We start from the raw sequence: 54,392 nt of genomic DNA on the forward strand, positions 1-54,392 counted from the left end.
GAAGCGGACCGCCGGAGGCGCCGAACGCCGTGTGGTTCACGACCACCCCCTGGGCCTTCTCCTGGCCGAAGAGGTCCGCCCAGCTGGCGTAGAACCCGAAGGCCTGGTTGGCGGCGAGGCCGACCGACAGGAAGAGGGCCAGCTGGGTTCCGAACAGCAGCCCGACGCGCCCGCTGACGGCCCGCCAGTTGCGCCGTGCCAGGCGCGGCCACACCCACACCGTGCCCACGAACAGCAGTACGGCGAACATCACTGCCAGCAGCAGCACTTTGTTGCTCGTAAGACCCATGACCTGCTTCCTGCCTGCGGTTTCCACCCGGATCCCGCATACCTTCGCGAGAGCTTGTCCGGAACTTTCCTCGGCCTTTGGACCGGCTTTGAGGAGAGGTTGGAACCTCGCTCCCCGAGACACCGTCCTAGAGGGCGCAATGTCGCCGGATGCCCGAATCGGCACCGGATCCAAGGTCTCTCGCAGAACTACGGGATGCGATGTCTGTCAGGACAGATGAGGAAATGTCGGGTGGGGTTCCCACTCGATCACGCAGCGCGCGGCGCGTATTCCGTGGTCCGCGCCCCGAGGTCGTCCCCGTCCTCGTCGCCAGAGCCTGCGCACTCGTAGGCGTTCTGGACATCGCCGCGGGCGTCTTCCCCCGCTTCAGGCACAGCCGTATGCACACGATCGCCGAGGTGCTGCCCGGGTCGTTCGGCCCGTTCGCGGCCGCGCTGTCGCTCAGCGCCGGCATCCTGCTGCTGCTCCTCGCGCACGGCCTGAAGCGCGGCAAACGCCGGGCGTGGCGCGCCGCGGTGGCGCTCCTGCCGGCAGGCGCGGTGGCGCAGTTCACATACCGCCACTCCCTCCTCGGAGTGATCATCTCGCTCGCGCTGCTCGCACCGCTGCTGCGCCACCGCGACCAGTTCGCGGCCCTGCCCGACCCGCGCAGCAGGTGGCGTGCGCTCGCGAACTTCGTCCTCATGGGCGCGGGTTCCCTCGTCCTCGGCTTGATCATCGTCAGCGTCCACCCGAACCGCATGGTCGGCGACCCGAGCCTGGCCGATCGCATTACGCACGTCCTGTACGGCCTGTTCGGCTTCGAGGGCCCCGTCGACTACCAGGGCAACACCTCCTGGACGGTCGCCTTCTCGCTGGGCGCCCTCGGTCTGCTGACGGCGGTCACGACGATCTACCTCGCCTTCCGGCCCGAACACCCCGCGGCCCGGCTGACGGAGGAGGACGAGGCACGCCTGCGCGCCCTGCTGGAGAAGCACGGCCGCCGCGACTCCCTCGGCCACTTCGCGCTGCGCCGCGACAAGGCGGTCGTCTTCTCACCCAGCGGCAAGGCGGCCGTCACCTACCGGGTCGTCTCCGGCGTGATGCTCGCCAGTGGTGACCCCATCGGCGACGTCGAGGCCTGGCCGGGCGCCATCGAGCGGTTCATGGACGAGGCCAGGGCCCACTCCTGGACACCGGCCGTCATGGGCTGCTCGGAGACGGGCGGCGAGGTGTGGACCCGCGAGACCGGACTCGACGCCCTGGAACTGGGCGACGAGGCGGTGGTGGACGTAGCGGATTTCTCCCTCGCCGGCCGCGCGATGCGCAACGTGCGCCAGATGGTCAAGCGCATCGAGCGCGCCGGTTACGAAACCCGGGTACGACGTGTACGTGACCTCGGTGACGCCGAGCTGGAGCGGATCCGCAACGCCGCCGAGGACTGGCGCGGCACCGACACCGAGCGCGGGTTCTCCATGGCGCTGGGCCGCATCGGCGACGCCGCCGACGGCGACTGCCTGATCGCCACCGCCCACAAGGCGGACGACCAGCCCGGTGAGTACGGCGACCTGAAGGCGATCCTGCACTTCGTCCCGTGGGGCACCGACGGCGCGTCCCTGGACCTGATGCGCCGCGACCGCTCGGCCGACCCCGGCATGAACGAACTCCTCATCGTCGCGGCCCTCCAGGCGGCGCCGAAATTCGGCATCACGCGCGTGTCGCTCAATTTCGCGATGTTCCGCTCGGCACTCGCGCGCGGCGAGAAGATCGGCGCGGGCCCGGTGCTGCGCGCCTGGCGCGGACTGCTGGTCTTCCTGTCCCGCTGGTTCCAGATCGAGTCCCTGTACAAGTTCAACGCGAAGTTCCAGCCCCGCTGGGAGCCCCGCTTCGTCGTCTACCGCGCATCGGCCGACCTGCCGCGCATCGGCTTCGCCGCCATGCAGGCCGAGGGCTTCGTCAACTTCGCCCTGCCGCTGCCGCGCTTCCTGCGCCGCCGCAGGACCGCCCCGCGCGTGTGCACGCATGCCGTCGCCGAGCGCGACGTACGCGCGGCATGACCACCTGACCCGGGCACCGGACGCCCGACCCTGTGAACAACGGCCCGGACGGAAACGGCCCTCCCACCGGAGGGCCACCGTCCGGGCCGTGGCGTCCTACCGCCGCGGCCGGGGCCTACGCTGAACGTATGAGCAAGCAGAGCGGACGCGGGCGCGTCGCGGGCCTTCCGGAGTGGGACCGCTGCGCGGTCATGGGAGTGGTGAACGTGACGCCCGACTCCTTCTCCGACGGCGGCCGCTTCTTCGACACGACCAACGCCGTCAAACACGGCCTCGACCTGGTCGCCGAGGGCGCGGACCTGGTCGACGTCGGCGGCGAGTCCACCCGTCCGGGCGCCACCCGCGTCGACGAGGCCGAGGAGCTCAAGCGGGTCATCCCCGTCGTCCGCGGCCTCGCCTCCGAGGGCGTCAGCGTCTCCGTCGACACCATGCGCGCCTCCGTCGCCGAACGGGCCCTCGCCGCGGGCGCCGCCCTCGTCAACGACGTCAGCGGCGGCCTCGCCGACCCCGCGATGATCCCCGTGGTGGCAGCGGCCGGCGCCCCCTTCGTCGTCATGCACTGGCGCGGCTTCCTGGAGGGCGGCAACGTCAAGGGCGTGTACGGCGACGTCGTCACCGAGGTCGCCGGCGAACTGCACGCACGCGTGGAGGCCGTCCTGGCCGGCGGCATCGCCCCCGACCGCATCGTCGTCGACCCCGGTCTCGGCTTCTCCAAGGACGCCGAGCACGACCTGCTCCTGCTCGCCCACCTGGACCGGCTGCTCGGCCTCGGCCATCCCCTGCTCGTCGCCGCCTCCCGCAAGCGGTTCCTCGGCCGGGTCCTGGCCGGACCGGAGGGCGCGCCCCCGCCCGCGCGCGAGCGCGACGCCGCGACGGCCGCCGTCTCCGCACTCGCCGCGCACGCCGGCGCATGGGCGGTGCGCGTGCACGAGGTGCGCGCGACGGCGGACGCCGTACGGGTCGCACGCGCCGTGGAGGGTGCGCGCGCTGCCGAAGGAGCCCGGTGAGCGCCCCCCACACCGACGTCGAGCAGGTGGAAGCCGCCAACACCGCCTTCTACGAGGCCATGGAGCGCGGCGACTTCGAGGACCTGTCGGCACTCTGGCTCGCCCCGTCCGACCTGGGGGTCGACGAGGAGTACCACGACCCCGCCGACACCGGAGTGATCTCGTGCGTGCACCCCGGCTGGCCCGCGCTCACCGGCCGCGGCGAGGTCCTGAGGTCGTATGCGCTGATCATGGCGAACACCGACTACATCCAGTTCTTCCTCACCGACGTGCATGTCTCCGTGACCGGCGACACCGCCCTGGTGACCTGCACCGAGAACATCCTCAGCGGCGGTCCCGCGCCCAGGGGCAGTGAGGAACTCGGTCCGCTCGTCGGGCAGCTGGTGGTCGCCACGAACATCTTCCACCGCACCCCGGCAGGCTGGAAGCTCTGGTCCCACCACGCCTCGCCCGTGATGACCGAAAACGACGAGGACGAGGACGGCGACACACCCTCCTGAGTGGGTAGGCGCCCCCTTGAGGACCAAGAAGTGGTTGGAATCACGGACCCCTGGGTAGGGGCGGCTACCAACCCATGAGCCGCCGGGTTCCCCAGGGGAAACACGGGATGAACCCTCCTGGTCCCGGCACGGGCCACGCTCCGGTGACCCGGTGCTGTCAGTGCCCGCAGGTAGATTCGTTCGAGGCCGGTGTGCCGCCCGCACACGGCATCGACCGGCCGTCACCGACGATTGCAGGAGTGATTCGCGTGGATCGTGTCGCGCTGCGCGGCCTCAAGGCCCGCGGGCACCACGGGGTGTTCCCCAAGGAGCGGGAGGAGGGCCAGACCTTCGTCGTGGACCTCGTCCTCGGCCTTGACACCCGCCCGGCCGCCGCCGACGACGACCTGGCGAAGACAGTGCACTACGGCATCGTGGCGGAGGAGGTCGTGGCCGTCGTCGAGGGCGAGCCCGTCAACCTCATCGAGACGCTCGCCGAGCGCATCGCCCAGGCCTGTCTGAAGCACGACGGGGTCCAGGAGGTCGAGGTCTGCGTCCACAAACCGGACGCCCCGATCACGGTCCCCTTCGACGACGTGACCGTCACCATCACCCGGGGCCGAGCATGACCGCGTCCTTCGCCACGGGTTCGAGCGACCCGACCGTACAGCCGGTACCCGCCTCCGTCGTGGCGCAGGTGGACGCCGCCGACACGACGCTCCACAACCCGAAACGGGCGGTGCTCTCCCTCGGCGCGAACCTGGGCAACCGTCTGGAGACCCTCCAGGGCGCCATCGACGCCCTGGAGGACACCCCGGGCGTCCGCATCAAGGCCGTCTCCCCGGTGTACGAGACGGAGCCGTGGGGCGTCGAGCCCGGCAGCCAGCCCTCGTACTTCAACGCGGTCGTCGTTCTGAAGACCACACTGCCGCCGTCCTCGCTCCTGGAGCGGGCGCACGCGGTCGAGGAGGCCTTCCACCGGGTACGGGACGAGCGCTGGGGCGCGCGCACCCTCGACGTGGACATCGTCGCGTACGCCGACGTCATCGACGACGACCCGCACCTCACGCTGCCCCACCCGCGCGCCCACGAGCGCGCCTTCGTCCTCGCCCCCTGGCACGACATGGAGCCGGAGGCGCAGCTGCCCGGCCACGGCGCGGTCGCCGCTCTCCTGGACGCCGTCACCCGCGAGGGCGTGACACCGCGCAAGGACCTGGAACTCCACCTGCCCGAGTAGTCGTTAAGGTCAGGACGGCAAGGTCGGGAAGACCACAGTCCGCGGGACGGTCCGCAGGACCCGGGGGAGCTGAAGGGACACCGTGAGAGAGCTGCGCATCAGGGTGCTGGTCGGCGTGTTCGTCGTGGCCGGAATCCTGTCCTGGGCGGGCGCCCGCCTCTGGAACTCGATCGGGACCCTGCCCAGTGTCCCCCTCGCCGCGCCCGTCGTCCTCGCCCTGATCGCGGTGGTCCTGCTGGCCACGGCGCTCTCCCTGCGCGGCCGTTTCAAGGCACAGCGCGAGCGCCGCCCCGAGGCCAAGGGGGTCGACCCGCTGATGGCGGCCCGCGCGGTCGTCTTCGGCCAGGCCAGCGCCCTGGTCGCCGCCCTGGTCGCCGGTATGTACGGCGGCACGGGCGTCTTCCTCCTGGAACTCCTCGACATCCCCGCCCGCCGCGACCAGGCCATCTACGCCGGCTTCTCGGTCGTGGCGGGCATCGCAGTGATAGTCGCGGCCATCTTCCTGGAGCGCGTGTGCAGACTCCCGGAGGACGACGAACACAACAACGGGGCGGCGTCGGCGGCCTGAGCCCGTGGGGCCTGCCCGCTCCTCCGGCGTCAGCGCGCCATGATCAGGCTCATCGCCTCGTTGCGGGTCGCGGGATCACGCAGCTGGCCACGCACCGCCGACGTTATGGTCTTCGCGCCGGGCTTGCGGACACCCCGCATCGACATGCACATGTGCTCGCACTCGACGACGACGATCACCCCGCGCGGCTCCAGGATCTTCATCAGCGAGTCGGCGATCTGCGTGGTGAGTCGTTCCTGCACCTGAGGCCGACGGGCATAGACGTCCACGAGCCGGGCCAGCTTCGAAAGCCCCGTGATCTTGCCGTCGACGGACGGGATGTAGCCGACATGGGCCACGCCCACGAAGGGCACCAGATGATGCTCGCAGGAGCTCAGCACCTCGATGTCCTTCACCAGGACCATCTCGTCGTGCCCCAGGTCGAACGTCGTCGTCAGCACGTCCTCGGGCTTCTGCCACAGACCCGCGAAAATCTCCCGGTACGCCCGCGCCACCCTCGCCGGAGTCTCCCGCAGCCCCTCCCGGTCAGGGTCCTCGCCGACCGCGATCAACAGTTCGCGTACGGCGTTCTCGGCGCGCTTCTCGTCGAACTCGCCGATCGAGCCCTCGCCGTTCAGCGTCACGGGGTCGGTCATGTGGTGCCTCGTTCCTGTGCGGGTCACGCGTGTGGGCCACGCGCCTCAATCTGCGACCTGGCTGAAATGCCGCGCCCCCCAGGCTAGAACCTGGGGGGCGCGGCATTCATTCCGGGCCGATGTGGCCGCGGGAGAGCGGTGGTCAGCTCTCCGGGCGGTCCTCCGGGGCCGTCTCGATCGCCGGGGCGGAATCCGCCGCCGTCGACTTCGCGGTGCTGATCGCCGGGGTCGCGCCGTTGGCGCCGTTCGTCAGTGCGAGCTCCTTCGGGGAGAGCACCGGCGGACGGGTCGACGGCGTGCGGCGGGAGGAGCCGGTCCAGGCGGGCCGCGGCGGGCGCTTGACGATGGGGGCGAAGATCTCGGCGATCTCCTCCTTGCCCAGCGTCTCCTTCTCCAGCAGCTGCAGGACGAGGTTGTCGAGGACGTCGCGGTTCTCGACCAGGATCTCCCAGGCCTCGTTGTGCGCGTTCTCGATGAGCTTCTTGACTTCCTCGTCCACCAGCGCGGCGACCTCTTCCGAGTAGTCGCGCTGGTGAGCCATCTCACGTCCGAGGAACGGCTCGGTGTTGTCGCCGCCGAACTTGATGGCGCCGAGCCGCTCGGTCATGCCGTACTGCGTGACCATCGCGCGGGCCGTGGCGGTGGCCTTCTCGATGTCGTTCGCGGCGCCCGTGGTCGGGTCGTGGAAGACGAGCTCCTCGGCCGCGCGGCCGCCCAGCATGTAGGCCAGCTGGTCCAGCATCTCGTTGCGGGTCGTGGAGTACTTGTCCTCGTCCGGCAGCACCATCGTGTAGCCGAGGGCACGGCCTCTCGACAGGATCGTGATCTTGTGGACCGGGTCGGAGTTCGGGGAGGCCGCCGCGACCAGGGCGTGACCGCCCTCGTGGTACGCGGTGATCTTCTTCTCCTTGTCCGACATGATCCGGGTCCGCTTCTGCGGGCCCGCCACCACGCGGTCGATCGCCTCGTCCAGCATGGAGTTGTCGATCAGCTTCTTGTCGCTGCGAGCGGTGAGCAGCGCGGCCTCGTTGAGGACGTTGCTCAGGTCCGCGCCGGTGAAGCCCGGCGTACGGCGGGCGACGGCCGCGAGGTCGACGTCCGGAGCGACCGGCTTGCCCTTCTGGTGAACCTTGAGGATCTCCAGACGGCCCTGCAGGTCCGGCGGGTCGACCGCGATCTGGCGGTCGAAGCGGCCGGGACGCAGCAGCGCCGGGTCGAGGATGTCGGGGCGGTTCGTCGCAGCGATGAGAATCACACCGCCCTTGACGTCGAAACCGTCCATCTCGACGAGCAGCTGGTTCAGCGTCTGCTCGCGCTCGTCGTGACCACCGCCGAGGCCGGCACCGCGGTGGCGGCCGACCGCGTCGATCTCGTCGACGAAGACGATCGCCGGGGCGTTCGCCTTGGCCTGCTCGAACAGGTCACGGACCCGGGAGGCACCGACACCGACGAACATCTCGACGAAGTCGGAACCGGAGATCGAGTAGAAGGGCACCCCTGCCTCGCCGGCGACGGCACGCGCGAGCAGCGTCTTGCCGGTACCGGGACGGCCGTAGAGCAGCACGCCCTTGGGGATCTTGGCGCCGACGGCCTGGAACTTCGCCGGCTCCTGCAGGAACTCCTTGATCTCGTGGAGCTCCTCGACCGCCTCGTCACAGCCCGCGACGTCCGAGAACGTCGTCTTGGGGGTGTCCTTGGTGATGAGCTTGGCCTTGGACTTGCCGAAGTTCATGACCCTGGAGCCGCCGCCCTGCATCTGATTCATCAGGAACAGGAAGACGACCACGATCAGGACGAAGGGGAGCAGGGAGAGCAGGATGCCCAGGAAGGGGTTCTGCTTGGACGGCGAAACGGTGTAGCCGTCCGGGATCTGCTTGTCCTGGTACTTGGTCTGCAGCGTGTTGGCGAGGTTGACGCCCTGGTCGCCGATGTAGCTCGCCTGGATCTTCGAGCTGCCCTCGACCTTTTCGCCGTTCTTGAGCTGGACCTTGATGGTCTGCTCGTCACCGGTGGTGAGCTTGGCCGACTCCACCTTGTTGTTGTTGATCGCTGCCACGACCTGGCCGGTGTCCACCGTCTTGTAGCCGCCGGACGAGCCGACGACCTGCATCAACACGACCACGGCAAGGACGGCCAGCACGATCCACATGACCGGCCCACGGAAGTATCGCTTCACGTCCATCCATACGGAGCGGTGTCGCCCCGTCCCTCCTGCCATAGTGAGTTTGATAAGACAGTTCTTCTGACGGTACCCCAGCATTGTCGCGCGAAGCCGCACGGGAGGGCTGGCAAACCCGTCTGCATGCTCCAACGGCGCGAAACCCGCTGGGGTTCCCGATCGTCCTACAAAGAAGGCTCTGTCGGCTCAGAGGCCGACTCAGCCGCCGTAGACGTGGGGCGCGAGCGTACCGACGAACGGGAGGTTGCGGTACTTCTCGGCGTAGTCGAGGCCGTAGCCCACGACGAACTCGTTCGGGATGTCGAAGCCGACCCACTCGACGTCGATGGCGACCTTGGCGGCGTCCGGCTTGCGCAGCAGGGTGCACACCCTGAGCGACTCGGGCTCGCGGGAGCCGAGGTTGGACAGCAGCCAGGACAGGGTCAGGCCGGAGTCGATGATGTCCTCGACGATGAGGACGTGCTTGCCCTTGATGTCGGTGTCGAGGTCCTTGAGGATCCGCACCACGCCGGAGGACTGGGTGCCCGCGCCGTACGACGACACGGCCATCCAGTCCATGGTGACGGGGGTGGACAGCGCCCTGGCGAGGTCGGCCATGACCATCACCGCGCCCTTGAGGACGCCGACGATGAGCAGGTCCTTGCCCGCGTACTCCGCGTCGATCTTCGCCGCCAGCTCCACCAGCTTCGCGTCGATCTCTTCCTTGGTGATGAGCACCTGCTTGAGGTCGGTGCCCATGTCTTTCGCGTCCACCCGCATCACTTTCGGTCGTCCCACCGGCCGCCCATCACCCCCCAAAGGGGGGCAAGGTTTCAGCCTTGCCGAATCACCAGTCTGCCACCCTGGCGCTGGGCGACGACTTTGCCCGGGAGATTGATGGCTCCCTGGCCGCGCCAGCCGGTGATCAGCCGGTCGACTTCCTCGATGTGGCGGGCGAACAGCGAACCGGCGGGAGCCCCGGCATCGATGGCCGCGCGGCGCAGGACGCGACGGCGCACGGCGGGCGGCAGGGCGTAGAGCTTGGCGCACTCCAGGAGGCCCGCGGCGTCGCGTACGGAGGCCGCGGCCTGGCCGGCCCAGGCGTCGAGGGCGTCGGCGTCGTCGCGGGAGAGCTGGGCGGTGCGGGCGAGGGCCTCGACGACGCCCTTGCCGAGCGCCTTCTCGAGGGCGGGCAGGCCCTCGTGGCGCAGCCGGGAGCGGGTGTACGCGGGATCCGCGTTGTGGGGGTCGTCCCAGACGGGGAGCGACTGGACCATGCAGGCCTTGCGGGCGGTCTGCCGGTCGAGCTGGAGGAAGGGGCGGCGGTAACGGCCGTCGGCCCCCGAGACCGCGGCCATTCCGGACAGGGAGCGGATGCCCGAGCCGCGGGCGAGGCCGAGCAGCACGGTTTCGGCCTGGTCGTCGCGGGTGTGGCCGAGCAGGATCGCGGCGGCGCCGTGGCGGACGGCCGCGGCGTCGAGTGCGGCGTACCTCGCGTCGCGGGCGGCGGCTTCGGGGCCGCCTTCGCGGCCCACGGTCACGGCGACGGAGTCCACCGGGTCCAGGCCCAGTTCGCGCAGCCGCAGGGCGACTTCCTCGGCGCGCAGGTCGGAGCCGGGCTGCAGCCCGTGGTCGACGGTGACGCCGCCGGCCCGGATGCCGAGTTTGGGGGCCTCGAAGGCGAGGGCGGAGGCGAGGGCCATGGAGTCGGCGCCGCCGGAGCACGCCACGAGCACGAGCGGCGGGGAAAGGCGCTCGTGCGGAGCCTGTTCCGGGAGCCCTGGGGGCTCGGCAGTGGTCCGGTGGTCGTTGAGGATGTCGTGGAGGACGCGGCGGACCGCCAGGCGTATCGCCGCGACCGCAGGATGGGGACCCATGTCCGGTTCCCTTCATGAAGTTTTCGGGGGGTGAGCCCGGAGTCGGTCACTCAGAGTGTGTAGATGGTGACAGAACCGGGCCGTTCCCCGAGCATCGCACGCCTACCCATGGCTCACGGTCCCTCGGACGGGTGATTGGAGGGGCGTTCGCCTGCCGTCGGCCGAATTCGTTTCACGACCTTCCCACGGGGTTCACGACTCACTCTTGCGGTGCACCCGCGCGACCCAGTCCGCCGGTTTGGCGATCTCCGCCTTGGTGGGCAGGGTGTTGGGGGAGGTCCACACACGGTTGAAGCCGTCCATGCCGACCTGGTCCACAACCGCCCGCACGAAGCGTTCGCCGTCGCGGTACTGCCTGAGTTTGGCATCCAGACCCAGCAGCTTGCGCAGGGCCATGTCCAGCCGGGAGGCGCCCTTCGCGCGCCGCTGCTGGAACTTCTCGCGGATCTCGGAGACGGACGGCACGACGTCCGGACCCACGCCGTCCATCACGAAGTCGGCGTGGCCCTCCAGGAGCGACATCACGGCGGTGAGGCGGCCGAGGATCTCGCGCTGCGCCGGGGTCTGCACGATCTCGACGAAGGACCGCCCGCCGTCCTCCTCCTCGCCCTCGGGGCGTCCGCCCGCGAGCGACTGGGCGGCCTCCCGGATGCGTTCGAGGACGGTCATGGGGTCGACATCGGTCTCCCCCAAGAAAGACTGGATTTCGCCCTCCAGGTGGTCGCGCAGCCACGGTACGGCGCTGAACTGGGTGCGGTGCGTCTCCTCGTGCAGACAGACCCAGAGGCGGAAGTCGTGGGGCTGTACGTCGAGTTCGCGCTCCACGTGCACGATGTTGGGGGCGACGAGCAGGAGCCGGCCGCCGCCGTTCTCCCCCGCGGGAAGTTCGCGGGTGGCCGGGGCGAAGGTCTCGTACTGGCCCAGCACGCGGGAGGCCAGGAACGACAGCAGCATGCCCAGCTCGACGCCGGTGACCTTGCCGCCGACCGCGCCGAGGACCGCGCCGCCGGGGGTGTTGCCGCGCCGCTCCTGCATCTTCTCCAGCAGCGGCTTGAGGATCTCCCGGAAGCCTGCGACGTTCGCCCGGACCCAGCCGGGGCGGTCGACGACCAGGATCGGGGTGTCGTGGGTCTCCTCCGTGCCCATACGAGTGAAGCCCCGGACGTGTTCCTCCGAGGCCTTGGCATGCCGGCGCAGTTCCGCGACGACGGCCCGGGCCTCGTCACGGCTCACGTCGGGGCCCGGCCGCACGAGCCGGGTCGCGGTCGCCACCGCGAGATTCCAGTCGACCATCTCGGCACCACCGATGCTCGTCATGCGTCAACGGTACGTGAGCGCTCCCACTTGGGGCAGGCCGCGGAGGGCGGCACCCGTGCCCGCGGCCGTGCGCAACGGCCAGGCTCTGTCGTTCGGATCAGGTCGGCCGTAGGGGACTGCGCCGTGGGGGAGGGCGTGCCAGGGCCCGCGACGCCGAGCTGATCGAACGACAGGGCCTAACTGCAGCCGCAGGCCGCCAGTGCCGTAGCCGTGCGGTCCAGCGCCGACTGGGCTTCCAGGGGGTTCGTGGTGTTCGAGGCCAGGAAGGCGAACGCCAGGAGCCGGCCGTCCTGGTCCACGACCGTGCCGGCCAGGGTGTTCACACCGGTCAGGGTGCCTGTCTTCGCTCGTACGACTCCTGCCGCGCCGCCCGTGTAGCGGCTGGTCAGGGTGCCGGTGAAGCCGGCCACCGGAAGGCCCGTCAGGACCGGGCGGAGTTCGGGGTGGGCGGGGTCGCCGGCCTTCACCAGCAGGGCGGTGAGCAGGTCGGCGGTGAGCCTGTCGTCCCGGTCGAGGCCGCTGCCGTCGTGGAACTCGGCGCCCTTGAGGGGGAGTCCCAGCTTCCTCAGTGCGCCGGCGATCGCGGACGCGCCGCCGTCGAAGCCGGCGGGCTTCCCCGCTGCGGCGGCCGTCTGGCGGGCCAGGGCCTCCGCGATGTCGTTGTCGCTGTTGGTCAGCATGCGCTCGACCAGGGACGAGAGCGGGGGCGAGGACACGGCGGCGAGGTTCTCGGCGCGGGTCGTCGCCTTGGAGGGGCCGGGCGACGTGGTCCTGATGCCGTGGTCCTCGAGGAACGAGCCGAACGTGCGGGCCGCGTCCGCCGCCGGGTCCGTCACTCGCTGGACGGGGCCGCTGGTCGAGTCGTCCGTGCGGCCCTCGTCGGCCATCAGGGCGCTCACGGGGGCGAGGTTGACGTTCACGCCGATGGGGTGGAGTTCGGGCCCGGCGTACAGGGTCGTGTCGTAGGAGAGCGTGACCTCCTTGATCCCGCGTTTCTTGAGAACCGCCGCCGTCCTGTCGGCCAGGTCCCGCAGGCTCGCCCAGCCCTGGGCGTCCTTGTGCGCCGTCAGGGTCGGGTCGCCGCCGCCGACCAGGACGAGTTCCTTGGTGTCGGGTTCCAGGGCCGTGCGGGTGGTCAGACGGTGGTCGGCGCCCAGCGTCGACAGCGCGGCGACCGCCGTGGCGATCTTCGTCACGGAGGCGGGGGTCAGGGCGGTGTCGGCGCCGGTGCCGTAGAGGCGCTTGCCGGTGGCGACGTCGACGACCGCGGCGGTGTGCCGGGTGCCGAGCGCCGCGTCCCCCAGCAGGGGGCCCAGGACGGCGGAGAGGGCCGGACCGGTGGGGGCCGACTTGACGGTGCTCATGGCGCCGCCCAGGCCGGTCAGGACGGATGCGGCGCTGGGGGCGGGGCGCGGGCCGCCGGCCGCCGAATCGGGCGTATCGGGATTACGTCCGTGATCTGCGCCACCCGTTCGGTCCAGGGCGGCTGCACGGTCCGCCTCGGCCGTACGCTGACCGGTGGAGTCCCAGGGGCCGGCGGCGGTCGCCACGGCGACGGCCAGCGTCACACCGGCGGTGGCGGCGCCCGCGGTGTACTGCCAGGTCCTGACGGTCTTCGGCCACCTGATGCGGGTGGGCCGTACCCGTGCGAGCTGCGGTTTCGTAGATGCCGCGGCTCGTTCCAGCTTCGGGCGCACGGCCCGGGCGGCCCGTGCCAGACGCGGTCGTACGGCGTTCGCGGCCCGCGCCACATGCGGCCTCGCCGCCCGCCACGGCCTCAGCTCTGGCACGAACACCAGCCCCTTTCGCGATCACACACCTGCGTGAGGGACACTTAACCACCAGAACTATGTGTTGATCATGGAGGAGCCACCGGTGGAGTTCGACGTCACGATCGAGATCCCGAAGGGTTCGCGGAACAAGTACGAGGTGGACCACGAGACCGGTCGGATCCGCCTGGACCGTCGACTCTTCACCTCGACCGCCTACCCGACCGACTACGGCTTCGTCGAGAACACCCTCGGCGAGGACGGCGACCCGCTGGACGCGCTGGTCATTCTTGACGAGCCGACCTTCCCGGGCTGTCTGATCAAGTGCCGTGCGATCGGCATGTTCCGGATGACGGACGAGGCCGGCGGCGACGACAAGCTGCTGTGCGTCCCGGCGACGGACCCGCGCGTCGAGCACCTGCGTGACATCCACCACGTGTCGGAGTTCGACCGTCTGGAGATCCAGCACTTCTTCGAGGTCTACAAGGACCTGGAGCCCGGCAAGTCCGTCGAGGGCGCCAACTGGGTGGGCCGGGTCGACGCCGAGGTCGAGATCGAGCGCTCCTACAAGCGGTTCAAGGAGCAGGGCGGCCACTGAGGTCTGAGTCGTCCAACGGGCCGTACGCGCACGCGTGCGGCCCGTTCGTGTTTCTGTGCGCATACTGGCGTAGCTGCACGCGTCGTACAGGGAGCGTTACTCAAGTGACGGAGGCGGAAGACCGCAAGCCGCAGTCGGACGAGGCCAGGGGCACGTTCGATCCCGAGATCACCTCGGAGTTCGCCATTCCGGCGGGCTTCGCCGCCCCCAGAGTCGTCGTCGAACCGGAGACCACCTCCGAGTTCGCCGTCCCCGACGGCCTGGACGTCCCGCAGCAGCCCGGCGCCGAGCCCGAGGGGTCGGCGTTCAGCACGCCGAACACCTACAGCGCCCGCCAGGCCCCGGCCGCCTTCACCCCGGCGACCGGCATACCGGTGGTCAGCCTCACCAAGGACGTGCCCTGGCAGGACCGGATGCGCACGATGCTGCGGATGCCGGTGGCCGAGCGGCCGGCACCCGAGCCGGGGCCGAAGGCGGAGGAGGGCGGTCCGGCCGTCCCGCGCGTCCTCGACCTGACCCTGCGTATCGGCGAGTTGCTGCTGGCGGGCGGCGAGGGCGCGGAGGACGTGGAGGCCGCGATGTTCGCGGTCTGCCGGTCCTACGGCCTCGACCGCTGCGAGCCGAACGTCACCTTCACCCTGCTGTCGATCTCGTACCAGCCGTCCCTGGTCGACGACCCCGTGACGGCGTCACGGACGGTGCGCCGCCGGGCCACCGACTACACGCGGCTGGCGGCCGTGTTCCAGCTGGTGGACGACCTCAGCGACCCGGAGACCACCATCTCGCTGGAGGAGGCCTACCGGCGGCTCGCCGAGATCCGCCGCAACCGGCACCCGTATCCGGGGTGGGTGCTGACCGGGGCGAGTGGGCTGCTCGCCGGGGCGGCCTCCGTGCTCGTCGGCGGTGACTGGATCGTCTTCATCGCGGCCATGCTGGGCGCGATGCTCGGCGACCGTTTGGCCTGGCTGTGCGCGGGGCGCGGGCTGCCGGAGTTCTACCAGTTCACGGTGGCCGCGATGCCGCCCGCGGCCATCGGGGTCGCGCTGACCGTGGCCGGGGTCGACGTCAAGGCGTCCGCGGTGATCACTGGTGGGCTGTTCGCGCTGCTGCCGGGGCGGGCGCTGGTGGCGGGCGTGCAGGACGGGCTGACCGGGTTCTACATCACCGCGTCGGCGCGGCTCCTCGAGGTCATGTATCTGTTCGTCGGCATCGTCGTGGGTGTGCTGGTGGTGCTGTATTTCGGGGTGAACCTGGGCGCCAAGCTCAACCCCGACGCGGCCCTGCGCATCGCCGAACGGCCGGGGTGGCAGATCGGGGCGTCGATGCTGCTCTCGCTGACCTTCGCCGTGTTGTTGCAGCAGGAGCGGTCCACCGTGCTGTGGGTGACGCTGAACGGGGGCGTCGCGTGGTGTGTGTACGGCGCGCTGCACTATCCCGGCGGGTTGTCGCCCGTTGCCTCCACCGCCGTTGCTGCCGGGCTGGTGGGGCTGTTCGGGCAGTTGTTGTCGCGGTACCGGTTCGCCTCCGCGTTGCCGTACACGACGGCGGCGATCGGGCCCCTGTTGCCAGGGTCGGCCACTTATTTCGGGTTGCTGTCGATCGCGCAGAACGAGGTGGACAAGGGGTTGGTGTCCTTGGCCACGGCTGCCTCCTTGGCCATGGCCATCGCCATCGGCGTCAACCTGGGGTCGGAGATCTCGCGGCTGTTCCTGCGGGTTCCCGGCGGGGCCTCTGCGGCGGGGCGGCGGGCTGCGAAGCGGACGCGGGGATTCTGAGCGCCTAATAGCTCGGTGCGTTCTGTTCCACGCGAGTGCAGGTACGTCGTGGTTTCTCGCGCACTTCCCCGCGCCCCTATGGGGCGCTTCAGTACTGCTGGTTGTAGGGGTACTGCTGGTTGCCGTACGCGTCCTGCTGGTACGGGTACTGCTGGTCCGGGTACTGCTGGTCCGGGTAGTACGGCTGCTGCTGTTGCGGCTGCTGCTGGTACTGCTGGTGGTAGCCCTGGTCGTCGGTCGGGGGGATGCGGCGGAGTCGGGTCGTCGCGTCGTCCATGACGGGGGGCTGCTGGTGCTGGGCCGGAGCCGGTGCCTCGGGGGTCTTCTTCGCCTTGGAGCGGGCGCGCAGGAACTCGATGATGATCGGGATCACCGAGACGAGGACGATCAGGATGAGGATCGCTTCGATGTTCTTGTGGACGAACTCGATCTTGCCGAGCCAGGAGCCGAGCAGGGTGACGCCGGCGCCCCACAGGACGCCGCCGATGACGTTGAAGACCACGAACGAGCGGTACTTCATGCCGCTGACGCCCGCGATGATCGGCGTGAACGTGCGCACGACGGGCACGAAGCGGGCCAGGACCAGGGATTTCGGGCCGTACTTCTCGAAGAACTCGTGGGCCTTGACCACGTTCTCCTGCTTGAACAGGCGGGAGTCCGGGCGGTTGAAGAGCGACGGGCCGACCTTCTTGCCGAACATGTAGCCCGCCTGGTCGCCCAGGACCGCGGCGACGCAGATCAGGGGGATGGCGGCCCAGAGCGGGAAGTTCAGCTGGTTGGTCGTGATCAGCAGACCGCAGGTGAACAGCAGCGAGTCGCCCGGCAGGAAGAAGCCGATGAGCAGGCCGGACTCCGCGAAGACGACGAGGAGCAGGCCCCAGATGCCGAACGTGTCGAGGAGGTAGTTCGGATCCAGCCAGCTCGGGCCGAGGGCAAGCGTCGTCACGGTTCCGGGCTCCTGAAGGGGTGGAGGAAGGTACGGCGTCCTTGTGTGGGCGCCCAAAGCTATCAACGCAAGGTGTCCGCCCCAGGTTCCACCGGTGTCTCCAGGATGCACTGTGCGCCGGCTGGCACAAAGCTGTGAGGTCTCCCGGCCCGGGAGCGGTCCCCCGGGCCGGGAGGGCTACGAGGTGCGACGGGACGCGTTCGCCTCGATGGCGTCCCTGAGGTGCTGCGCGAGGCCAGGGTGCATGGAGTCGTAGAACGCCTTGAACCGCTCGTCGGAGACGTACATCTGCCCGAAGCAGCGGTGCATCTCGTACGGGACCTCGAAGTAGTACCTGGTGATGTGCTGCCGGTGCTCCTCGGCCAGGTCCATGGCGGCCTGCCCGGTGGGCTGCTCCCCGGCGGCCACCAGCTCGGCGTACCGCCGGCCCCAGTCGTCGACCTCGGCCTGGATGCGCTTCCAGTCCTCCTTGGTGTACGTGGCGGCTCGGCGCTGCGACTCCGCGAACGCCTCCGTGTTGCCCCAGCGCGCCTCCGTCTCCTCGCGGTACTGCTCGGGGTCCTTGTCCCCGAACACCTCGAAGCGCTCCTCGGGCGTGAGATTGATGCCCATCTTGCGTGCCTCCATGGCGTGCTCCACGGCCGCCGCCATCTTCTGCAGCTTCTCGATCCGGGCGGTCAGCAGCTCGTGCTGGCGGCGCAGGTGCGCGCGCGGGTCCGCGGCCGGGTCGTCGAGCAGGGCGGCGACCTCGTCGAGCGGGAAGCCGAGCTCGCGGTAGAACATGATCTGCTGCAGCCGGTCGAGGTCGGCCTCGCTGTAGCGCCGGTGGCCCGCGTGGCTGCGCTCGCTCGGGACGAGCAGGCCGATGTCGTCGTAGTGGTGCAGCGTGCGCACCGTGACGCCGGCGAAGCCCGCGACCTGTCCCACGGAGTAGCCGTCCTGTCCTGCCGAGTGGCTCACTTCGTCCGCTCCTTTCTCGGTACGCACTCCACGGTGAGCCCTCACGCCACGTGAGGTGCAAGCCGGATTCCTGGGCGGATCCCCTCCGGATGTTGCGTCCGTTCTGCCCGCTTATGGTGGGCTGTGGCGCCGCTCTCGTCGTGGGCGTGGGCGCGGGCCCGCTGTTCGTCCTCTTACCGGCCGTTCACCCGGCGCCCGGTGTCACCGTAGGCGTCCCGGGCATTCCGGATGCGACCGCGCGGGCGGTGGAACTCCGGTCCGCCGGCACCCGTTCCCGAGATGACACGAGGAGACGTCCATGCCGCTCCACAAAGGTTCCCAGAAGCCCGACGAGCGCCCGGGATCGGTCAACCCTTTCTTCGGGGAGGCCAATCCGGTCGGCGGCATGACCGAGGCGCCGCCCAAGCACCGGCTGCCGGACGCCCCGCTGCCGCCGATGACGGCGTACCAGCTGGTGCACGACGAGCTGATGCTGGACGGCAACTCGCGGCTGAATCTCGCCACTTTCGTCACCACCTGGATGGAGCCGCAGGCCGGCGTCCTGATGGCGGAGTGCCGCGACAAGAACATGATCGACAAGGACGAGTACCCGCGCACCGCCGAGCTGGAGCGGCGCTGTGTGGCGATGCTCGCCGACCTGTGGAACGCGCCGGATCCGTCGGCGGCGGTGGGCTGTTCGACGACCGGGTCGAGCGAGGCGTGCATGCTCGCCGGAATGGCGCTCAAGCGCCGCTGGAGCAGGCGGAACCCCGCCCCGGGGGCCCGCCCCAACCTCGTCATGGGCGTCAACGTCCAGGTCTGCTGGGACAAGTTCTGCAACTTCTGGGAGGTCGAGCCCCGTCTGGTCCCCATGGAGGGCGAGCGCTTCCATCTCGATCCGGAGGCCGCGGCCGCCCTCTGTGACGAGAACACCATCGGGGTCGTCGGCATCCTCGGCTCCACCTTCGACGGCTCGTACGAGCCCATCGCGGACCTGTGCGCGGCGCTCGACGCCCTCCAGGAGCGCACGGGACTGGACATCCCGGTCCATGTGGACGGGGCGTCCGGCGGCATGGTCGCGCCCTTCCTCGACGAGGACCTGGTGTGGGACTTCCGCCTCCCGCGCGTGGCGTCCATCAACACCTCGGGGCACAAGTACGGGCTGGTCTACCCGGGCGTCGGCTGGGCGCTGTGGCGCGACAAGGAGGCGCTGCCCGAGGAGCTCGTCTTCCGCGTCAACTACCTGGGCGGCGACATGCCGACCTTCGCCCTCAACTTCTCGCGTCCGGGCGCGCAGGTGGTCGCGCAGTACTACACGTTCCTGCGGCTGGGGCGTGAGGGCTACCGGGCCGTGCAGCAGACCACGCGTGACGTGGCCACGGGCATCGCCGAACGGGTCGCGGCGCTCGACGACTTCCGCCTCCTGACCAGGGGTGACGAGCTGCCCGTCTTCGCCTTCACCACCGCGCCGGGCGTGGAGTCGTACGACGTCTTCGACGTGTCCCGGCGGATGCGCGAGAGCGGCTGGCTGCTGCCCGCGTACACCTTCCCGCCGAACCGGGAGGACCTGTCCGTGCTGCGGGTGGTGTGCCGCAACGGCTTCTCCACCGACCTCGCCGACCTGTTCATGGAGGACCTGACCCGTCTCCTGCCGGAACTGCGCCGGCAGCCGCACCCCTTGACCAGGGACAAGGAGGCGGCCACCGGCTTCCATCACTAGACCGCTAGCGGCTCAGGCGCGCGAACCTCCGCACCGCCGGCGGAAAGAACAGCGCGAGCAGTCCCAAGGGCCATACGACGGCCGCCCACACGTGCCCCGGCTCCCCGCCGGGGCCGCCCAGCAGGTCCCGTACGGCCGTCGCGGTCTGGGACATCGGGTTCCACTCGACGACCGCGCCCAGCCAGTCGGGCATGGACTTCGGGGTGGCGAGGGCGTTGGACAGGAAGCCCACCGGCCAGACCAGGATCTGCACGGCCTGCACCAGCTCCGGCTTCCCGGCGACCATCGCCAGGTGAATGCCGATCCACAGCATGGCGAAGCGGAGCAGCAGCAACAGGCCTACGGCGCCCAGGAACGCGGCCGGCGAGCCGTGCACCCGCCAGCCGAGCGCGTACCCGACGCCGATCAGGATCGCCAGCCCCAGCGCCGACTGGAGCATGTCCGCCGCCGAACGACCCACCAGGACCGCACCGTTGGCCATCGGCAGCGAGCGGAATCGGTCGATCACCCCCTTCTCGAGGTCCTGGGTGACGGCGAGCATCGTGCCCTCCAGGCCGAAGGCCATGGTGAGCGCGAGCATGCCCGGCACCAGGTAGTCGCGGTACTGGCCGGTCACACCCCGGCCGCCGCCGATCAGGTAGGCGAACATCAGCAGCAGCATCACCGGGAAGACCAGTCCGACGACGAGGCGGCCCGGCTGCCGTGCCCAGCGGGCGAGTTCGCGGCGGGTCATGGTCCAGGAGTCGGTCAGGGCGTAGGCGCTCACGCCGCCTCCTTCACTCGGTGGCCGCCGGTGAGGTGCAGGAACACCTCGTCCAGCGTCGGGCGGCGCAGGGCGATGTCCTCCGCCTCGACGCCGGCCTCCTCCAGGGCGCGTACGACACCGGAGAGCGCCGCCATGCGGTCCGTCACCGGGGCGCTGAGCAGACGGCGGTCGGGGTCGACCGAGATCTCGGCCTTCGGGACGGGCAACAGGGCGACCGCGGCGCCCAGTTGGCCCGCGTCGCGCAGGACGACGTCGATGCGGTCGGCGCCGGCGGCGGCCTTGAGCTCGTCCGCCGTGCCGTCGGCGATCACCCGGCCGGCGTCGACGACCGAGATGCGGTCGGCGAGCTGGTCGGCCTCTTCCAGGTACTGGGTGGTGAGCAGGACCGTCGTGCCGCCGCCGACCAGGGAGCGGACCGCGGCCCACACTTCGGCGCGGCCCCGGGGGTCGAGGCCGGTCGTCGGCTCGTCCAGGAACAGCACGTCCGGATCCCGGATCAGGGCGGCGGCCAGGTCGAGGCGGCGCCGCATGCCGCCGCTGTAGGCGCGCACCGGCTTGCGACCGGCGTCGGCGAGGCCGAAGCGTTCCAGGAGCTCGTCGGCACGCACGCGCGCGTGGCGGGCGCCGAGGTGGTACAGGCGGCCGAACATCTCCAGGTTCTGGCGGCCGCCGAGCTCCTCGTCGAGGGCCGCGTGCTGGCCGAGCAGGCCGATGCGCAGCCGCACGGCCCGGGCCTCGGTCACGACGTCGTGCCCGGCCACCTCGATCCGGCCCGCGTCGGGCCGCAGCAGGGTGGACAGGATCCGGACCAGGGTCGTCTTGCCCGCGCCGTTCGGGCCCAGAACTCCGTGGACGGTGGTGCGGGCGACCGTGAGGTCGAGCCCGTCCAGTGCGTGTTTCCCGCCGTACTTCTTGCGCGCCCCGTTGACGGTGATCGCCGCGTCAGCCACTGCAGCTCCCTCTCTAGTCAAACTTGACTACCCATCGAACGTAACGCCGCCGGACCCATTGGTCAAACTTGATTAGCGGTCGTCCTCCGGATGCCGCTCCCCCGTCGCATACGGGTTCTCCTCACCCTCGGCGAGGATGCCGACGAACGGTGCGCCCTCGCCCGCGAACGTGTACGCCCCGCCCTCGATCCGCGCGATCAGCCCCTGGGTCCACTCGGCCTCGGCATCGGCCGTGTGGACCCAGAGGTTCATGATCTCGCCGATGTGGCCGAGCTGTTCGGGGCCGTCCTGAGGGATGTAGTGCTCGGTGACGGTCCCGCGCCACTCCTCGATCCGCCGGATCCGCTCCTTCAGGAGCGCCACCGCCTCGGCGCGCGGCAGGTCGACGATGAAGCCGATCGACGCCGACTTGACGTCCATTTTCTGGTCGTACGAGGTCAGCGCCTCGCGCAGCAGCCGGAAGTACTCCTCGGTGCCCCAGTCGGTGATCTCGTACTCCGTGCGCGGCGGGCCGCCGGCCGTGGACGGCGCGATCTCGTGCGCGTGCAGCAGCCCTTGCTTCGCCATCTGTTTGAGCGCGTGGTAGATCGAGCCGGGCTTGGCGTTGGACCACTCGTGCGCGCCCCAGTACTCCAGGTCGCCCCGCACCTGGTAACCGTGGGCCCGCCCGTGCTGGCGGACCGCGCCGAGCACGAGAAGACGGATCGCGGACATGCCGCCCAGCTTATGGTCAAGGACTCAGCCCGCTTGCTCCAGAGCGACCAGTTCGAACGCCGTCTTCCCGTCGAGGGACTCACGGATGATGTCCGCGTGGCCCGCGTGCCGGGCCGTCTCGCGGATCAGGTGCAGACAGAGCCAGCGCACCGAGACCCGGCCCTCCGGCGGGAACCAGGGCTTGTCGGGGAGCGGGAAGGTGTCGTCGAGGCTCGGCACCGAGCGGATGTACGCCTCCGTCTCGGCGGCGACCTTCTCCCAGTACGCGAGCTGCGACTCGACGGTCTCGCCGTCGACGAGCCGGAAGGTCTCGTGCCAGTTGGTCTCGTCCCGCTTGACGGCCGGCGACTCCTGCTTGGCCCGGGCGATCCAGCCCTGCTCGACCTCGGCGACATGCTTGAGCAGACCGGAGAGGGACAGCTCGCTGGCACTGGGCCTGCTCGCCGCCTGCTCCTCGGTCAGCCCGAGCAGCGCGCGCCGGATGCCGCCCCGCTGCTCCTCGATGAACGAGAGCAGCGCCCCGCGCTCGTCGCCCTGCGCCTCTGCCGGTACGTGCGTGACCATGACCGCCGCCTTTCGCCGGTGGCAGGGAGTCCGTCCCCCTGCCTGACACCGACGAAGCTACGGGCCATTGAGGTCAGGTGCTGTCCTCAATGGCCCGCCGCGCCATTGAGGTCAGTGCTGTCCTCAATGGCCCGCCGCGGTGACACCGTCGGACATCAGAACGGGAACCCGCTCCGCCCGTGCTGCACCGAGATCCACTTCTGCGTCGTGAAGCACTCGATGGTGGCCTCACCGTTCAGACGGCCGAGGCCGGAGCTCTTCTCGCCGCCGAAGGGGATGAGGGGCTCGTCGTGGACGGTGCCGTCGTTCACATGGAACATCCCGGTGTCGATCTGCTTGGCGAAGGAGACGCCCCGCTCGACGTCGCCCGTGTGGACGGCGCCGCTCAGGCCGTACGGAGTGTCGTTGACGAGGCGTACGGCCTCCTCCTCGCCGTCGAAGGGGATGAGGAAGACGACCGGGCCGAAGACCTCCTGCCGCAGCAGGGCCGAGTCGGCGGGGACGCCGGTCAGGACGGACGGTTCGACGAGGTTGTCGGTCCGGGCGCCGCGTACCAGAGCCACGGCGCCCTCGGCGAGCGCCTGGTCGATCACGCCTGTCACGGCGTCCGCCTTGGAGCGGTTGATGAGCGGACCGATGACCGTCTCGGGCTCGCGCGGATCTCCGGTCTTGAGCGTCTTCACCTTGGCGACGAACTTCTCGGTGAACTCGTCGAAGACCGAGCGGTCGACCAGGACGCGGTTGGCAGCCATGCAGATCTGGCCCTGGTGGATGTACCGGCTGAAGACGGCCGCGTCCACGGCGTAGTCGACGTCGGCGTCGTCGAGGACCACCAGCGCGCTGTTGCCGCTCAGTTCGAGGACCGAGCGTTTGAGGTTCGCGGCGCATACGGCGGCGATGTGGCGCCCGACCTGGTCGGAGCCGGTGAAGGAGATGACCTTCAGGAGAGGGTGGTCGATGAAGGCGTCACCGGTCTCGGCTATGTCGGTGATGACGACGTTCAGCAGGCCGCCGGGCAGACCGGCGTCCTGGAAGATCTTGGCGACCAGTGAGCCGCCGACGATCGGGGTTTCCTGATGCGGCTTGAGGACGACGGCGTTGCCGAGGGCCAGGGCCGGGGCGACCGATTTGATCGAGAGGAGGAAGGGGAAGTTGTAGGAGCTGATCACACCCACCACACCGACCGGAACGCGGTGGAGACGGTTCTCCTTGCCGTCGACGGGAGAGGGAAGGATCCTGCCGTCGGGGCTCAGTGCCTGGTGGGCCGCTTCGCGCAGGAAGTCCTTGGCGAGGCGCAGTTCGAAGTCCGCCTTCAGCCGGGTGCCGCCGAGTTCGGTGATGATCGCGTCGGCGATCTCCTCCTCGCGTTCCTCGACCAGGCGCAGCGCCTTTTCGAGGACCGCTCGGCGGGCGTACGGATTGGTCGCGGCCCACTGCTTCTGGGCGCGGGCGGCCGCCTGGTAGGCCTGATCGACCTCGTCGACCGTGGCTATGGTGATCGAGGCCAGCTTCTCACCGTCGTACGGGTTGAAGTCGATGACGTCCCAGGAGCCGGTACCCGGGCGCCACTCACCGTCGATGTACTGCTGAGCCAGATCGGTGAAGTACGACGCCATGCGATCCCTCATCCCGACTTCATGGTGTGATCACACGTCATCGTACTGGCGTTTCAAGCGAGTTGGGTGGCTCCGCCCACAGTCGAGGGGAAACCCTAGGACAGCTGGAGCAGGCCCCGCAGCACGTCCCGGCTCTCGTCCGGACCCGGGCTGTCCTGCTGCAACTCCTTCATCGCCTTCTCGTACTGGGTGACGTCCTCGTGCTTGTCGAGGTAGAGCGCGCTGGTGAGCTGTTCCAGGTAGACGACGTCCGAGAGGTCCGACTCCGGGAAACTGAGGATGGTGAAGGCGCCGGACTCGCCGGAGTGGCCGCCGAAGCTGAACGGCATCACCTGCAGCCGCACGTTCGGGCGCTCGGAGACCTCGATGAGGTGCTGGAGCTGGCCGCGCATGACCTCGCGGTCGCCGTAGGGGCGGCGCAGGGCGGCCTCGTCCAGGACGATGTGGAACTCGGGGGCCTTCTCGGAGACGAGGTACTTCTGCCGCTCCAGGCGCAGCGCCACGCGCCGCTCGACGTCCGCCTCACTCGCGCCCTTCATGCCGCGCCGCACGACCGCGCGGGCGTATTCCTCCGTCTGCAGCAGGCCGTGCACGAACTGCACCTCGTAGACACGGATGAGGCTGGCGGCGCCCTCCAGGCCGACGTAGGTGGGGAACCAGCTGGGCAGGACGTCCGAGTAACTGTGCCACCAGCCAGCGACGTTGGCCTCGCGGGCGAGGGCGAGGAGCGAGGTGCGCTCCTGCTCGTCCGTGATGCCGTACAGCGTCAGCAGGTCTTCGACGTCCCGTGTTTTGAAGCTCACCCGGCCCAACTCCATCCGGCTGATCTTCGACTCGGAGGCACGGATCGAGTAGCCCGCCGCCTCGCGCGTGATCCCGCGCGCTTCCCGCAGTCGCCTCAGTTGCGAGCCGAGCAGCATGCGCCGCACCACCGATCCGGGCTCTCCCGCGCTCACGTTCGCCAGCCTCCCCAACGCCTTCAGGGGCCGAAGTCTGCCACTAAATCACTCCGAGCAGTACTCGTCCGATTACAGAGAAGCAAAGAACCCAAAGATTCTGCGCAGGAAGGGGAAAGGAGGCGGCGAGCAGAGGGAGAGAAGATGGCGGAAAAAATGGCCAACAAGCGGTACGGGAGGGTCCAATTCGGTCGCGTGCACGTGCATCTGCACCTTGCATCTGCACCGCGCATCCAAGACCATGGTCTCGCGCAACCGCTGCATCGCAACGCAACGACCGCGAATTCCTCGGGAGTGCCTCGCATGGGGACGAATGGATCGACCATGCTCGAGCCGTTACGGCAGGGCCTTCCGCCGCTGGATCCCGCAGCCGTGTCCAGCGCCGCCTCCTGCGCTCTGCCCGCCCGCTACGAAGCGGTGCGCGAAGCCAGGCTGTTCACCCGCAGAACGCTCGACCAGTGGGACATAGGCGACCGCTTCGACGACGTCTGTCTGGTGGTTTCCGAGCTGGTCACCAACTCGCTGCGGCACGGCCTGCCGGCCGGCACCCTGTGCGCCGCCGACCAGAGCCCGCCCGTGCGGCTGCATCTGATGCGCTGGACGGAGCGGCTGGTGTGCGCGGTGCGCGACCCGAGCCATGCGACGCCCACCCCGCGCGAGGCGGACGACTTCTCCGCGGAATCGGGCCGCGGCCTGTTCCTCGTCGACTCCTTCGCCGACAGCTGGGGCTGGCACCCGATGGCGGGCACCCTCGGCGGCAAGGTCGTCTGGGCGCTGTTCCAACTGCCGCACCCGCCCCGGCCGCTGCCTGCCGAATAGCGCACCCCGGCGCCGTCTGACGCCGGGGTTCTACGCGCGTTACTGCACGTAAGGCACTGATTGCCCCGAGTTGCACCCGGGGTGGGCGGGTGTCAGCCCGCTATCAGGTGGTCGAACTCGCCGTCCTTGATGCCCAGGAGCATCGCCTCGATCTCCGCGCGCGTGTAGACGAGCGCCGGACCGTCGGGGAAGCGCGAGTTGCGCACGGCGACGTCCCCGCCGGGCAGCCGGGCGAACTCCACGCAGGAGCCCTGCGAGTTGCTGTGCCGGCTCTTCTGCCAGGCCACACCGTTCAGCTCCGTGGCTGCCATGCCGTTGTACACGTCGTGGTCCACAGGTCGCTCCCGGTGGTGCGGTGGCTTGGGGCCAGTGATGCAGTGGTCAACTGGTCCGGATCATAGCTGTGTTCACGTGCGGATGCATGAGCAGATGCACGTGCACGCGGGGTGGTGCTGTGGTTACAGCTGTGACGTACGGGGTGTGGCATCCGTTCCGGCGCATGCCCCAGGGGTCATGTGGCATGCGCCGAGCCGGAACTCGTACACAGGAAGAGACGCGTACCGCGGCTTTTGTGTTCCATCCTCCAGATGACGTTCGCAGGATCGGCCAGGGTCAGCGGCCGGCGTACGGCAACAGCGCCATCTCCCGCGCGTTCTTGATCGCACGCGCGAGCAGCCGCTGCTGCTGGGCCGTGACACGGGTGACACGGCGGCTGCGGATCTTGCCGCGGTCGCTGATGAACTTCCGCAGCAGGTCGGTGTCCTTGTAGTCGATGTATGTGATCCCGGCCTGGTCCAGCGGGTTCGGGCGGGACTTGGCGGGGTTGCGGTCGGGCTTGCGGGCCATGCGGGTCAGACCTCCAGGAGGGTGTCGAAGGCGGGCGGCAGCCGCTTCCAGGCGGCGCGCCCGGCGGCGTACTCGGCGTCGGTCAGCAGACAGGACTCCAGAAGGTGTTCGAGTCCGTCGCGGTCGAGTCCGGGCGAGGTGAAGACGAGGTGCTGGCAGCAGTCCCCGTGCTCGGGGTGCCAGTCGAGCGCGGCGGCGGCCCTGCGCACGGGCGGGACCATGTCCCAGGCGGCGTCGGGGAGCGAGGCCAGCCAGGGTCCCGCACTCTCCACGCACAGGGCCCCGCCCGCCGCGTCCCAGTGCAGCAGGGTGTCCGGCTTGTCGGCGAGCCAGAACCGGCCCCGGCTGCGGGCGGCGGCGCAGGTCAGGTCCTCCAGGGCCGCGTACAGCCGCTCCGGGTGGAAGGGGCGGCTGCGGTGCCAGACGAGGGTGGAGACGCCGTGCGCGTCGGCCTCGGCGGGCAGGAGGGCGCAGGCCGGGTGCTGGGCGGCGGCCGCCGCCTCGACGTCGAAGCCCGCGAGGGCGGCCGCCGCCAGGTCGCCGTGGCCGATGACGACCTGGCGGGCCGTCGGATGGAGCTGGGCGAGCAGCTCGCGGTCCTCCTCGTCGGCCTCCTCGGAGTCGGTGACGGCGAGGACGGGGGCGTACTCCAGCTGGCGCGCGAACGTGTCCGCGACCGTCCGCTGGTCCGTGGCCGCCGCGGCGAGGCCGCCGTCGGCGAGGTCGTCGCCGTTGCCGAGATACGGCAGGACGAGTGCCGGGTCCACGGCGGTGATCACACCCGTGACGGTCAGGCCTCCGGCCACGACCACCTCAGCCATGGCCTTGGGCTCCACGGAGTCCCACAGCTCGACCACGGCGAGACGGGTGTCCCCCTTGTCCGCGAGCCGGCGCAGCTCGGGAACCAGGTCCTCCCTGAGCGCACAGCACGCGCAGTCGTTGACCAGGGGTGCCTCACCGGCCGACACGAGGCCGCTCGCGTCGCGGATCGTCCGTACGACCGTGCCCGCCGCGGCCGTGGCGAGGTCGTGGTGGAGTACGACGCTGCCGGGGACGTCGGCCAGCAGCCGGGCCACGGCCGCCTTGCGGGCGTCGGCGTGCAGCCCGCCGACGATCACCACCGAGAGGCTCACGCTCCGCCCCGCTTCCCGAACCGGCGCTCGAAGCGCTCCACACGGCCGGCGGTGTCCATTACGCGGGCGGTGCCGGTGTAGAAGGGGTGGCTGACGTTCGAGATCTCGATGTCGACGACCGGGTAGATGTGGCCGTCCTCCCACTCGATCGTCTTGTCGCTGCTCATGGTCGAGCGGGTGAGGAAGGCGTGGTTCGCGGCGCGGTCGCGGAAGACGACGGGGCCGTAGGCCGGGTGGATTCCGTTGCGCATGGCGGTGGTTCAGCGCTCCTCTCGGAAGTCGACGTGACGGCCGGCGACCGGGTCGTACTTGCGCAGGGTCATGCGATCGGGGTCGTTGCGGCGGTTCTTGCGGGTCACGTAGGTGTAGCCGGTCCCCGCCGTGGACCGGAGCTTGATGACCGGGCGGAGTTCGTTGCGAGCCATGCTGGTACCTTACTGAAAATGAATTCCATTAGCGACATCGCTTCGAGGATCACTTCAGGAGAGGTACGTCACCCATGTCCGCGCACTGCATGCTGACCGGCGCTCAGCCCGGCTTCGGCAACCGCATCTCCCACTCCCACCGGCGGACCTCCCGCCGTTTCGACCCCAACATCCAGAGCAAGCGGTACTGGCTGCCGAGCGAGGGCCGGTACGTACGGCTGCGGCTGAGCGCGAAGGGGATCAGGACCGTCGACGCGATCGGCGTCGAGGCCGCCGTGGCGCGGATCCGTGCGCGGGGGGTGCGGGTCTGATGGCGAAGAAGAGCAAGATCGCGAAGAACGAGCGGCGGCAGGCGATCGTCGCCCGGTACGCCGAGCGGCGCGCCGAGCTGAAGGAGATCATCCGTCGACCGTCGTCGACAGAGGCGGAACGGCTGGCCGCCCAGCGGGAGTTGCGGCGCCAGCCGCGCGACGCCAGCGCGACCCGCGTACGCAACCGGGACCAGGTGGACGGGCGACCGCGGGGATACTTCCGGGCGTTCGGGCTGTCGCGGGTGTCATTGCGGGGGCAGGCTCATGCCGGGTACCTGCCGGGGGTGCGCAAGTCGTCCTGGTGAGGGCGGGTGGGTCCGGTGAGGGCAGGTGGTCCGGTGAGTGCGGGTGGCTCCGGTGGGCGCGGGTGGGTCCGGTGAATCTCACAGCCGCTCCTCATGGGGTGGAGGGCCGTCCCTGGTAGCTTGCTGCGGGCGCTCGGGCCTGCGGTCCGGCCCACCGGCTACGGCTTGCCCCTGCTCGTTGCTACTGCTTGGGAGCTACCAGTGACTTCGGCGACCTCCACCCGTCCTGCCCGCACGGTGTCGCGCCGGCGGCTGCGGATCGCGGCCGCCGCCGCGGGGCTGGCGGGTGCGCTCGTGCTCACCGCGTGCAGCGGCGGCGACTCCAAGGACGACTCCTCGGCCGGCCCGTCCCCCTCCGCCTCCGCCACGGCGGACACGGGCGGCGGCACCGGCGGGACGACCAGCGCGTCCGACAGCCTGCAGGGCAGCTGGCTCGCCACGACCGGCGGCAAGGCCGTCGCCCTGGTGATCACCGGCAAGCAGGCCGGGCTCTTCTCGACCGGCGGATCCGTGTGCAGCGGGACCGCGGGCAAGGAGGCCGGTATGCAGATGATCCACCTCACCTGCACCAAGGGTGGCAAGGAGCGGGCGACGGGGATGGTCGACTCCGTGTCCGAGAACTCGCTGAAGATCACCTGGTCGGGCACCGTGGGCAAGGAGACGTACGCCAAGACGGAGGGCGGGACCCTGCCGTCGGGGCTGCCGACGGCGAACCTCGGTCAGTAGTCCGGCAGGGCGGCCAACCGCTGCGGGGGATCGTGCGTGATGATCCATGCACGCGATCAACGCCATCGCGCCGCCGAGCACCAGCAGAGCACCAGAGGACCCACATGCGCGCCACCCCGATCACCGTCGCCGCTCTCGCCGCGGCGCTCCTTCTGACCGCCTGCGACAGCAGCGGCGGTGACAGCGGCTCCACCGACAAGAACAGGGCGGGCGACGCCTGCACGCTCGACACCGTCGGCGTGCAGGTCGCAGCGAGCGCCGCCCCGTCCGCCGGGGACTCCGGCAATGTCACCGTCACGATCACCAACCGCGGCTCCAAGTGCACCCTGAACGGCTTCCCGGGCGTCGACCTCTACGCGGGCAACGTCTCGACCACCGTCCTCGCCGACAAGGCCGCGAAGGCCCGGAAGCTGACCCTCGCCAAGGACGCGACCGCCTCCTTCACGATCACGTACGTCCGGGGCGAGGCGGGCGGCAAGAAGAGCCTGCCGGTGAAGACGGTGAAGTTCACCCTGCCCGGCTCCACCGCCGATCACAGCTTCACGTGGTCGTACGGCGAAGTTGCCCTCAAGGGCGATGCGGCCACGCCGAATGCCTCGGTGACGCCCTTCCAGCAGGCGGGCGACTGACGCTCCGCGGGATGTGCCACGATGGGCCGTCGGTCGTCTGCGGCGCCATCGTGGCTGGTCACTCCCCCACTCTCGGCTTCGCTGGAGCGGGGCTCCCATCGCGGCGGAGCCGCATATCGCCACACGCCCGCGCCCCTATGGGGGCGCCGGCCCTGACGTCGGGGCGCTTCACGGGAGCCGCGGCCGGGCCCCCACCTGTGCCCGGTCCGCTGCCTGAGCCCCCTCCGTCCAGCCCGCCTCGTCGTTCACCCCGCGCAGGCGGGTTGTGGTCGTCTCGGGGAACATGCGGTCCGTGTGGGTCGTGACCGCGACCTCGCGGGAGGCCAGGACGGGGAGCAGGTCGTCGGTCACTTGCGTCTCCGCGGCCGTCGCGAGGCGGGTGCCTATGCGGTGGGCGTAGGCCGCGAGGAAGGACTGCCGGAAGGTCTTGGTGCGCTTGCGGCCGCCCGCCCGCTGGGCGGTCTCCGCCTTCGTCATCGCCGTAGTCGCCTGGACGAGGAGCGAGGTGTAGAGGAGTTCGACGGCTTCCAGGTCCGCTTCGAAGCCGACGACGGTGGAGAAGCCCAGCGGCTCGTTCCACACGGACCGGCAGTGGTTCGCGGTGGCGACCGCGTCCAGCAGCACCGCCTTCGCCTGCTCGTACGGTGCCTCGACGCCGATACGGCAGGCGCCGGGGGCGTCCGGGGAGGGCGCCCGGGCCGCGAGCAGCGCCTCGTCGATGCTGTGCCGGGCCATCAGCTCCTGTGCCTTGGCGGACAGCGCCTCCGCCTCGTCCGGGAACCCGGTCGCCTCCGCCTTGGCGAGCAGCGCGCGGATGCGGGTGAGCATGCGGGACCCGGCTCCGGGGGCGGAAGCGGGCCGCCGCCTGGGCTCGTCGAGGGGTTCGAGGGCCGGCAGGCGCAGCAGCAGGCGGTACAGCTCCAGGACGGTGGTCGCGTGCGAGAAGCGGTCGGTGCGGGGCGGGGTGCCGGTGGCCTCGGCGGTTTCGGCCGCTTCCGCGCCGAGCTCGTCCAGCTGCGCGGTCCAGCGGGGGCCGCGCGGGCCGTCGTCCGGTGTCTGCGCCCGGATGAGCGCCGACACCAGGCGTACGTGTACCTCGTCCAGCTCGCGTCGCACGATCCGGACGACGTCGGCGGGCTGCCAGCCGCGCCGCCAGGCCGTCGCCACGAACTCCCGGCCCCGGCGGGCGAGTTCGTCGTCCGCCGCCGGGTCTGCGGCCAGCAGGGAGGCGCCCGTGTCGAGGGCGGTGTCGGTCTCGGCGTACAGGGCGGCCTCGAAGGCGCGTTCGACGGTGCTGGACGGAGTGCTGGTCACTCGTCGATCGTGCCACGTGGCACTGACAGCCGGGTCAGGCGCCGATCAGGGACAGGGCCCGGTCGAGGGCTTCGGGGGCCGGGCACGGGACGTCGGGAACGACGCCGGTGCCTTCCCAGTTGGTGCCGGAGACCGGGTTGACGGCACGGGCGACCGGGATGGTGGCCTCCAGGTTCGGGTGGACCGTCCAGCCCTCGCGCGGGTGGGCGCCGCCGCGCGTGGTCTCGCCCACCACGGTCGCACGGCCCAGCTGCTGGAGGTCGTAGGCCAGTTCCTCGGCAGCCGAGAAGGTGCGGGGCCCGGTGAGGACGTGGACCGGCTTGGTGCCCCCGAAGCGGGCGCCCGGGACGTGCGGCAGGGACCAGAACTGGTCGTACCGGTCGCCCACGCGCGTGTACAGGGTGTTGAGATGGGTGCGCTCGTCCAGGAGGTAGCTGCAGACGAAGGCGACGGTGTCCGGGTCGCCGCCGCCGTTGCCCCGCAGATCCAGGATGAGCGCGTCGGCGCGGGCGACCAGGGTGAGCGCGGCGGCGAGCGGCTCGGCCGACCAGGACAGCGGGAAGAGGAAAGGAGCCAGTTCGAGGAGGGCGGTGCCGCCCGTCAGCAGCTCGACCCGGGGCACGCCGCCCAGGGAGGTGTCGAACTTACGGCGCATGGCGGCTTCCGCGGCCTCGCCCTGGCCCTGCGGCACCTGCTCGGGGTGGTACATGAGGCGCAGATGCGGATCGCCGTTGACGGACTGCAGATCCGCCGTGACCAGTCCGCTCAGCTCCTCGGCGCTCTCCACGTCGTACGCCCCCTCCGCCAGGCGCCGGCGCAGCAGCACGGCCACTTGCTCGGCGGCCTCCGGGAAGACGTAGTGCTCGGTGAGGAGCCGGGCCGTCTCGTCGACGACCGCGGGAACGTCGGTGACGGGGGCGGGAGCAGGGGCCGTGGAGGAACTTGTCGTCAGCGTGGTCGTGGTCATGGCAGATGAGTCAACCACCGTCCCCGTGCGCCCCACATGGGGTTTTCCCGGACTCGTCTCACCCACCGAAATTCGCTCGCTCCTCTCCTGGAGTTCGAGAACGGCGAGCGGGTGCCGGCCGGCCGGGAGGCCACTGTCAGACCCCCCTGCCACACTCGCAACCATGACCGACCGCTGGGCGCTCGCTCCGGCCGAGGACGGTGGCGTGGAGATCGCCCCCCTCGGTCCGGACGGGCTGCTCGCCGGACCGGTCCTGTGGGAGCCCGACCTCGCGACGGCCGTGCGGGGCCGGCCGGAGGTCGTGCGGTGGGTGTGGCGTTCCACGGCCGAGGTGTATCCGCGTCTGCTCGCCACGGGGGTGCGAGTGGAGCGGTGCTACGACGTCGAGGACGCCGAGACCCTCCTGCTGGGCCACGAGGGGCGGTACGGCGAGCCACGCTCGGCGGCCGCCGCTCTGGCCCGGCTCCGCGGCGGCCCCGTACCACCCGACCCGCCCCAGCGCTCCGCCGAACCCGGAGCGCAGTCCCCGCTCTTCGAACCGCAGGCCGCCCATGTGCCGCTGCCCGACCTCGTCGAGGTGTACGCCGAGCAGCAGCGCCGGCACGACGCCACCGCGCACCCCGACCGGATGCGGCTGCTGACCGCGGCCGAGTCGGCGGGGATGCTGGTGGCCGCCGAGATGAACCGCGCCGGGCTGCCCTGGAGCGCCGAGGTGCACCGCCGGGTGCTGCACGAACTGCTCGGCGAGCGGTATGCGGGCGGCGGCGAGCCCCGCCGCCTCGCCGAGCTCGCGGACGAGGTGTCCGCCGCCTTCGGGCGCCGCGTCCGGCCCGATCTGCCCGCGGACGTCATCAAGGCGTTCGCGCAGGCCGGGATCAAGGTGAAGTCGACCCGGCGGTGGGAGATCGAGTCCGTCGACCACCCGGCGGTGAAGCCGCTGGTCGAGTACAAGAAGCTGTATCGCATCTGGGTCGCCCACGGCTGGTCCTGGCTGCAGGACTGGGTGCGTGACGGGCGGTTTCGGCCCGAGTTCCTCGCGGGCGGGACCGTCACCGGCAGATGGGTCACCAACGGCGGCGGCGCCCTCCAGATCCCCAAGGTCATCCGGCGCGCGGTGGTCGCCGACCCCGGCTGGCGGCTCGTCGTCGCGGACGCCGACCAGATGGAACCGCGTGTCCTGGCCGCCATCTCCCGCGACCCGGGGCTGATGGAGGTGGCCGGGCGGGAAACCGACCTCTACCAGTCGGTCTCCGACCGGGCCTTCTCCGGCGACCGCGCCCAGGCCAAGCTGGCCGTCCTCGGCGCGGTCTACGGCCAGACGTCCGGAGACGGCCTGAAGAACCTCGCCGCACTCAGACGCCGCTTCCCCAAGGCGGTCGGGTACGTCGACGACGCGGCGCGCGCGGGCGAGGAGGGGCGGCTGGTGCGGACCTGGCTGGGGCGGACCTGCCCGCCGGCGGCCGGGGCGGGTGAGGACGCGGCGGAGGAGGCGGGCATTCCGCAGGACGAGCCGGCCGAGGCGCCCGCCGGGACGGAGTGGGTGCCGGGGTATGCCTCCACCAACACCCGCGCCCGCGGTCGCTTCGCCCGCAACTTCGTCGTCCAGGGGAGCGCCGCCGACTGGGCGCTGCTGATGCTTGCCGCGCTGCGGCAGGCCTGCGCGGGCATGGCGGCCGAGCTGGTCTTCTTCCAGCACGACGAGGTGATCGTGCACTGTCCTGCGCGAGAGGCGGAGGCGGTGGTGGCGGCGATCCGGGAGGCGGCGGAGCTGGCGGGGCGATTGACGTTCGGTGAGACACCCGTGCGGTTTCCGTTCAGCACGGCGGTGGTGGAGTGTTATGCGGACGCGAAGTGAGTGGTGGGCGCGGCTACCGCAGTGAAGCGGTACCCCCAGCTACGGCAGCGTCTCGCCGAGCAGTTCCCTCAGTTCGGCCAGGACCGACTTCTCGTCCGTGCCGTCCAGTGCGTCGAGTGCCGCGCGCCACTGGGCGTACGCCTGGTCGGCGCTGCCCCGCTCCCGCAGCAGAAGGCCGTGCTGATGGCGGGCGAGTCCGCCCGTGTAGCGGTCGGCGCGGGCGTCCGCGCGGTGGAGCAGCTCGGCGCACTCGGCGGCGGCCCGTTCCGTGCGGCCGAGCAGCCGCAGTGCCCGCACCAGCCCGAGCCGGGTCTGGGACTCGCCGTGCCAGTCGCCGTGGCCGCCGAGAATGCGCAGGCTCTCCTCGAAGTGGGGTACGGCGGCGGCCGGTTCGCCGAGGGTGAGGTGGGCGTAGCCGATGTTGCAGTGCGCGGAGTGCTGCACGATCACGGCACCGATCTCGTCGCCGATGGCAAGCGACCGCCGGTGCTGCTCGATCGCGGCCCGCGGGTCGGTGTGCTCGTACAGATTGCCGAGGTGGCTGTGGGTCACCGCCTCACCGTGCGGGTCGTTCAACCGCCGCGAGTACTCCAGGCTCTGGCGCAGGGCCCGCCCCGACTCCTCGTAGCGGCCGAGCCCTTCGAGCAGCAGACCACGGTTGTTGAGGCAGCGGCGGATCCACGAGACGCGGTCGAGCCGCCGCCAGATCGTCAGCGCCCGGTCGTTGAGGGCGAGGGCCTCGCTCTGCCGCCCGGTCAGGAAGTGCAGCCCGGCGAGGTCGCCCAGCGCGTACGCCTCGGCGGCCTCGTCACCGAGCCGCCGGGCCACGCGCAGGGCGGCCCGGCCGAGCACCTCCATCTCGGCGACGCGACCGCTGCGCAGCACATACGGGAAGAAGAGGCGGATCAGGGTCGAGATACGGGCGGCCCTGAGGGCCTGGACGTCGGGGTCGGCACCGGGGTCCTCGGCGTACCGCTCGACCAGCGTGACGATGTTCGCCAGCTCCGTGTCCCCCCAGGCGAAGGCCTGTCCGGCGGATTCGAAGGCGGGGAGGGCGGCGACCTGCGTCGCGTGGTCCGGCGGCTGGGCCGCGGTCGGACGGCGGCGGTCGTCCTGGTCGAGGCCCGGCTCGACGATCGCGGTGAGGGCGCGCTCGGCGACGGCTGCATACCAGGGCAGGGCGGCATCCACGTCACTGGCACCGCCGGCCAGTTCGCGGGCGAAGTCACGGACCAGGTCGTGCGGGGCATAGCGGCCGTACGCCGTCTCCTCCAGGAGGGCCACGTCGACGAGCCGGTCCAGCGCGGCCTCGGCTCGGCGCTCGTCGGTGCCGACCAGGTGGGCGAGGAGCGGTGCGCCGTACGCGGGCAGGTCGAGCGCGCCGATCCCGCGCAGCACCACAGCGGCATCCCGGTCGGCCTCGCGCTCCGAGGCGGCGAGGGCGTCATGGGCGACGGCCAGGGAACGGCGGACGCTCAGGTCGTCGTACTCCAGGTGGTGCAACCGTCCTTCCGTGGCCGCCAGTTGACCGGCCAGCATCTCGGGGGTGAGCGCTCGGCGCGCGGCGAGGCGGGCGGCGACGATGCGCAGCGCGAGCGGGAGCCGCCCGGTGAGTTCGACGAGGGGGTGGGCCGCGTCCAGGGCATCGCGGCCGGAGACCGCTCGCAGCAGCTCGGCGCTTTCCTCGTCGCTCAGCGGGGTGAGCGGGAAGCGGCGGGCGCCGTCGAGGGCGGTCAGCGGCGAACGGCTGGTGACGATCACGGCGCAGCCCGCTCCGGCCGGCAGCAGCGGCCGTACCTGAGCGGCGTGCGCGGCGTCGTCCAGGAGCAGCAGGGTGCGGGTGGGCGCGAGCAGGGAGCGCAGCAAGGCGGCGGCCGCGTCCGGGTGTTCGGGGATGCGGCGGGGCTCGGTGCCCAGGTCACGCAGCAGTGCGGCAAGGGCCTGGGTGGGCGTGAGGGGGATCATGCCGGGGGTGGCGCCATGCAGGTTGATGTACAGCTGACCGTCGGGGAAACGTTCCCTCAGAGTGTGGGCGACCTGCAGGGCGAGGGCGCTCTTGCCCACCCCCGCCATGCCGCTGATGACGGCAACGGCAGGGGTCCGGCCGGGTTCGAGGGCGCTGCGGAGCTCGTCGAGAGCGGGGGTGCGGCCGGTGAAGTGGGCGGGCGGAGGGGGAAGTTGGGCGGGCCTCGGCGACTGCGGGAGGGCCGGGGCAGGGTCGTCCGTGCCGCCCGGTGCGGTGGCGTCCTCGCGCGGGGAGCCGGGAAGTCCGGTGGTGGCGAGCACCTCGACGTGCGCCTCCTGCATCGCCGGGCCCGGTTCCACGCCCAGTTCCTCCACCAGACGGGCGCGCAGATCCCGGTGGACGGCCAGGGCCTCGGCCTGGCGGCCGGTGCGGTGCAGGGCGAGCATCAGCTGACGGTGGTACGCCTCCCGGAGCGGATACTCGGCGGCCAGTGCGGCCAGCTCCGGTACGAGACCGTCCAGTCGGGCACCGCCGACGGCCAGCTCGGCGTCGTAACGCCACTCCAGAAGCAGCAGCCGCGCCTCCTTCAGACGCTGGACGAAGGCGTATCCGCCCAGTTCCGCGGGGAGCCCGTTCAGCGGGGTGCCGCGCCACAGGGCCAGCGCGGACGTGCACTCACGCACGACCCGCTCCCAGTTGCGGGCGGCGAACGCGCCGCGCGCCGTGGCGAGATGACGCTCGAAGACATGCACGTCCAGCTCGCCCTGCTCGACGCGGAGCACATAACCGGGCGGCACCGCCCGCAGCCGCTCGGGATCGTCGAGCAGCCTGCGCAGCCGGGCCACATGGTTGTGCAGCGAGGCCTGCGCGGACGCGGGCGGCGCCCCGCCCCACAGCGCGTCCTTGAGCGACTCGACGGAGACGACCCGGCCGGCCTCCAGGAGGAGAGCGGCGAGCAGGGTACGGACCTTGGGGCTGCCGATGGCCTTGACGTCGGCCTCGCCGGAGGCATCCGTGCCCTCGTCGCAGTCGCCGGCCTCGCCGTGGACGTCGTAGAGAACCGGCGGTCCCAGCAGTCCGAACCGCAGCTGGCCCCGCCTCACGCCCCCCACTGCCTTCCCGCATTCTTGGCGGATTTCCGCCCTCGTCACGGCGGTTTCCCGCCACCTGTGCCACGGCGGTCGCCGCGGGAATCCATTACGGCCGCGACGGTCCGGCGATGCCGACCGACGGCTTCGCGCCAATCGGCCGAGGCCGGAACGGAGAACCGTTGGCCACATGTTAGCGATCCGTTGGTGCCACCTGATGTGATCACTTCATCGGATCTGGCCCGGGGGTGCGCGCGTAGAACGCGCAACTCGGGGGAGTGACGCCGCCGTGGCCGGATCCGGGGGACGTCAGAGGGTCCCGGTCGGCGGAGGTGAACGCCCGGGACCCTCGTCCCCTCCACCGTTTCCCGTCAGATGACGGGCGGCCGTCCCAGCCGCGCCAGCCGCCACACGGTCCGCCACCGCATGGGCCGCCGCTCGCCCGCCGGCTCGCTGAGACCCTCCACGAACCCGCCGAACCAGGCGCGCAGACCCGCCCCCGACCGGGTCCGGGCAAGGGTGAGCAGCATCCAGATCCCCAGGTGTACGGGGATGAGCGGCAACGGCAGTCGACGGCGGACGAGCCAGACCCGGTTGCGGGCGTTCACCCGGTAGTAGATGGCGTGCCGGGCCGGCGAGGTCTTCGGGTGCTGGAGCAGCAGTTCGGGTGCGTACAGGATCCGCCAGCCGGCGTCGGCGGCCCGCCAGGCCAGGTCGGTCTCCTCATGGGCGAAGAAGAACTCGGCGGGCCAGTCGCCGATCTCGTCGAGCATGGCGGCCCTCAGGCCGTGGCCGCCGCCGAGGAACCCGGTGACGTAGCCGCCCCGCATCGGGTCGGAGGAGCCGACCCGGGGCACGTGCCGCTGCTGGGTCTCGCCGTGCTCGTCGGCGATGCGGAAGCCGACGATGCCCAGCTTCGGGTCGGCCGCGAACAGGTCCCGTACCCGCCGCAGCACATCGGCGTCGACGAGCAGCCCGTCGTCGTCGAGTTCCACGACGACGTCGACGTCGCCGAACTCCCGCAGCCGGGCCAGCGCCTGGTTGCGGCCGCCCGGGCAGCCGAGGTTCTCGTCGAGTTCCAGGAGGGTGACCTCGCCGGGCAGCGCCAGCCGCTCGGCGTAGTCCGGCAGCGGGCAGCCGTTGCCCACGATCACGATCCGCGCGGGCGCCAGGTCCTGCTTGGCCACGGACTCCAGCAGGGCGTCGACCTCGGCGGGCCTGTTTCCCATGGTCACGACGGCGATAGCGATCCGCAGTGCTCCCAGGTCCTGCATGCCCTTCACCCCATCACGGCCGCCGGCAATCCCGGCCGCGATGCTAACCGTTCACGGTAAGGACTTTCTGAGTACGCCGATTCTTGGGTCAGGCGTGGCGGGGCGTACGACGCTTCTCCCCGCCCCGGTTCTCCCTGCGCCGTACGAACTTCAGCCCCGACCAGTCCTCCCCCAGCGCGGCGACCTTCACGTCGACCACGCCGAGCGGGAGGAAGAGGTCGCGCAGATCGTTCTCGGCGATGTCGCTGACGTGGCCTGCGGCCTTGCGGGGCCAGGCGATCCACAGCATGGCCTGGTCGGCGAGAGCGGCGACCAGCGCGGGGGCCTCGGCGGCCAGGGCGGCGCGGGTGCGGTAGAAGGCGAGGGTGATGTCGGCGCCGCGGGGGCCGACCGCGGTGAGCTCCACCCCGTCGGGCAGACCGGGGATGTCGAACGGATCGGGAGCGTGCAGAAGCGCCACCCGCCGACCCGCCCCGATGCCGATCTTCCTGGCGAGCGGGGTACCGGAGTACCCACCGCCCGCAGCACCCGATCCGCCCATCGCCCGCCTCCACGGTTCCCTGTCGCCCTGACCGGCTTCCATCGTGCCGGAGGACGACGTCAGCGGGCCCGCGCCGCGGCCTGGTGCCCTTGCCGAGCAATGAGGTGCACCACGAACGAAAAACCCCAGGTCAGAGAAGTCCGACCTGGGTTTTCAGTGGAGCCGCCTTCGGGATTCGAACCCGAGACCTACGCATTACGAGGGCGATAGGGATCGTGACGAGTTATGCCCCGTGATCGCATCAGATCCCGTTTTCGCAGATCAGAGCACTGACCACGGTCCCGCTGCTCGTACGCCGTGTTGCACCGTCCACAGGCGTCCGCGCTCCCCTTGCGCTCCCCGCCCCTTTGGCAGGGCGATGAACTGGCCTACAAGCTCGGTGGCGACACCATGGTCGCACGGCTTGTCGAGATCCCACATACGAGGCCGATCGCCATCATCCGTGGTCTCCCCGCCCACACGCCTCACGCAGACGAGCACAGCGGCGCACACAGCAACAACAACAGCTCGACGAAATCCGGCCTCCTTCCACCTCGGGCGTGACAGCCGTCGGCTCGTCGACGCCTGCGGGCTCCGGTACGTCGATGTGGAGCAGCTTGAGCAGGTCGGCGGTGACGACCCGGTAGGCGTTGCCCAGACGCAGGACCGTGCACGGATACCGGCCACGCTTGGCAAGGTCGTACCCGGTGGTCCGGCTGAGGGACAGCGCACGGTTCGCCGGCTCCAGGCAGTGCGAGCAGTTCCTCACGCGTCAGCCCACGGGACGCATCCTCGCGCTTGGTGATCACAGGGGTCCATACCCCGCGAGACAACCCGCGCCGCCTCAGGTCAAGCCGCACGCCACGGAATCGCGGACGGCCCATAATGTCGGTGATCGCGAAGACACTGCCGAACATGGCGAGTTGCTCGATGCGCGCGGTAATACTCCGTCACGGCCGAGCCACCGGACGCCGCTACGGAGCGGGAATCCGAAGGCTCATCCCACCAGACCCTCCGTCTCCGCGATCACCATGGCGAACCGTGGCCGGCGGATGCCGAAGGCCATGCCTAATGGGGTGGCGTCTCGCGTGAGTCCACGTACAGATCCGCCAGTTCCCCTACCAGGTGCAGCGCCAGTCAACGGTTCACCCGACGTTCAGCCGCCGGTATATGACGCGTCGGAGTCGGAGTCCGCGTGTGCCGGCCAATTGTCCCGCCGCTCCCGCGCCACATCCGCGCGCCTGCCGATCCGATCTCCGTGGGAGCCGACCCGTTGTCCGCTCAGGGGGAAGGCGGGCGCGGCGGGTGGGGCAGAGGTAATCGGTTCCGGGAGTTCCGGGCGTTCCGGGCGTTCGGGGAGCGCGGGGCGTGGGATGCTCCGGTGGACGGATTCGCCGCCGGTCTCCTGGCTCTGGTGCTCGAAGAAGCGGAGCATCTCCACCGGGAACGGCATGACCAGGGTGCTGTTCTTCTCCGCGGAGACGTCCACCACGGTCTGCAGCAGGCGCAGTTGGAGCGCGCCCGGAGTGTCGGCCATGGTCGCCGCGGCGTCACTCAGCCGCTGGGACGCCTGGAACTCACCGTCGGCGGCGATGACCCGGGCACGGCGCTCGCGCTCGGCCTCGGCCTGCTTGGACATGGAGCGCATCATCGACTGCGGAAGGGCGATGTCCTTGATCTCCACCCGCTCGATGCGCAGTCCCCACGGTTCCTCGGTGGGGGCGTCCATCACCTTCTTGAGCTCCGTGTTGATGTGGTCGCGGTCGGAGAGGAGCGTGTCCAGATCCGCCCTGCCGATGACGGCGCGAAGCGAGGTCTGGGCGATCTGGGAGACGGCGCTGGGGTAGTCCCGCACGTTCACCAGCGCCTTGACCGGGTCGATGACCCTGAAGTAGACGACCGCGTCGACGGTGAGCGTCACGTTGTCGGCGGTGATGGACCCCTGCGGAGGGATGCCGAGCACCTCGGTCTGTACGGACACCTTCCGCATCCGGTCCCCGATCGGCCGGATGACGCGCAGGCCGGGCCCGCGGATGTCCGGCAGCAGCCGCCCGAAGCGGAACACCACGCCCTTCTCGTACTGCTGGACGTTGCGCAGGCTCAGGGCGAGCAGGACCAGCCCGGCCACGGCGAACACCACCAGCACGGTGATCAGAACACCCATGGTTCTCACATTCCTCACGTCGATGACGGTCCCGGGACCCGGACGGTCCGGGAGGTGTCCGGCACGGCAGGACCCCGACCTGTCGTCCGTGCTGCGGCCGGGGTCCCGGGCTGCTGTCGCAGGCTCTGCTGTATCGGCCCGGTTCAGCCGGGCGAACTGTGCGCTACGTCGCTCCGGTCGGCCCGGGTGATGCCGGTGGCGGCCAGGATCCGCTCGGCCGAGACGGCGTTGTCGTCCTGTACGGCCATGGCCATCGCGGCACGCGCGGGGCCGGTACCTGCTCCCGGCGGGATCACGAGGAACAGGAAGTGGTCCTGGTCGCCACGGGTGACGATCATGGTGTTGTCGCCCACGGCGGACCAATCGATGCGGACCATGTGCCCGTCGACGAACAGATGGCCGGGGGACCCGTCCCAGTCGCTCGCGTCGAGGCCCACGCGGGCGATGGGGCCCAGGCGAGCCGCCAGCGCGGTGAGGAGACCCGACAGTTGGCTCTTGAGGTCGCGTGTCCGCGGCCACCACGCGCCGTCGAACGTCCCCGTGCGCCGGGCTGTCGTCTCCATCCGCAGGACCGCGGTGCCGGGAAGCACCGGCTCACTGCGGGTGTCCGCCAGAAGCCTGACGGGGTGCGTGGCGGGGAGCATGGCGACTCACTTCCCCGCCGTCCGGGTCCGGCGCCGTGGCCGGAGCCGTCCGCGTCCCCCGTCGCGGTGGTCGCGGCGATCACCGGCGCTACTCGTTCCGCCACGGTCGCGATGCCTCTGCGGGGCCGATGGTGCCAACCCCCGGACAGCGGACCGGGAGCGGCTGTAGTGGAAAGCGGCGATGCGCTCGTCGTGCTGGTTGTTGAGCAGGTGGATCAGGAGCACGCCCACAACGACCATCGCCAGGAGCACCATCACGGCCACGAAGGTCTCCATGACCCTCACCTTCCCTTCGCCGGATGCGGTGTCGGCAGGGCGGCTGCCGGAATGGCAACTACCGGAGCAGTAACTGCCGGGATCCGTGGACGGGAGGTCGGACCGCGGGCCTCACGGCCTCCTTCAGCGTCCCAGACGACCTCCACGGCCCGGTCGGTCGCCGTCACGGTGCGCAGACGCGCCGCCTCGTCCATCAGCCGGCCCGTGGCCGACGTGCGCAGCGGGTCGCTCACGGCTGCCATCAGCCGCACGGCCGAGACGGGAGTCGTCCGCGGGTCGAGCAGGGCAGTCGATGAAGGAGGTTCCGCCCCCGGATAACAGGAGGGGGGCCACCAGGCGCCGGCCAGGAGAGCCGGAGTCGAACCGGTGAGAGCCGGCGGCATGCAGAGGGACGGAGGGGAGGGCCGACCTTGGAGTGTCGGCGCGTACGAAACGGTCGCAGTCATGATGCGAACCCTGCTCCGGGCCGGTCGGACCGGCCCGGTGTAATCAATCGCCGAAAACGACACAAGCATGAAGGCCGGTGCGCGAAATACCCTCGGTAACATCAGCCTACTCCTCTGGCCGGCCGTACGGGCCCGTCCGCAGGTCGACCTGTCCCAGATGGCCAGTTGATGAACAGATCCGGCGGACCGTTCCACGGACGCGATCCGTGCAAGTGTGGGAAGTGGACGGGCCGACGCCGAGCACCCGGAAACCGATCGGCTGCCGAGGCCGGCCGTCTGTGACAGTGAGGAGCGCGCCATGGGCGCGAACACGGCCGAGACTGCGCTACCCGACACCCTTGAGAAGCTCACAGACCATCTGACGGCCTCCTACGCCGGCCTGCTGACGCCCGCGGTCGTGCGGGAGGTGGTGCAGGACTGCTACCAGCCGCTCAGCAACGCTCGTATCGCCGGCTACGTGCCGATCCTCGTCGAGCACAACAGCCGCGCCAGGCTACGACAACTCGTCCGACGCCCCGATCCCACGGCTCCCCTTCGCGAGGAGTCCGACGGCATACGAGGCCACTTGGTCACCGCGGCTCTGCGACGGCTTCACATCGCCCTGACCCGCTCGGCACCGGCACCGCGCCCGTGATCAGCACGACAACGGTTCTCACGACAACGCCGGCCGCTACCCCGTCGGGGGCACCGCTGAAGCAGCTCCCAGAGCGGCCGTGAACCTCCCGCCCACTCCCCCAGCGTTCCACGGTCGACCAGATGCAGCCGACCCCGAGGCCCCATCCTGCCGGTGCTTGCGGTGTCACCCAGCGCCTGCCGAGCGGATCGGTCGCCGGCACATCCGCGCCGTTGTCCCCGGCCCCGCCCACCTGTACGGCATCAGCACAGCCGTCACGGCGCATCAGGTCCCGTACCGCGAACTCGAAGTCCTCGTGGTGGAGCCCGTCGAGCTGGGGGAGCCCGTAGCGCAGCCTCCGCACGTGCACCCGCTCCCAGCGGGCGCTCACCGCCCACTGCGTGAGCCAGAGACCGCCGGCCCCGGCCACAACGGCGGCGAGCACGGCGAGCAGCCACCAGTTGCCCAGCAGCCAGGCCCCCGGTGCCGCAGAACCCGACACCCGCGGCAGCCGCCATGAGCACCAACGGCTGGGGCCCTCTCGGCTTCGGCGCAGCCATTCTTGACACTAGGTCAGGTATTCCGACCCGATGAGAGCGAGCACCCGTTTCGGCCGCTCCGAACACGCGCCGGCTCCGGCGGAACGACGTCGACCAGAACTCATGAACAGCACTTCCGCCACTCGTCCCGTAGACCAAGAACGCGCATCCGAACCGTGGTGGGCCACCTCAACCACGCCCCGCCCGTCGCGTGCCCCCCAGGGCGCGCGCGTTCCCATCGCCTGGGCACGTAGACCGCTTCGAGCACGCCGATCCTGTGCCCCTGCGGGTCGACGACGTCATGAGTGCGCCACGCGCGGATGTCGGCTGCGTGGATCATCCGCGGTCCCTCCTGAGCGGGACACGGGTCGACGCGGGCCGCGTCCCTTGGAAGGTCGGCGCCCTGCCGGAACCGGCACTGCGGCTGTACCAACGACTCCGGCGCAACCACGCCGGAGTCGCCCTTCCGGGCGGCTGCACGTGAGAGTGAGCCAACCCACGATCCATGGTACTGCGGCTGGTGCGCCTCGCACCCCTGATGGATACGCCGGTGCGATGGATCCATGCCGTGCTCACCCGCGCTGCAACCGTTGCGTGATCTGCCGGTCCGGTCGTGCCGGCCCTCGTGGCGGACGCGCCGCCGCTCCGCGAGGCCGGAAGAGGAAACCCGCCTCCCCCTACGACAGGGCCATCACAACGGCGAGAGGACGAAGGGGATCGAAGCCGGAACGATCAGCGCGTACATGCGTACCGCGCTCGGGCCGTACCGCGCGCACCAGCCCTTGCCGCGCTCCCTGAACAGCCGGCAAGTGGCCGTCCGCTCCGGGTGCGAGACCGTTACATGGGGCGCTACCAGCAGTCACTTGGCAGGGCTAGGCTGTCCTAACAGGCCCCTGCCCCCGGCTGTGATGCTCTGTTCCGCTCCGGGGGGCCGTCGTGTTCGTCCTGCTCCTTATCCTCATCGTGGTCCTGTTCGGCTTCGGCTTCCTCCACCCCATCTGGTGGGCGGCCGCGGCGACGGTCGTGCTGGTGTTCGGTGCCGCCCAATACGGCCGCCGTGGTGAAGGCGGGGGCTGGGACCGTGGCGGCAGTTCCGGTCCCGGGGAGTACTGGGACCACCGGGACCGCCGTCGGCATCGGGCACGGTGGAAACGCAAGGTCCGTCGGGACAGCGAGTACCGCAGGTGACCGACACCACGGCCCGCCCTACCAGTCCGGCGCGGCCGGCGAACGGCAACGGGCGTGCCGCCGACCCCCATGGACAGGATGACTGCGTTGTGAGGTACGCACCATGCACCAGGTGACCACGCCCTGTGAGGAGCAGCCGCTGTCGACGGCTGCGGCTGCGGACCTGCTGGCCGAGGTCGTCGAACTGCGCGCCGGCAACGAACAGTTGGGGCGGGCGCTGGTGAGTCGTGCGGTGATCGACCAGGCGCGCGGCATGGTGATGGCCCTGGCGCCCTGTTCCAGTGAGAGGGCCTGGGATCTGCTGGTGGACGTGTCGCAGCGCTGCAACGTCAAGCTCCGGGACGTGGCCGCGGCGCTGGTCGCCACGACGAAGGACGAGGCGCTCCCGGAACGGGTACGGCAGGAGCTGCGCCAGGCACTGCGGCGCCTCCGTTCGGCGGGCCGGAGATGACGGCGTGCGCGCCCGGCGGTCGTCCTGTCGGCTCATCGCCCGTCCGGCCCGGTCATGTGCTGTCGGGGAGTGGGAGGGGCACGCTGGTGTGTGCGGTGCCCGAGGCGCCGGAGGGTGTGGTGGCGGGTGTCGTGGAAGTGGCGCTGAGGGCGAGGAGGGCGACGTCGTCGGCGGGTCCTGCGGGGAATGCGTTCAGCAGCGCGGTGAGATCGCTGATGATCGCGGCGGCGCCGAGGGCGGAAGATCCTCTACCCCCGCGGCTAGGCTCCAGGGATGCGCGGGGCCGTTGCCCGTGGTCGGCGGTGCTCCGCGAAGCCCCGAAACGCGAGAGGCGCGCCGCTATGAGTGAGCAGGACAGCCAATGAGCGAGCAGGACAGCCAGGCCATGCACCACCCCGCAGTGGTTGCGCACCGCAACAGCCGTGCCGGGGACGCCCAACTGCGGATCGCCGACGCCATCACCAAGTTCGCCGGTTCGATGCCGTTCGTCTACATCCATGCGATCGCGTTCGTGCTCTGGATGCTGTTCGTCGAGGGCAGCCCCTGGCCCACGTTGACGCTCGTGGTGTCGCTGGAAGCGATCTTCCTCTCCACGTTCGTCATGATCGGCCAGAACCGGCAGGCGGCCTTCCAGCAGATCAAGGCCGACCACGATTTCGTCGAGCAGGAGTTGGAGCTCAAGACCAACACCGAGCTGACGCGAGCGATCCACGTCATGACCACGGAACTGCACCGCCGTCTGATCGAGGACGGCGCAGAGCAGTAGCGGGCCCCGCCAGGGCGTGGGTCAGAACCCCAGACCGGCAAGGGGTTCGGAGTCGGCGATGAAGGCGCGGGCCACGTCGGACAAGCGCCGGTTGTGGGAGCGGGCGTAGCCGCGCAGCGCGCTGAACGCCTGCTCCATGTCGATGCCCTGGCGTTCGGCGAGCTTCCCCTTGGCCTGTTCGATCAGTACCCGGCTGTTCAGGGCCGTCTGCAGTTGTTCGTTGAGCACCGTGCTGCGCTGGGCGGTGCGTTGTTGCAGCAGGCTGATGGTGGCGACGTCGGCCAGGGCCTGGGCGATGAGTGTGGCCGGTGGGTCGAAGGGGCCGGGGGCTGCGCGGAAGAGGTTCAGGGCGCCGACGGTCTCGTCCCGCAGGCGCATGGGCAGGGCCTGGACGGCCCCGAACCCGCTGCGGTGGGCCGCCGTGACGAAACGCGGCCAGCGGTCGACCTCCCGGGTCAGGTCGGGGATGATCACCGGTGCGCCGGTGCGGAAGCACTCGAGGCAGGGGCCTTGGTCGTTCTGGAGCTGGAACAGCTCCAGAACACGCACCTGTTCGTCGGAGGCGGCCATGACGCGGAGTTTGCCGTCCCGGTCGGCGAGCAGCACCCCGGCGGCGCTCGCGTCGAGCATGCCGACGCAGCGGTCGGTCAGCAGGCGCAGGAAGTCGATGAGGTCGAAGTCGGCGACCAGGTTGTCGGCCAGCTCGACGAAGGTCTTGGCCAGAAGCTGTTCATTCATCGTGGGCACCCTCAATTGAGCCTTTTCCCGGCCCGACGGGGCGGGAAGTACAGCACGTTCCTCGGCCGGCACCGCTGCGTCAGGTCTTCTCCTCGGCCTGACCCGGCTCCGCGTCCGGTGGGAAACGAAGCTGCCGGGCCACCACGTCCGCGGCCACGTCGGCGAGCCGGCGTCCGTGTGCATAGGCGTAGGCGCGGAGCCTTACGAAGGCTTCCTCGATGCCGACTCCGAGCTGGGCCGTGAGCATCCCGCTGGCCTGGTCGATCTCCGCCCGGTATGCGCCCAGGTCCTCGACGGGACCATCGCGCGGGCCGCCCGTCTCGTCGATTCGCGCGTCGAGCAGTACCCATGTCGCGAGATCGGCGAACGCCAACGCGTCCGCCAGTTCCTCCGCGTCCAACCGGACCGGAACATCGGCATACAGGTCCAGCACTCCCGGGCTGATCGCCCCCATCTGCAGCGGGAGCGCGAACACCGCGCGTGCCCCGGCTTCCAGGGCCGCCTCGGCGAACACCATCCAACGGTCCTGCAGGTCACGGGTGAGCAGATCGGGCGTCAGGACGGCCGAGCCGTGCAGGAAGGCGTCCACACAGGGCCCCTCGCCCAGCGTGAGCTGGAGCTCTTCCAGTTGCTCGCTGATGCCGTCGGTGCTGCACAGCGGGTGGCTCGGCGCGGCCTGGGACATCGCCGACAGCCCGGCCCCGCCGACCGGCAGCGCGGCCACGGCCGCGGTGCACACGTCCACCACGCCGACCCGGGCACCGCGCCGGGCCGCCTGCTCGGCCACCAGCATCCGAATGCGGGCCGACCGCCTCTCAGGGACCACCCGGGCCGCCTTCTCCAGGCATCGTGACAAGACCCTTCGGCCTCGCCGTGGTGCGTTCCCCGACGGGAAGCACCAGCGCGCGGAACCTGGTGGGACCGGCCGGCCTGCGAAGCTCTCCGACATCCAGCCACCCCCAGGAGCGGAACGCAGCCGAGGTTGCACGATCGGCCCGGTCCACCAGCGCGGCGCCGAGTGACGCCTGATGGTCGATCAGCAGCCGCTCCTGCAGCCTGCGGGCGAGGCCACGGTCCTGCAGGTGCGGCCGGATCAGGATGTCACCGAACGCGAAGACCCGGTCGAACAGCGTGAGTTGATCGATGCTGCGCGGCAGTACTCCGTCGAGACCGAACCACCACGAGCCGTCGCCGCGTGCCGGGAACCCGAAGGCGCATCCCATCAGTCCGTCCGTCTCGCCGACCACCATGGCGAATCCCGGCCGGCGCATGTCCGTGGTGAGACGGTTCAGGAAGTTCTGGCGGCCGGGACGGCGGTACGCCTCACCCGGCGCCGTCGCACGGGCCTCCGCATACAGTCCCGCCAGGTCCTCAAGCATGTCCTCCACCAGCCAACGGTTCAGCCGGCGCAACCGCACCGGAGCCATGGAGCAGGGCTCGCCGTCTCCCGGCTTCCGTGACTGTCCCCGCCCGACTCCGGCCGTCATCGCACATCGCCCGAGAGAACAGGCGCAAGCGGGACAGACCGGTGTGGCGGGGCTGGAGCGGGCATGGCCGCGGTGTCCCCGGGAGGAGGCGGCAGGGGGCCGAACGGAGTGCCGAGGAGCAGGAACCCGCAGCCGGCGAGGCCGATGACAAGGGCGAGCATCGGCGGCGGGTGGTGCAGTCGCAGGGTCCCGCCCGCCAGGGTGGTCTGCTGCGCGGCGTACAGGAAGGCGTTGAGTCCGCTGCAGTCACAGAAGGTGACGGGGGTGAGGTCGACGTCGATGGTGTGCATGTCGTCGTACAGACACCGCTCCAGTGCGGCGCGCACCAGTGGCGCCGATTCCAGGTCGATCTCACCGGCCAGGGTGATCAGTGCCCGTTTCCTCCGGTCATGGCGATACACGGTGAGCTGCGGGAGGGACATGACGCCTCGGTTCTGGGGACCATCCGGCAGCGGGCGCGGTGACGCCGGATACCCGGCTTGTACGGCGCGCTCCCGGTGGGGGCGTACGTTCGGCGGAGTCGGAGCGAAGGCCGGTCCGACCGCCTGTGCGCCAGGACGGAGGACCACCCGGTTCCCTCCAGGGATGCCGCCGGGTGACGGACTACGAGTCCGCTCCGCGCGCCATCTGTGTCGAGCAACGACAAGCCGCCGGGGTCTGGGACGTCCGTACGCAGCATAGTCCTCGGCGCGGTCCGGTGGGTGGCCGGTAACCCGCCTGTTCCCAGGGCCTGGACCGTGGCCGCGATGTGATGCCGTACGCGGGCATGGACGAGGCGCAGCGCGGTACTCGGCAAGCCGCACGGCAGGCGGCGGCCGACGGCTGCCCGGGCACGGCAGTCCGTGCACCACCCGAGGAGGTGGCTTCGCATGACGGAGCCGAACGGTTCGACCCTTCCCAGGCCCGGCTCCGATGAGCCCCGCACCGGCCTGGGCACGACACTGCACGCCGCACATCCCGGGACCCAGGAACCGCCGGAGACCCGCGGCCGGACCATCATCGCCGACGGGGTGGTGGAGAAGATCGCCGGCATCGCCGCACGGGAGGTCCCCGGAATCCACGCGCTGGGCGGCGGATTCACCCGCACCATGGGAGCCATGCGCGACCGGGTCCCGGGCGGGCATCCGAGCGCGGGGCGCGGCGTAAAGGTCGAGGTCGGTGAGAAGCAGACCGCAATCGACCTCCAGGTCGTCGTCGAATACGGGGTGAGCATCACCGACCTCGCCGCAGAGGTCCGTGAGAACGTGATCGCGGCGGTGGAGCGGATGACGGGCCTGGAAGTCGTCGAGGTGAACATCGCGGTCAACGACGTCCACCTGCCGGACGAGGACACGCAGGAGACCGGCGAGGCCCGGGTGCATTAGGGCCTCGCCCGGGCAGACGCGGGCATGGCTGCCCGAGGCAGTCTCCGGCTGCTGCCGGACGGCCGTTCTCAGCAACCCGACTCCATCAGACCCGGGGCACATCAAGGTGCGACCGTCACTCGTGCGAAGGCCGGGACGGCCTACGGAGTCGAGCCGTCCACCAGCGGTACCGGGGCCGCCGACCGCGTGACCGGGGGATCCCGGCGGCTCTGCCGGGGCTGAGCCCGATCCTGACCCGGCGCACGCCGCACCGCCCGCCACGGCCGGGACAACACAGGCGACAAGGTGCGGCGAAGACGCCGTCCGACCGTCGTGCGCCCCCGCGACGAACAGCACTGGTTCCACCACCGTGCCGCCCTCCACCGACGATCCCCGGACAACCCTCCCGCACCGGACGGCCATGCGGCGCAGCGCTCATGCATGAGTGTTCTTCATGGAACAGCTGACCAGGACGGCGCGTCTGGGACCGGGTCCTACGCGCTCCGCCCCCGACGACGCCGCCCGCCGAGGTCTGGACCGGCTCGTCACTGCTCAATCAGCGGTGGCGTCGGAACTGCTCGCCGCAGCGCCGCTGGACGATGCGGACGACGCCGAACCGCTCGGGCTGGGGCTGGAGCTGGCGCCCGGACCAGAAATGGTGTCCGGCGCCGCGCTCGCGTCCGGCGAGGCGGAGCCGGCCGTCTGCGGCGCCGTGCCGCTGGACGCACCCGAGGTGGGCGTCCGGCTGTCGCCGGGACCCGGGGTACCCGCCGAGCCACCGCCCACCGAGGTTCCCCTGCCCGGCTCGTTCCTGACCACGGCCGCCACCGGTTTACCCATGATCACCTCCACCGCGGTGACCGTGATCATCGCCAGGGCGAACACCAGGCCCGTCGCCAAGGCGTATTTCCTCCATCCGATGGATCTCCGGACGGAGCCACCACGATAGGTGGTGACCGACTCTCCTCCGGAAGACGCGGAGCCCGCTGTCGTCCCGCCGTGCTCGCGATCCGGGCCACCGGTTCCGAAGGGCGGGCTGGCTGCGACAGGCTCGGCGTGGGCCGGTGACCCGAACGCCGCCCGGGCGTCCGCGCGGTGTTCCGCCCGCTCCTCGCCCGGCGTCCTCGGCACTCCCACGGGCGGCACCCGGCTACGGATCCCCTCGCCTGTCCGTCGGAAAGCATGCGAGAAGACCGCCGCGCCGGTGGTCGCGCTGGTACTGACCACGGCGGCCCCGATGAGCGTTCCGGTCACCCCCAGCAGGGACGCCAGCACCGCACCCACCACAGTCGCGAGTGCGCTCGCCACCACCTGCACGGCAGTCAGGTCGAGTACCTTGCGCTTGGGCGCCCGTTCTTCTTCTCTGCGATTCCCCATCGGTGTCCCTTGATAGTTGCGGAGCCCGACAACCGTCGGCGCCGTGACCATCTGCCAGACGGCGGGCGTCAAGGACCAGGCCGGGCGACACCTCGCGGCCACCGCGTGAGGGCCGGACCTGTGCCGCTCACGGTGGGACTGACGCGCCCTTGATGGAGATCCGGGAGCGTTTCGCGGCCGCGTGCGAACAACTGCGGACCGCGCTGAACAGCCCCGTACTGCTCGAACGGCCAAGGGCGAACTCGCCCCCGCAACCGCCGTCTGTCCGAACGCGCCCGCGCCTTCATCGACAGCTTGGAGCCCCTCCCCCGCCTGGTGGCCTGACGCTGTTGCGGGGACGGCGGAAGAGGGCTAGGTCCGGTTGACCCGTCCGGCCACCGCGTGACCGATCAGCAGGTAGACGACAGCGGGCAGACCGTAGTTGACCGCGGTGCGCCAGTTGTCCGAGTGGATGGTGAACAGATTGTGCGACCAGCCCGAGAGCCAGTTCGCCGCGTCGTGGACCCAGGAGACCGTGGTGTTGGCGGTGTTGGCGTCGAACAGGTAGAGAGCGATCCACAGGATCAGAATCAGTGCCGCGATGTCCGCGATGATGGAGATGATCGTCCCCGCGGGGCTTCCGCCGTAGCGTCTGGACATGTCCGACGACTAGCCCTGCCAGCGGAGTTGAAACCTCGCCGCCCCCGCTTGGGACACCGCTCCACAGGCGGCGCCGGCGGGCTGGGGCGAAGGAGGAGACGCCGAGGCCCCGTACGGGTCGAAGCGGACGGCTGCCACCGCAGATCCCGGCTGCGGCGGACACGGCAGTCGTGCCGTCCGTAGGTGGTCAGCGGCGCGCCAGTTGCCGTTCGCCGGCCGCACCGGGCTGGTACGGCAGTCCATAGTGCTTGAAGATGGCTTCCTCCTGCTCGGCGGGAAGCACGTCGTCTGTACCGATCGAAGGGGCCCGCTTCACCAGGGTTCTGACATAGCCGACCTTGACGTAGCCGGGCCCGGCGATCGCGTCCTCGAGGGGAACGAAGACCAGGCGGTGCCGGGTCGGAAGTCCGGTCCGTACCGAGGCCATGGCCGGCTCGTCGGTGGTGGTGTCCACATAGACCGCCTCCAGGACACCGACCTTGTGGCCTTCGCTGTCGACGACATCGCGGTTGCGCCATTCCCGGACATCGGCTGCGTGGATCATGGCCTCTCCCTACCTGGACGGTTCATCGGACGGGGGTGAGTCGCCCCCTCGGTCTTCCGCGTAAAGCCGCCGCAGCGCATGCCGCAGCGCATGCTGCATCGGCCGCGGCAGCGGCTTGCCCTCCCAGCCGGCGACCATGGCTGCGGCCACCTCCCGAAGTGTGGTGTGGCACTGCCGCGAGATGTCGACCAGGAGGTCCCTGGCCGTCCCGCGGCTGCAGGGGGTCAGGACCATCATCATGCCGCGAGCCTGGTCGATGACGGCGCGGCCGGCCAGCGCCCGCCGCAGCTGATCGTTCTCGGCGCGCAGTGCGACGAGATCCTCTCCCTCCGATGCGTTCCCCCACGTGGCCTCGGCCCGCAGCTTCCACCAGTCCTCTTGGAGCAGGGTTGTGCGTTGCATGGCATGTTCCTCTTGACGAGTTCGACGTGTCCGGCCCTGCCGAAGCCGGGCCGGTAGGCACGGCTGCCGGTCCACTCCACGGTCACCTGGGGTGTTCGTGGTCCCGACGGTCCTCGCGCCGCCAGCGCGCCCGGTTCTGGCGGCTGTAGCGGCGGTCCCAGCGGTCCTGACGATCCCGGCGCTCCTGATAGTCCCGGTAGTCCTGGGGGCCCCGGTGGTCCCCGAGATCGGAACCGCCGCCACTGCTGCGGCCTCCGCCGCGATCACGGCCGTGCCGGGTTGCGCCGTAGACCAGCACCGCCGCGGCCACCCACCAGATGGGGTGAAGGAAGCCGAAGCCGAACAGGACCGCGACGAGGATGAGGAGCAGGACGAACACGGTGGGCCTCCCCGGGAGCGGGACACAGCATCGATACCGGGGACTGGGGCCTCACCCCACAGCCTAGTCCTGCCCAAAGGCTGCGGATACCGTGCGACGTCGGCGCGTTCTGCAGGCATGGATGGCTGCTTGACACCTGTCGGGGAACGGCTGCGAGGACTAGCGTGCGCCTTGCCGCCCCTGCCCCCGGCAGCGTCGCACCGCCCACGCGCTCCGCAGAGGGCGCACCCAGCGCATCGGTGCCGGAACCCGCCGCGTCACGGGCGAGGCTGTTCCCGTAGATGCCCGTCGTCACGCGATCCCGGCGTGCCCGATGCGCCCCGAGCGGGCACCGATCTGCTGCCCGCCGCGTCGCACGCATCCATGCCAGGCGGTACCCATGTACGCGCTGATCGTTCCCGCTTCGACCCCCTTCGTCCTGCTCGCCACCGTGCTGGCCCTGTCCTGGTGGGAGGACCACATCCTGCCGGCGCCGCCGGCCGAGCCGGCCGAAGCACCCGCCGAGGCTCCGTTCACCCCGTCCGCCCCTGCACAGCTCCCAGAACTCGTCAGTGTCGATGCTGCGTTGACAGGGGAGGTTGCCGGGCGTTGACTGGCAGCACGGCGTAGGGCCATGCCACTCCGGACCATCGGGGCGCAGCATTCCACCTTCCCGCTTCGCCCGGACCCCGCGGAATTCAGGAAATCCCCGCGATCTGGAGGCCCGGCAATGATCTGGATTCTTCTCCTTCTGCTGATCCTGGTGGTCTTCGGGTTCGGCTTCACGATGCAGATCCTGTGGTGGGTCGCCGCCGTCCTCCTGGTCCTCTGGATCGTCGGCTTCGCCATGCGGGGGCGCAGTGGTGGCCGCCGCTACAGCCGCAGGTAGTCCGTTCCGGAGCTCGATCCTGCCCGCAGGAACAAGCGGCCTGTACGGCGATCACACGGGGGAACCCACCCACCGGACAAACAGGAGGCGGCCATGACCGTCGGACGGACCATCAGGCACAGGACACAGGCATGGAAGGGCCGGATCACCGAACGCATCGGCCGAACCACCCGCAACAGGCGACTGCAGCGGCGCGGCAGGACCGACCAGGTCTCCGGAAACCTGAAGCAGGCCGGAGACAAGGCCAAGGACGCTTTCAGGCGCTGACAAAGGACGCCCGAGGCGGTTCCCACGTCGCGCGGACACCACCCGGCAGGCCTCAACACCCCATGAGCCGACAGGAATTGACGGCAATGAAGCTGACCAACGTGCACAACGAGAGTCAGAGAAGGCGGCCATGTTCACCGTCGTGATCACCGCTGTGATAGTCATCG

Annotated in this window: 63 protein-coding genes and 1 pseudogene (2 of these 64 cut by a window edge); 25 read left to right on the forward strand and 39 right to left on the reverse strand. The window is 70.5% G+C overall.

All coding sequences use genetic code 11. The features are described from left to right. On the reverse strand, positions 1-289 hold the 5' end (the start) of the coding sequence (locus tag ABT254_RS21155) for an alpha/beta hydrolase (RefSeq protein ID WP_351472165.1). Its footprint begins 839 nt before the window's first position; the window shows 289 of its 1,128 coding nt (coding positions 1-289); its start codon is at positions 287-289; the stop codon falls past the left edge of the window. 224 nt (positions 290-513) lie between these two features. Between ABT254_RS21155 and ABT254_RS21160 the strand changes: the two genes are divergently transcribed. From ABT254_RS21160 to ABT254_RS21185, 6 genes are all read left to right on the forward strand, one after another. Next, entirely contained in the window at positions 514-2,325 is a 1,812-nt protein-coding gene (locus ABT254_RS21160) for a phosphatidylglycerol lysyltransferase domain-containing protein (protein ID WP_351472168.1), read from the forward strand. A 128-nt stretch (positions 2,326-2,453) separates the two neighbouring features. Next, a complete protein-coding gene (gene folP, locus ABT254_RS21165) occupies positions 2,454-3,332 on the forward strand; it encodes a dihydropteroate synthase (protein ID WP_351472171.1) in 879 nt (292 codons plus the stop codon). Beyond that, positions 3,329-3,832: a nuclear transport factor 2 family protein gene (locus ABT254_RS21170; protein ID WP_351472174.1), complete on the forward strand. Its 504-nt coding sequence runs from the start codon at positions 3,329-3,331 to the stop codon at positions 3,830-3,832. The genes folP and ABT254_RS21170 overlap by 4 nt, the downstream gene beginning before the upstream one ends. A gap of 248 nt (positions 3,833-4,080) precedes the next feature. Next, on the forward strand, positions 4,081-4,440 hold the full coding sequence (gene folB / locus ABT254_RS21175) for a dihydroneopterin aldolase (RefSeq protein ID WP_351472176.1): 360 nt from the start codon (positions 4,081-4,083) through the stop codon (positions 4,438-4,440). Beyond that, the gene (gene folK, locus ABT254_RS21180; protein WP_351472179.1) at positions 4,437-5,048 is read left to right on the forward strand and encodes a 2-amino-4-hydroxy-6-hydroxymethyldihydropteridine diphosphokinase; all 612 of its coding nucleotides are present in this window, start codon (positions 4,437-4,439) and stop codon (positions 5,046-5,048) included. The genes folB and folK overlap by 4 nt, the downstream gene beginning before the upstream one ends. 82 nt (positions 5,049-5,130) lie before the next feature. Then, entirely contained in the window at positions 5,131-5,616 is a 486-nt protein-coding gene (locus ABT254_RS21185; RefSeq protein ID WP_351472181.1) for a DUF3180 domain-containing protein, read from the forward strand. Between the two features lie 29 nt (positions 5,617-5,645). Here the strand turns inward: ABT254_RS21185 and folE are convergent, their stop codons facing one another. The 6 genes from folE to dacB all read right to left on the reverse strand — a co-directional run bounded on the left by folE (position 5,646) and on the right by dacB (position 13,399). After that, on the reverse strand, positions 5,646-6,251 hold the full coding sequence (gene folE / locus ABT254_RS21190; RefSeq protein ID WP_351472184.1) for a GTP cyclohydrolase I FolE: 606 nt from the start codon (positions 6,249-6,251) through the stop codon (positions 5,646-5,648). Positions 6,252-6,393: 142 nt separating this feature from the next. Beyond that, positions 6,394-8,433, reverse strand: coding sequence for an ATP-dependent zinc metalloprotease FtsH (gene ftsH, locus ABT254_RS21195; RefSeq protein WP_351472186.1), 2,040 nt, complete (start codon positions 8,431-8,433; stop codon positions 6,394-6,396). Positions 8,434-8,628: 195 nt separating this feature from the next. After that, positions 8,629-9,189: a hypoxanthine phosphoribosyltransferase gene (gene hpt, locus ABT254_RS21200; RefSeq protein WP_351472847.1), complete on the reverse strand. Its 561-nt coding sequence runs from the start codon at positions 9,187-9,189 to the stop codon at positions 8,629-8,631. 53 nt (positions 9,190-9,242) lie between these two features. Then, on the reverse strand, positions 9,243-10,286 hold the full coding sequence (tilS, locus tag ABT254_RS21205; RefSeq protein WP_351472189.1) for a tRNA lysidine(34) synthetase TilS: 1,044 nt from the start codon (positions 10,284-10,286) through the stop codon (positions 9,243-9,245). 192 nt (positions 10,287-10,478) lie between these two features. Beyond that, complete coding sequence (locus ABT254_RS21210; RefSeq protein WP_351472191.1) at positions 10,479-11,603, reverse strand: Rv3626c family coenzyme F420 biosynthesis-associated protein; 1,125 nt, start codon at positions 11,601-11,603, stop codon at positions 10,479-10,481. Positions 11,604-11,779: 176 nt separating this feature from the next. Then, on the reverse strand, positions 11,780-13,399 hold the full coding sequence (dacB, locus tag ABT254_RS21215; protein WP_351472194.1) for a D-alanyl-D-alanine carboxypeptidase/D-alanyl-D-alanine endopeptidase: 1,620 nt from the start codon (positions 13,397-13,399) through the stop codon (positions 11,780-11,782). A 79-nt stretch (positions 13,400-13,478) separates the two neighbouring features. Between dacB and ABT254_RS21220 the strand changes: the two genes are divergently transcribed. Next, positions 13,479-13,970 carry an inorganic diphosphatase gene (locus ABT254_RS21220; protein ID WP_115906709.1) on the forward strand — a complete coding sequence of 164 codons (492 nt, stop codon included), beginning with the start codon at positions 13,479-13,481 and terminating at the stop codon, positions 13,968-13,970. Between the two features lie 104 nt (positions 13,971-14,074). Continuing rightward, positions 14,075-15,745 (forward strand): threonine/serine exporter family protein, encoded by a 1,671-nt coding sequence (locus ABT254_RS21225; protein ID WP_351472197.1) that lies wholly within the window; start codon positions 14,075-14,077, stop codon positions 15,743-15,745. 88 nt (positions 15,746-15,833) lie between these two features. Here ABT254_RS21225 and ABT254_RS21230 read toward each other — a convergent pair whose 3' ends face one another. Both ABT254_RS21230 and ABT254_RS21235 read right to left on the reverse strand, forming a co-directional pair. Further along, complete coding sequence (locus ABT254_RS21230) at positions 15,834-16,691, reverse strand: DedA family protein (protein ID WP_351472200.1); 858 nt, start codon at positions 16,689-16,691, stop codon at positions 15,834-15,836. Positions 16,692-16,868: 177 nt separating this feature from the next. Then, on the reverse strand, positions 16,869-17,651 hold the full coding sequence (locus ABT254_RS21235; RefSeq protein ID WP_351472203.1) for a MerR family transcriptional regulator: 783 nt from the start codon (positions 17,649-17,651) through the stop codon (positions 16,869-16,871). Positions 17,652-17,949: 298 nt separating this feature from the next. Here ABT254_RS21235 and gad point away from each other — a divergent pair, with 298 nt between their 5' ends. Further along, positions 17,950-19,350, forward strand: coding sequence for a glutamate decarboxylase (gene gad / locus ABT254_RS21240; protein WP_351472205.1), 1,401 nt, complete (start codon positions 17,950-17,952; stop codon positions 19,348-19,350). A gap of 4 nt (positions 19,351-19,354) precedes the next feature. On the opposite strand, the gene ABT254_RS21245 is transcribed toward gad, so the two are convergent. From ABT254_RS21245 to ABT254_RS21270, 6 genes are all read right to left on the reverse strand, one after another. Then, positions 19,355-20,116 (reverse strand): ABC transporter permease, encoded by a 762-nt coding sequence (locus ABT254_RS21245; RefSeq protein WP_351472208.1) that lies wholly within the window; start codon positions 20,114-20,116, stop codon positions 19,355-19,357. Then, complete coding sequence (locus ABT254_RS21250; RefSeq protein WP_351472211.1) at positions 20,113-21,066, reverse strand: ATP-binding cassette domain-containing protein; 954 nt, start codon at positions 21,064-21,066, stop codon at positions 20,113-20,115. The genes ABT254_RS21245 and ABT254_RS21250 overlap by 4 nt, the downstream gene beginning before the upstream one ends. A gap of 72 nt (positions 21,067-21,138) precedes the next feature. Continuing rightward, positions 21,139-21,780, reverse strand: coding sequence for a PadR family transcriptional regulator (locus ABT254_RS21255; protein WP_351472214.1), 642 nt, complete (start codon positions 21,778-21,780; stop codon positions 21,139-21,141). A 24-nt stretch (positions 21,781-21,804) separates the two neighbouring features. After that, on the reverse strand, positions 21,805-22,344 hold the full coding sequence (locus ABT254_RS21260) for a DinB family protein (protein WP_351472217.1): 540 nt from the start codon (positions 22,342-22,344) through the stop codon (positions 21,805-21,807). 155 nt (positions 22,345-22,499) lie between these two features. After that, the gene (locus tag ABT254_RS21265; protein WP_351472849.1) at positions 22,500-23,960 is read right to left on the reverse strand and encodes an aldehyde dehydrogenase family protein; all 1,461 of its coding nucleotides are present in this window, start codon (positions 23,958-23,960) and stop codon (positions 22,500-22,502) included. A gap of 95 nt (positions 23,961-24,055) precedes the next feature. Then, positions 24,056-24,892, reverse strand: coding sequence for a Sco1979 family transcriptional regulator (locus tag ABT254_RS21270; RefSeq protein WP_502972018.1), 837 nt, complete (start codon positions 24,890-24,892; stop codon positions 24,056-24,058). 327 nt (positions 24,893-25,219) lie between these two features. On the opposite strand from ABT254_RS21270, the gene ABT254_RS21275 reads away from it, so the two are divergent. Continuing rightward, a complete protein-coding gene (locus ABT254_RS21275; protein ID WP_351472220.1) occupies positions 25,220-25,735 on the forward strand; it encodes an ATP-binding protein in 516 nt (171 codons plus the stop codon). A gap of 92 nt (positions 25,736-25,827) precedes the next feature. Here ABT254_RS21275 and ABT254_RS21280 read toward each other — a convergent pair whose 3' ends face one another. The 5 genes from ABT254_RS21280 to rpmG form a co-directional block, all read right to left on the reverse strand. Then, positions 25,828-26,046, reverse strand: coding sequence for a DUF397 domain-containing protein (locus tag ABT254_RS21280; RefSeq protein WP_115913352.1), 219 nt, complete (start codon positions 26,044-26,046; stop codon positions 25,828-25,830). Between the two features lie 301 nt (positions 26,047-26,347). Next, the gene (gene rpsR / locus ABT254_RS21285; RefSeq protein WP_351472222.1) at positions 26,348-26,581 is read right to left on the reverse strand and encodes a 30S ribosomal protein S18; all 234 of its coding nucleotides are present in this window, start codon (positions 26,579-26,581) and stop codon (positions 26,348-26,350) included. Positions 26,582-26,586: 5 nt separating this feature from the next. Next, on the reverse strand, positions 26,587-27,714 hold the full coding sequence (locus ABT254_RS21290; RefSeq protein WP_351472224.1) for a CobW family GTP-binding protein: 1,128 nt from the start codon (positions 27,712-27,714) through the stop codon (positions 26,587-26,589). After that, a complete protein-coding gene (locus tag ABT254_RS21295) occupies positions 27,711-27,965 on the reverse strand; it encodes a type B 50S ribosomal protein L31 (RefSeq protein ID WP_351472225.1) in 255 nt (84 codons plus the stop codon). The genes ABT254_RS21290 and ABT254_RS21295 overlap by 4 nt, the downstream gene beginning before the upstream one ends. A gap of 9 nt (positions 27,966-27,974) precedes the next feature. After that, positions 27,975-28,139 (reverse strand): 50S ribosomal protein L33, encoded by a 165-nt coding sequence (gene rpmG, locus ABT254_RS21300; protein ID WP_030573688.1) that lies wholly within the window; start codon positions 28,137-28,139, stop codon positions 27,975-27,977. A 74-nt stretch (positions 28,140-28,213) separates the two neighbouring features. On the opposite strand from rpmG, the gene rpmB reads away from it, so the two are divergent. From rpmB to ABT254_RS21320, 4 genes are all read left to right on the forward strand, one after another. Continuing rightward, positions 28,214-28,450 (forward strand): 50S ribosomal protein L28, encoded by a 237-nt coding sequence (gene rpmB / locus ABT254_RS21305; RefSeq protein ID WP_351472227.1) that lies wholly within the window; start codon positions 28,214-28,216, stop codon positions 28,448-28,450. After that, complete coding sequence (rpsN, locus tag ABT254_RS21310) at positions 28,450-28,755, forward strand: 30S ribosomal protein S14 (RefSeq protein ID WP_351472230.1); 306 nt, start codon at positions 28,450-28,452, stop codon at positions 28,753-28,755. The genes rpmB and rpsN overlap by 1 nt, the downstream gene beginning before the upstream one ends. Before the next feature lie 201 nt (positions 28,756-28,956). Further along, a complete protein-coding gene (locus ABT254_RS21315) occupies positions 28,957-29,481 on the forward strand; it encodes a hypothetical protein (RefSeq protein WP_351472233.1) in 525 nt (174 codons plus the stop codon). A gap of 104 nt (positions 29,482-29,585) precedes the next feature. Continuing rightward, positions 29,586-30,110, forward strand: a complete 525-nt coding sequence (locus ABT254_RS21320) for a DUF4232 domain-containing protein (RefSeq protein ID WP_351472235.1) — start codon at positions 29,586-29,588, stop codon at positions 30,108-30,110. 168 nt (positions 30,111-30,278) lie between these two features. On the opposite strand, the gene ABT254_RS21325 is transcribed toward ABT254_RS21320, so the two are convergent. Together ABT254_RS21325 and ABT254_RS21330 are read right to left on the reverse strand one after the other, a co-directional pair. Further along, the gene (locus ABT254_RS21325) at positions 30,279-31,424 is read right to left on the reverse strand and encodes a DUF2786 domain-containing protein (protein ID WP_351472238.1); all 1,146 of its coding nucleotides are present in this window, start codon (positions 31,422-31,424) and stop codon (positions 30,279-30,281) included. A gap of 34 nt (positions 31,425-31,458) precedes the next feature. Continuing rightward, a complete protein-coding gene (locus tag ABT254_RS21330) occupies positions 31,459-32,391 on the reverse strand; it encodes a S41 family peptidase (protein ID WP_351472241.1) in 933 nt (310 codons plus the stop codon). Between the two features lie 163 nt (positions 32,392-32,554). Here ABT254_RS21330 and ABT254_RS21335 point away from each other — a divergent pair, with 163 nt between their 5' ends. Continuing rightward, entirely contained in the window at positions 32,555-34,246 is a 1,692-nt protein-coding gene (locus tag ABT254_RS21335) for a bifunctional 3'-5' exonuclease/DNA polymerase (RefSeq protein ID WP_351472244.1), read from the forward strand. A gap of 39 nt (positions 34,247-34,285) precedes the next feature. Here ABT254_RS21335 and ABT254_RS21340 read toward each other — a convergent pair whose 3' ends face one another. The 8 genes and pseudogenes from ABT254_RS21340 to ABT254_RS21375 all read right to left on the reverse strand — a co-directional run bounded on the left by ABT254_RS21340 (position 34,286) and on the right by ABT254_RS21375 (position 42,420). Beyond that, on the reverse strand, positions 34,286-37,315 hold the full coding sequence (locus ABT254_RS21340) for an AfsR/SARP family transcriptional regulator (protein WP_351472246.1): 3,030 nt from the start codon (positions 37,313-37,315) through the stop codon (positions 34,286-34,288). Positions 37,316-37,671: 356 nt separating this feature from the next. After that, the gene (locus tag ABT254_RS21345; protein WP_502972012.1) at positions 37,672-38,574 is read right to left on the reverse strand and encodes a glycosyltransferase family 2 protein; all 903 of its coding nucleotides are present in this window, start codon (positions 38,572-38,574) and stop codon (positions 37,672-37,674) included. A gap of 88 nt (positions 38,575-38,662) precedes the next feature. Then, complete coding sequence (locus ABT254_RS21350; protein ID WP_351472249.1) at positions 38,663-39,115, reverse strand: DUF3052 domain-containing protein; 453 nt, start codon at positions 39,113-39,115, stop codon at positions 38,663-38,665. 589 nt (positions 39,116-39,704) lie between these two features. Next, positions 39,705-39,903: pseudogene (locus ABT254_RS21355) on the reverse strand (hypothetical protein); the annotation flags it as partial. Between the two features lie 347 nt (positions 39,904-40,250). Continuing rightward, positions 40,251-41,258 (reverse strand): slipin family protein, encoded by a 1,008-nt coding sequence (locus ABT254_RS21360; protein ID WP_351472251.1) that lies wholly within the window; start codon positions 41,256-41,258, stop codon positions 40,251-40,253. A 143-nt stretch (positions 41,259-41,401) separates the two neighbouring features. Beyond that, positions 41,402-41,902 (reverse strand): DUF5994 family protein, encoded by a 501-nt coding sequence (locus ABT254_RS21365; RefSeq protein WP_351472253.1) that lies wholly within the window; start codon positions 41,900-41,902, stop codon positions 41,402-41,404. Positions 41,903-41,908: 6 nt separating this feature from the next. Next, positions 41,909-42,178 carry a hypothetical protein gene (locus ABT254_RS21370; protein ID WP_351472256.1) on the reverse strand — a complete coding sequence of 90 codons (270 nt, stop codon included), beginning with the start codon at positions 42,176-42,178 and terminating at the stop codon, positions 41,909-41,911. A gap of 5 nt (positions 42,179-42,183) precedes the next feature. Beyond that, positions 42,184-42,420: a hypothetical protein gene (locus tag ABT254_RS21375; protein WP_351472259.1), complete on the reverse strand. Its 237-nt coding sequence runs from the start codon at positions 42,418-42,420 to the stop codon at positions 42,184-42,186. A 502-nt stretch (positions 42,421-42,922) separates the two neighbouring features. Here ABT254_RS21375 and ABT254_RS21380 point away from each other — a divergent pair. Then, on the forward strand, positions 42,923-43,258 hold the full coding sequence (locus ABT254_RS21380) for a three-helix bundle dimerization domain-containing protein (RefSeq protein ID WP_351472261.1): 336 nt from the start codon (positions 42,923-42,925) through the stop codon (positions 43,256-43,258). Here ABT254_RS21380 and ABT254_RS21385 read toward each other — a convergent pair. Beyond that, entirely contained in the window at positions 43,194-43,739 is a 546-nt protein-coding gene (locus ABT254_RS21385) for a restriction endonuclease (protein WP_308117054.1), read from the reverse strand. The genes ABT254_RS21380 and ABT254_RS21385 overlap by 65 nt on opposite strands. 973 nt (positions 43,740-44,712) lie before the next feature. Here ABT254_RS21385 and ABT254_RS21395 point away from each other — a divergent pair. The 3 genes from ABT254_RS21395 (at position 44,713) to ABT254_RS21405 (ending at position 46,181) form a co-directional block, all read left to right on the forward strand. Then, positions 44,713-44,964: a hypothetical protein gene (locus ABT254_RS21395; protein WP_351472264.1), complete on the forward strand. Its 252-nt coding sequence runs from the start codon at positions 44,713-44,715 to the stop codon at positions 44,962-44,964. A 103-nt stretch (positions 44,965-45,067) separates the two neighbouring features. Next, positions 45,068-45,415, forward strand: a complete 348-nt coding sequence (locus tag ABT254_RS21400; protein ID WP_351472266.1) for an ANTAR domain-containing protein — start codon at positions 45,068-45,070, stop codon at positions 45,413-45,415. Positions 45,416-45,776: 361 nt separating this feature from the next. Then, a complete protein-coding gene (locus ABT254_RS21405; protein ID WP_232649513.1) occupies positions 45,777-46,181 on the forward strand; it encodes a DUF1003 domain-containing protein in 405 nt (134 codons plus the stop codon). Between the two features lie 21 nt (positions 46,182-46,202). On the opposite strand, the gene ABT254_RS21410 is transcribed toward ABT254_RS21405, so the two are convergent. From ABT254_RS21410 to ABT254_RS21425, 4 genes are all read right to left on the reverse strand, one after another. Further along, on the reverse strand, positions 46,203-46,919 hold the full coding sequence (locus tag ABT254_RS21410) for a GAF and ANTAR domain-containing protein (RefSeq protein WP_232649512.1): 717 nt from the start codon (positions 46,917-46,919) through the stop codon (positions 46,203-46,205). Positions 46,920-46,998: 79 nt separating this feature from the next. Further along, a complete protein-coding gene (locus ABT254_RS21415; RefSeq protein WP_351472270.1) occupies positions 46,999-47,745 on the reverse strand; it encodes an ANTAR domain-containing protein in 747 nt (248 codons plus the stop codon). Then, positions 47,735-48,298, reverse strand: coding sequence for a hypothetical protein (locus tag ABT254_RS21420; RefSeq protein ID WP_351472856.1), 564 nt, complete (start codon positions 48,296-48,298; stop codon positions 47,735-47,737). Before ABT254_RS21420 ends, ABT254_RS21415 begins: the two co-directional genes overlap by 11 nt. A 104-nt stretch (positions 48,299-48,402) precedes the next feature. Further along, the gene (locus ABT254_RS21425) at positions 48,403-48,828 is read right to left on the reverse strand and encodes an STAS domain-containing protein (RefSeq protein ID WP_351472273.1); all 426 of its coding nucleotides are present in this window, start codon (positions 48,826-48,828) and stop codon (positions 48,403-48,405) included. A 447-nt stretch (positions 48,829-49,275) separates the two neighbouring features. Here ABT254_RS21425 and ABT254_RS21430 point away from each other — a divergent pair, with 447 nt between their 5' ends. Then, a complete protein-coding gene (locus tag ABT254_RS21430; protein ID WP_351472276.1) occupies positions 49,276-49,770 on the forward strand; it encodes an Asp23/Gls24 family envelope stress response protein in 495 nt (164 codons plus the stop codon). Between the two features lie 433 nt (positions 49,771-50,203). Then, on the forward strand, positions 50,204-50,698 hold the full coding sequence (locus tag ABT254_RS21435) for a hypothetical protein (protein ID WP_351472279.1): 495 nt from the start codon (positions 50,204-50,206) through the stop codon (positions 50,696-50,698). A gap of 779 nt (positions 50,699-51,477) precedes the next feature. On the opposite strand, the gene ABT254_RS21440 is transcribed toward ABT254_RS21435, so the two are convergent. The 4 genes from ABT254_RS21440 to ABT254_RS21455 form a co-directional block, all read right to left on the reverse strand. After that, a complete protein-coding gene (locus tag ABT254_RS21440; protein WP_351472282.1) occupies positions 51,478-51,765 on the reverse strand; it encodes a hypothetical protein in 288 nt (95 codons plus the stop codon). A gap of 187 nt (positions 51,766-51,952) precedes the next feature. Beyond that, a complete protein-coding gene (locus ABT254_RS21445) occupies positions 51,953-52,309 on the reverse strand; it encodes a PRC-barrel domain-containing protein (RefSeq protein WP_351472284.1) in 357 nt (118 codons plus the stop codon). A 9-nt stretch (positions 52,310-52,318) separates the two neighbouring features. Beyond that, complete coding sequence (locus ABT254_RS21450) at positions 52,319-52,711, reverse strand: ANTAR domain-containing protein (RefSeq protein ID WP_351472287.1); 393 nt, start codon at positions 52,709-52,711, stop codon at positions 52,319-52,321. Positions 52,712-52,793: 82 nt separating this feature from the next. Beyond that, the gene (locus tag ABT254_RS21455; RefSeq protein ID WP_351472290.1) at positions 52,794-53,090 is read right to left on the reverse strand and encodes a hypothetical protein; all 297 of its coding nucleotides are present in this window, start codon (positions 53,088-53,090) and stop codon (positions 52,794-52,796) included. 379 nt (positions 53,091-53,469) lie between these two features. Between ABT254_RS21455 and ABT254_RS21460 the strand changes: the two genes are divergently transcribed. The 4 genes from ABT254_RS21460 to ABT254_RS21475 all read left to right on the forward strand — a co-directional run. Next, positions 53,470-53,682: a hypothetical protein gene (locus ABT254_RS21460; RefSeq protein WP_232649503.1), complete on the forward strand. Its 213-nt coding sequence runs from the start codon at positions 53,470-53,472 to the stop codon at positions 53,680-53,682. Between the two features lie 117 nt (positions 53,683-53,799). Further along, entirely contained in the window at positions 53,800-53,958 is a 159-nt protein-coding gene (locus ABT254_RS21465) for a hydrophobic protein (RefSeq protein WP_232649502.1), read from the forward strand. A 93-nt stretch (positions 53,959-54,051) separates the two neighbouring features. Next, positions 54,052-54,225 carry a CsbD family protein gene (locus ABT254_RS21470; RefSeq protein ID WP_232649501.1) on the forward strand — a complete coding sequence of 58 codons (174 nt, stop codon included), beginning with the start codon at positions 54,052-54,054 and terminating at the stop codon, positions 54,223-54,225. A gap of 130 nt (positions 54,226-54,355) precedes the next feature. Beyond that, positions 54,356-54,392 carry the beginning of a hypothetical protein gene (locus tag ABT254_RS21475; RefSeq protein WP_351472295.1) on the forward strand. It continues 578 nt past the right edge of the window, so only the first 37 of its 615 coding nucleotides appear in the window; it begins with the start codon at positions 54,356-54,358; the stop codon falls past the right edge of the window.

Source organism: Streptomyces sp. NPDC001137 (genome assembly GCF_040298885.1).
In the GTDB taxonomy this organism is placed as follows: domain Bacteria; phylum Actinomycetota; class Actinomycetes; order Streptomycetales; family Streptomycetaceae; genus Streptomyces.

Coding starts and splice junctions, on each gene's coding strand:
- gad (WP_351472205.1), top strand. CDS start 17,950: ATGCCGCTCCACAAAGGTTCCCAGAAGCCCGACGAGCGCCCGGGATCG.
- hpt (WP_351472847.1), bottom strand. CDS start 9,189: ATGCGGGTGGACGCGAAAGACATGGGCACCGACCTCAAGCAGGTGCTC.
- ABT254_RS21320 (WP_351472235.1), top strand. CDS start 29,586: ATGCGCGCCACCCCGATCACCGTCGCCGCTCTCGCCGCGGCGCTCCTT.
- ABT254_RS21370 (WP_351472256.1), bottom strand. CDS start 42,178: ATGGAGACCTTCGTGGCCGTGATGGTGCTCCTGGCGATGGTCGTTGTG.
- ABT254_RS21345 (WP_502972012.1), bottom strand. CDS start 38,574: ATGCAGGACCTGGGAGCACTGCGGATCGCTATCGCCGTCGTGACCATG.
- ABT254_RS21435 (WP_351472279.1), top strand. CDS start 50,204: ATGGAACAGCTGACCAGGACGGCGCGTCTGGGACCGGGTCCTACGCGC.
- ABT254_RS21440 (WP_351472282.1), bottom strand. CDS start 51,765: ATGTCCAGACGCTACGGCGGAAGCCCCGCGGGGACGATCATCTCCATC.
- ABT254_RS21265 (WP_351472849.1), bottom strand. CDS start 23,960: ATGGCGTCGTACTTCACCGATCTGGCTCAGCAGTACATCGACGGTGAG.
- ftsH (WP_351472186.1), bottom strand. CDS start 8,433: ATGGACGTGAAGCGATACTTCCGTGGGCCGGTCATGTGGATCGTGCTG.
- ABT254_RS21210 (WP_351472191.1), bottom strand. CDS start 11,603: ATGACGAGCATCGGTGGTGCCGAGATGGTCGACTGGAATCTCGCGGTG.
- rpsR (WP_351472222.1), bottom strand. CDS start 26,581: ATGGCCCGCAAGCCCGACCGCAACCCCGCCAAGTCCCGCCCGAACCCG.
- ABT254_RS21375 (WP_351472259.1), bottom strand. CDS start 42,420: ATGGCAGCCGTGAGCGACCCGCTGCGCACGTCGGCCACGGGCCGGCTG.
- ABT254_RS21460 (WP_232649503.1), top strand. CDS start 53,470: ATGTACGCGCTGATCGTTCCCGCTTCGACCCCCTTCGTCCTGCTCGCC.
- ABT254_RS21410 (WP_232649512.1), bottom strand. CDS start 46,919: ATGAATGAACAGCTTCTGGCCAAGACCTTCGTCGAGCTGGCCGACAAC.
- ABT254_RS21465 (WP_232649502.1), top strand. CDS start 53,800: ATGATCTGGATTCTTCTCCTTCTGCTGATCCTGGTGGTCTTCGGGTTC.
- folP (WP_351472171.1), top strand. CDS start 2,454: ATGAGCAAGCAGAGCGGACGCGGGCGCGTCGCGGGCCTTCCGGAGTGG.
- ABT254_RS21280 (WP_115913352.1), bottom strand. CDS start 26,046: ATGGCAGCCACGGAGCTGAACGGTGTGGCCTGGCAGAAGAGCCGGCAC.
- ABT254_RS21295 (WP_351472225.1), bottom strand. CDS start 27,965: ATGCGCAACGGAATCCACCCGGCCTACGGCCCCGTCGTCTTCCGCGAC.
- rpsN (WP_351472230.1), top strand. CDS start 28,450: ATGGCGAAGAAGAGCAAGATCGCGAAGAACGAGCGGCGGCAGGCGATC.
- ABT254_RS21275 (WP_351472220.1), top strand. CDS start 25,220: ATGGGGACGAATGGATCGACCATGCTCGAGCCGTTACGGCAGGGCCTT.
- ABT254_RS21380 (WP_351472261.1), top strand. CDS start 42,923: ATGGGCGCGAACACGGCCGAGACTGCGCTACCCGACACCCTTGAGAAG.
- ABT254_RS21405 (WP_232649513.1), top strand. CDS start 45,777: ATGAGCGAGCAGGACAGCCAGGCCATGCACCACCCCGCAGTGGTTGCG.
- folE (WP_351472184.1), bottom strand. CDS start 6,251: ATGACCGACCCCGTGACGCTGAACGGCGAGGGCTCGATCGGCGAGTTC.
- ABT254_RS21450 (WP_351472287.1), bottom strand. CDS start 52,711: ATGCAACGCACAACCCTGCTCCAAGAGGACTGGTGGAAGCTGCGGGCC.
- ABT254_RS21330 (WP_351472241.1), bottom strand. CDS start 32,391: ATGACCACGACCACGCTGACGACAAGTTCCTCCACGGCCCCTGCTCCC.
- ABT254_RS21260 (WP_351472217.1), bottom strand. CDS start 22,344: ATGGTCACGCACGTACCGGCAGAGGCGCAGGGCGACGAGCGCGGGGCG.
- folK (WP_351472179.1), top strand. CDS start 4,437: ATGACCGCGTCCTTCGCCACGGGTTCGAGCGACCCGACCGTACAGCCG.
- ABT254_RS21420 (WP_351472856.1), bottom strand. CDS start 48,298: ATGCTTGAGGACCTGGCGGGACTGTATGCGGAGGCCCGTGCGACGGCG.
- rpmB (WP_351472227.1), top strand. CDS start 28,214: ATGTCCGCGCACTGCATGCTGACCGGCGCTCAGCCCGGCTTCGGCAAC.
- ABT254_RS21335 (WP_351472244.1), top strand. CDS start 32,555: ATGACCGACCGCTGGGCGCTCGCTCCGGCCGAGGACGGTGGCGTGGAG.
- ABT254_RS21445 (WP_351472284.1), bottom strand. CDS start 52,309: ATGATCCACGCAGCCGATGTCCGGGAATGGCGCAACCGCGATGTCGTC.
- rpmG (WP_030573688.1), bottom strand. CDS start 28,139: ATGGCTCGCAACGAACTCCGCCCGGTCATCAAGCTCCGGTCCACGGCG.
- ABT254_RS21425 (WP_351472273.1), bottom strand. CDS start 48,828: ATGTCCCTCCCGCAGCTCACCGTGTATCGCCATGACCGGAGGAAACGG.
- ABT254_RS21430 (WP_351472276.1), top strand. CDS start 49,276: ATGACGGAGCCGAACGGTTCGACCCTTCCCAGGCCCGGCTCCGATGAG.
- ABT254_RS21255 (WP_351472214.1), bottom strand. CDS start 21,780: ATGTCCGCGATCCGTCTTCTCGTGCTCGGCGCGGTCCGCCAGCACGGG.
- ABT254_RS21160 (WP_351472168.1), top strand. CDS start 514: ATGTCGGGTGGGGTTCCCACTCGATCACGCAGCGCGCGGCGCGTATTC.
- ABT254_RS21400 (WP_351472266.1), top strand. CDS start 45,068: ATGCACCAGGTGACCACGCCCTGTGAGGAGCAGCCGCTGTCGACGGCT.
- ABT254_RS21470 (WP_232649501.1), top strand. CDS start 54,052: ATGACCGTCGGACGGACCATCAGGCACAGGACACAGGCATGGAAGGGC.
- ABT254_RS21350 (WP_351472249.1), bottom strand. CDS start 39,115: ATGGGCGGATCGGGTGCTGCGGGCGGTGGGTACTCCGGTACCCCGCTC.
- ABT254_RS21365 (WP_351472253.1), bottom strand. CDS start 41,902: ATGCTCCCCGCCACGCACCCCGTCAGGCTTCTGGCGGACACCCGCAGT.
- ABT254_RS21360 (WP_351472251.1), bottom strand. CDS start 41,258: ATGGGTGTTCTGATCACCGTGCTGGTGGTGTTCGCCGTGGCCGGGCTG.
- tilS (WP_351472189.1), bottom strand. CDS start 10,286: ATGGGTCCCCATCCTGCGGTCGCGGCGATACGCCTGGCGGTCCGCCGC.